The sequence below is a fragment of the Brevibacillus schisleri genome (assembly GCF_055685845.1).
This window is the reverse complement of sequence record NZ_JBVNDM010000001.1, coordinates 6606885-6664371: the sequence shown is the minus strand read 5'-3', so window position 1 is coordinate 6664371 and position 57487 is coordinate 6606885. Positions and strand designations below refer to the sequence as shown.

54 protein-coding genes and 2 pseudogenes (2 of these 56 only partly in view) are annotated in these 57487 nt (G+C 45.7%); 32 read left to right on the top strand and 24 right to left on the bottom strand.

The window, feature by feature from the left end; all coding sequences use genetic code 11:
- The 5 genes from ACUUHJ_RS31410 to ACUUHJ_RS31390 form a co-directional block, all read left to right on the top strand.
- Positions 1-1866 carry the 3' portion of a DHH family phosphoesterase gene (locus tag ACUUHJ_RS31410; protein WP_137031588.1) on the top strand. It extends 72 nt beyond the left edge of the window, so 1866 of the gene's 1938 nt are visible here — the last part of the coding sequence; the start codon falls outside the window, past its left edge; its stop codon occupies positions 1864-1866.
- A 26-nt stretch (positions 1867-1892) separates the two neighbouring features.
- Entirely contained in the window at positions 1893-2336 is a 444-nt protein-coding gene (gene rplI, locus ACUUHJ_RS31405; protein WP_472301262.1) for a 50S ribosomal protein L9, read from the top strand.
- A gap of 24 nt (positions 2337-2360) precedes the next feature.
- Positions 2361-3710: a replicative DNA helicase gene (gene dnaB, locus ACUUHJ_RS31400; RefSeq protein ID WP_015894078.1), complete on the top strand. Its 1350-nt coding sequence runs from the start codon at positions 2361-2363 to the stop codon at positions 3708-3710.
- A 181-nt stretch (positions 3711-3891) separates the two neighbouring features.
- A complete protein-coding gene (locus ACUUHJ_RS31395) occupies positions 3892-5178 on the top strand; it encodes an adenylosuccinate synthase (RefSeq protein WP_016739390.1) in 1287 nt (428 codons plus the stop codon).
- A gap of 131 nt (positions 5179-5309) precedes the next feature.
- Positions 5310-5525, top strand: coding sequence for a hypothetical protein (locus tag ACUUHJ_RS31390; protein WP_007720197.1), 216 nt, complete (start codon positions 5310-5312; stop codon positions 5523-5525).
- A gap of 71 nt (positions 5526-5596) precedes the next feature.
- Here ACUUHJ_RS31390 and ACUUHJ_RS31385 read toward each other — a convergent pair whose 3' ends face one another.
- On the bottom strand, positions 5597-6052 hold the full coding sequence (locus ACUUHJ_RS31385) for a hypothetical protein (RefSeq protein ID WP_015894075.1): 456 nt from the start codon (positions 6050-6052) through the stop codon (positions 5597-5599).
- Between the two features lie 173 nt (positions 6053-6225).
- Between ACUUHJ_RS31385 and ACUUHJ_RS31380 the strand changes: the two genes are divergently transcribed.
- The 6 genes from ACUUHJ_RS31380 to ACUUHJ_RS31355 all read left to right on the top strand — a co-directional run bounded on the left by ACUUHJ_RS31380 (position 6226) and on the right by ACUUHJ_RS31355 (position 13430).
- Entirely contained in the window at positions 6226-7722 is a 1497-nt protein-coding gene (locus ACUUHJ_RS31380; RefSeq protein ID WP_472301013.1) for a LysM peptidoglycan-binding domain-containing M23 family metallopeptidase, read from the top strand.
- A 206-nt stretch (positions 7723-7928) separates the two neighbouring features.
- Entirely contained in the window at positions 7929-8639 is a 711-nt protein-coding gene (yycF, locus tag ACUUHJ_RS31375; protein WP_472301012.1) for a response regulator YycF, read from the top strand.
- Positions 8636-10459, top strand: a complete 1824-nt coding sequence (gene walK / locus ACUUHJ_RS31370; RefSeq protein WP_015894073.1) for a cell wall metabolism sensor histidine kinase WalK — start codon at positions 8636-8638, stop codon at positions 10457-10459. The genes yycF and walK overlap by 4 nt, the downstream gene beginning before the upstream one ends.
- Positions 10456-11838 carry a YycH family regulatory protein gene (locus ACUUHJ_RS31365; RefSeq protein ID WP_472301011.1) on the top strand — a complete coding sequence of 461 codons (1383 nt, stop codon included), beginning with the start codon at positions 10456-10458 and terminating at the stop codon, positions 11836-11838. Before walK ends, ACUUHJ_RS31365 begins: the two co-directional genes overlap by 4 nt.
- Positions 11825-12598, top strand: coding sequence for a two-component system regulatory protein YycI (locus ACUUHJ_RS31360; RefSeq protein WP_472301010.1), 774 nt, complete (start codon positions 11825-11827; stop codon positions 12596-12598). The genes ACUUHJ_RS31365 and ACUUHJ_RS31360 overlap by 14 nt, the downstream gene beginning before the upstream one ends.
- A 43-nt stretch (positions 12599-12641) precedes the next feature.
- Entirely contained in the window at positions 12642-13430 is a 789-nt protein-coding gene (locus ACUUHJ_RS31355) for an MBL fold metallo-hydrolase (RefSeq protein ID WP_087350570.1), read from the top strand.
- Here the strand turns inward: ACUUHJ_RS31355 and ACUUHJ_RS31350 are convergent.
- Positions 13425-13661, bottom strand: a complete 237-nt coding sequence (locus tag ACUUHJ_RS31350; protein ID WP_472301009.1) for a hypothetical protein — start codon at positions 13659-13661, stop codon at positions 13425-13427. The two genes, ACUUHJ_RS31355 and ACUUHJ_RS31350, sit on opposite strands and share 6 nt — an antisense overlap.
- Positions 13662-13926: 265 nt before the next feature.
- Here ACUUHJ_RS31350 and ACUUHJ_RS31345 point away from each other — a divergent pair, with 265 nt between their 5' ends.
- The 14 genes from ACUUHJ_RS31345 (at position 13927) to ACUUHJ_RS31280 (ending at position 27709) form a co-directional block, all read left to right on the top strand.
- Positions 13927-15162 carry a S1C family serine protease gene (locus ACUUHJ_RS31345; protein WP_234126066.1) on the top strand — a complete coding sequence of 412 codons (1236 nt, stop codon included), beginning with the start codon at positions 13927-13929 and terminating at the stop codon, positions 15160-15162.
- Positions 15163-15711: 549 nt separating this feature from the next.
- On the top strand, positions 15712-15978 hold the full coding sequence (locus ACUUHJ_RS31340; RefSeq protein WP_289675356.1) for a CxxH/CxxC protein: 267 nt from the start codon (positions 15712-15714) through the stop codon (positions 15976-15978).
- 4 nt (positions 15979-15982) lie between these two features.
- Complete coding sequence (gene rlmH / locus ACUUHJ_RS31335; RefSeq protein WP_015894066.1) at positions 15983-16462, top strand: 23S rRNA (pseudouridine(1915)-N(3))-methyltransferase RlmH; 480 nt, start codon at positions 15983-15985, stop codon at positions 16460-16462.
- 80 nt (positions 16463-16542) lie between these two features.
- On the top strand, positions 16543-19755 hold the full coding sequence (locus tag ACUUHJ_RS31330; protein ID WP_289675355.1) for a DUF3427 domain-containing protein: 3213 nt from the start codon (positions 16543-16545) through the stop codon (positions 19753-19755).
- A 16-nt stretch (positions 19756-19771) separates the two neighbouring features.
- Positions 19772-20161 carry a (deoxy)nucleoside triphosphate pyrophosphohydrolase gene (locus tag ACUUHJ_RS31325; protein ID WP_289675354.1) on the top strand — a complete coding sequence of 130 codons (390 nt, stop codon included), beginning with the start codon at positions 19772-19774 and terminating at the stop codon, positions 20159-20161.
- Between the two features lie 553 nt (positions 20162-20714).
- Positions 20715-21053: an SRPBCC family protein gene (locus ACUUHJ_RS31320; protein WP_289675352.1), complete on the top strand. Its 339-nt coding sequence runs from the start codon at positions 20715-20717 to the stop codon at positions 21051-21053.
- A gap of 233 nt (positions 21054-21286) precedes the next feature.
- Positions 21287-22114 carry a helix-turn-helix domain-containing protein gene (locus ACUUHJ_RS31315; protein ID WP_472301007.1) on the top strand — a complete coding sequence of 276 codons (828 nt, stop codon included), beginning with the start codon at positions 21287-21289 and terminating at the stop codon, positions 22112-22114.
- Positions 22115-22201: 87 nt separating this feature from the next.
- On the top strand, positions 22202-23185 hold the full coding sequence (locus tag ACUUHJ_RS31310; protein WP_472301006.1) for an ABC transporter substrate-binding protein: 984 nt from the start codon (positions 22202-22204) through the stop codon (positions 23183-23185).
- 29 nt (positions 23186-23214) lie between these two features.
- Positions 23215-23553: a cupin domain-containing protein gene (locus ACUUHJ_RS31305; protein ID WP_472301005.1), complete on the top strand. Its 339-nt coding sequence runs from the start codon at positions 23215-23217 to the stop codon at positions 23551-23553.
- 321 nt (positions 23554-23874) lie between these two features.
- On the top strand, positions 23875-25548 hold the full coding sequence (locus tag ACUUHJ_RS31300) for a DUF6138 family protein (protein ID WP_472301004.1): 1674 nt from the start codon (positions 23875-23877) through the stop codon (positions 25546-25548).
- A gap of 98 nt (positions 25549-25646) precedes the next feature.
- Entirely contained in the window at positions 25647-26144 is a 498-nt protein-coding gene (locus ACUUHJ_RS31295; protein ID WP_472301003.1) for an imm68 putative immunity domain-containing protein, read from the top strand.
- Positions 26145-26268: 124 nt separating this feature from the next.
- Entirely contained in the window at positions 26269-26787 is a 519-nt protein-coding gene (locus ACUUHJ_RS31290; RefSeq protein ID WP_472301001.1) for a DUF4303 domain-containing protein, read from the top strand.
- A gap of 28 nt (positions 26788-26815) precedes the next feature.
- On the top strand, positions 26816-27232 hold the full coding sequence (locus ACUUHJ_RS31285; protein WP_472300999.1) for a hypothetical protein: 417 nt from the start codon (positions 26816-26818) through the stop codon (positions 27230-27232).
- 54 nt (positions 27233-27286) lie between these two features.
- Positions 27287-27709, top strand: a complete 423-nt coding sequence (locus ACUUHJ_RS31280) for a tetratricopeptide repeat protein (protein ID WP_472300997.1) — start codon at positions 27287-27289, stop codon at positions 27707-27709.
- 155 nt (positions 27710-27864) lie between these two features.
- Here the strand turns inward: ACUUHJ_RS31280 and budA are convergent, their stop codons facing one another.
- The 3 genes from budA to ACUUHJ_RS31265 form a co-directional block, all read right to left on the bottom strand.
- Entirely contained in the window at positions 27865-28722 is an 858-nt protein-coding gene (gene budA / locus ACUUHJ_RS31275) for an acetolactate decarboxylase (protein WP_289675335.1), read from the bottom strand.
- Positions 28723-28757: 35 nt separating this feature from the next.
- Positions 28758-30782, bottom strand: coding sequence for a methyl-accepting chemotaxis protein (locus tag ACUUHJ_RS31270; RefSeq protein ID WP_472300996.1), 2025 nt, complete (start codon positions 30780-30782; stop codon positions 28758-28760).
- 230 nt (positions 30783-31012) lie between these two features.
- Entirely contained in the window at positions 31013-31852 is an 840-nt protein-coding gene (locus tag ACUUHJ_RS31265) for a helix-turn-helix transcriptional regulator (protein WP_173611666.1), read from the bottom strand.
- Between the two features lie 172 nt (positions 31853-32024).
- Here ACUUHJ_RS31265 and ACUUHJ_RS31260 point away from each other — a divergent pair, with 172 nt between their 5' ends.
- The 3 genes from ACUUHJ_RS31260 (at position 32025) to ACUUHJ_RS31250 (ending at position 34371) form a co-directional block, all read left to right on the top strand.
- A complete protein-coding gene (locus tag ACUUHJ_RS31260; protein WP_289678178.1) occupies positions 32025-33194 on the top strand; it encodes an MFS transporter in 1170 nt (389 codons plus the stop codon).
- Positions 33181-33591, top strand: a complete 411-nt coding sequence (locus tag ACUUHJ_RS31255) for a carboxymuconolactone decarboxylase family protein (protein ID WP_173606386.1) — start codon at positions 33181-33183, stop codon at positions 33589-33591. The genes ACUUHJ_RS31260 and ACUUHJ_RS31255 overlap by 14 nt, the downstream gene beginning before the upstream one ends.
- A 204-nt stretch (positions 33592-33795) precedes the next feature.
- Positions 33796-34371: an amidohydrolase family protein gene (locus ACUUHJ_RS31250; RefSeq protein WP_472300995.1), complete on the top strand. Its 576-nt coding sequence runs from the start codon at positions 33796-33798 to the stop codon at positions 34369-34371.
- 149 nt (positions 34372-34520) lie between these two features.
- Here ACUUHJ_RS31250 and ACUUHJ_RS31245 read toward each other — a convergent pair whose 3' ends face one another.
- From ACUUHJ_RS31245 to ACUUHJ_RS31235, 3 genes and pseudogenes are all read right to left on the bottom strand, one after another.
- A complete protein-coding gene (locus ACUUHJ_RS31245; RefSeq protein WP_289675332.1) occupies positions 34521-35087 on the bottom strand; it encodes a DUF4062 domain-containing protein in 567 nt (188 codons plus the stop codon).
- Positions 35088-35424: 337 nt separating this feature from the next.
- Positions 35425-36813, bottom strand: coding sequence for a S41 family peptidase (locus tag ACUUHJ_RS31240; protein WP_289675330.1), 1389 nt, complete (start codon positions 36811-36813; stop codon positions 35425-35427).
- Positions 36814-36950: 137 nt separating this feature from the next.
- Positions 36951-38106: pseudogene (locus ACUUHJ_RS31235) on the bottom strand (DUF418 domain-containing protein).
- Between the two features lie 138 nt (positions 38107-38244).
- On the opposite strand from ACUUHJ_RS31235, the gene ACUUHJ_RS31230 reads away from it, so the two are divergent.
- Positions 38245-38958 (top strand): response regulator transcription factor, encoded by a 714-nt coding sequence (locus ACUUHJ_RS31230; RefSeq protein WP_289675328.1) that lies wholly within the window; start codon positions 38245-38247, stop codon positions 38956-38958.
- Positions 38955-40706, top strand: a complete 1752-nt coding sequence (locus tag ACUUHJ_RS31225; RefSeq protein WP_472300993.1) for a sensor histidine kinase — start codon at positions 38955-38957, stop codon at positions 40704-40706. The genes ACUUHJ_RS31230 and ACUUHJ_RS31225 overlap by 4 nt, the downstream gene beginning before the upstream one ends.
- 433 nt (positions 40707-41139) lie before the next feature.
- Here the strand turns inward: ACUUHJ_RS31225 and ACUUHJ_RS31220 are convergent, their stop codons facing one another.
- The 4 genes and pseudogenes from ACUUHJ_RS31220 to ACUUHJ_RS31205 form a co-directional block, all read right to left on the bottom strand.
- The gene (locus tag ACUUHJ_RS31220; RefSeq protein ID WP_047070252.1) at positions 41140-41730 is read right to left on the bottom strand and encodes a TetR/AcrR family transcriptional regulator; all 591 of its coding nucleotides are present in this window, start codon (positions 41728-41730) and stop codon (positions 41140-41142) included.
- A 21-nt stretch (positions 41731-41751) separates the two neighbouring features.
- Positions 41752-42327: an HD domain-containing protein gene (locus tag ACUUHJ_RS31215; RefSeq protein WP_064200278.1), complete on the bottom strand. Its 576-nt coding sequence runs from the start codon at positions 42325-42327 to the stop codon at positions 41752-41754.
- A 296-nt stretch (positions 42328-42623) separates the two neighbouring features.
- A pseudogene (locus tag ACUUHJ_RS31210) lies at positions 42624-43003 on the bottom strand (IS4 family transposase); the annotation flags it as partial.
- A gap of 341 nt (positions 43004-43344) precedes the next feature.
- Entirely contained in the window at positions 43345-44391 is a 1047-nt protein-coding gene (locus ACUUHJ_RS31205) for a zinc-binding alcohol dehydrogenase family protein (RefSeq protein WP_472300991.1), read from the bottom strand.
- 125 nt (positions 44392-44516) lie between these two features.
- Here ACUUHJ_RS31205 and ACUUHJ_RS31200 point away from each other — a divergent pair, with 125 nt between their 5' ends.
- Both ACUUHJ_RS31200 and ACUUHJ_RS31195 read left to right on the top strand, forming a co-directional pair.
- Complete coding sequence (locus ACUUHJ_RS31200) at positions 44517-44894, top strand: winged helix-turn-helix transcriptional regulator (RefSeq protein ID WP_289675324.1); 378 nt, start codon at positions 44517-44519, stop codon at positions 44892-44894.
- 41 nt (positions 44895-44935) lie between these two features.
- A complete protein-coding gene (locus ACUUHJ_RS31195) occupies positions 44936-46018 on the top strand; it encodes a response regulator (protein WP_289675323.1) in 1083 nt (360 codons plus the stop codon).
- A gap of 17 nt (positions 46019-46035) precedes the next feature.
- Here the strand turns inward: ACUUHJ_RS31195 and ACUUHJ_RS31190 are convergent, their stop codons facing one another.
- From ACUUHJ_RS31190 to ACUUHJ_RS31135, 12 genes are all read right to left on the bottom strand, one after another.
- A complete protein-coding gene (locus tag ACUUHJ_RS31190) occupies positions 46036-47013 on the bottom strand; it encodes a response regulator (RefSeq protein ID WP_472301261.1) in 978 nt (325 codons plus the stop codon).
- 339 nt (positions 47014-47352) lie between these two features.
- Complete coding sequence (locus tag ACUUHJ_RS31185) at positions 47353-47727, bottom strand: hypothetical protein (protein WP_289675322.1); 375 nt, start codon at positions 47725-47727, stop codon at positions 47353-47355.
- A 106-nt stretch (positions 47728-47833) separates the two neighbouring features.
- A complete protein-coding gene (locus ACUUHJ_RS31180; RefSeq protein WP_472300990.1) occupies positions 47834-48856 on the bottom strand; it encodes an ATP-grasp domain-containing protein in 1023 nt (340 codons plus the stop codon).
- Between the two features lie 71 nt (positions 48857-48927).
- Positions 48928-49818, bottom strand: a complete 891-nt coding sequence (locus ACUUHJ_RS31175) for a TerC family protein (protein ID WP_289675320.1) — start codon at positions 49816-49818, stop codon at positions 48928-48930.
- Between the two features lie 17 nt (positions 49819-49835).
- Positions 49836-51065 carry a TerD family protein gene (locus ACUUHJ_RS31170; RefSeq protein WP_289675319.1) on the bottom strand — a complete coding sequence of 410 codons (1230 nt, stop codon included), beginning with the start codon at positions 51063-51065 and terminating at the stop codon, positions 49836-49838.
- A 129-nt stretch (positions 51066-51194) separates the two neighbouring features.
- Positions 51195-51779, bottom strand: a complete 585-nt coding sequence (locus ACUUHJ_RS31165) for a TerD family protein (protein ID WP_087348661.1) — start codon at positions 51777-51779, stop codon at positions 51195-51197.
- Positions 51780-51815: 36 nt separating this feature from the next.
- Positions 51816-52397, bottom strand: a complete 582-nt coding sequence (locus ACUUHJ_RS31160; protein ID WP_289675318.1) for a TerD family protein — start codon at positions 52395-52397, stop codon at positions 51816-51818.
- A 57-nt stretch (positions 52398-52454) separates the two neighbouring features.
- Entirely contained in the window at positions 52455-53060 is a 606-nt protein-coding gene (locus ACUUHJ_RS31155) for a TerD family protein (RefSeq protein ID WP_015894027.1), read from the bottom strand.
- A 189-nt stretch (positions 53061-53249) separates the two neighbouring features.
- Entirely contained in the window at positions 53250-54065 is an 816-nt protein-coding gene (locus ACUUHJ_RS31150) for an HAD family hydrolase (RefSeq protein ID WP_188066543.1), read from the bottom strand.
- Positions 54062-55207, bottom strand: coding sequence for a cysteine protease StiP family protein (locus ACUUHJ_RS31145; RefSeq protein WP_472300989.1), 1146 nt, complete (start codon positions 55205-55207; stop codon positions 54062-54064). The genes ACUUHJ_RS31150 and ACUUHJ_RS31145 overlap by 4 nt, the downstream gene beginning before the upstream one ends.
- A 21-nt stretch (positions 55208-55228) precedes the next feature.
- Positions 55229-56608, bottom strand: coding sequence for a phosphoribosyltransferase family protein (locus ACUUHJ_RS31140; protein ID WP_289675313.1), 1380 nt, complete (start codon positions 56606-56608; stop codon positions 55229-55231).
- On the bottom strand, positions 56541-57487 hold the 3' portion of the coding sequence (locus tag ACUUHJ_RS31135) for an HpcH/HpaI aldolase/citrate lyase family protein (RefSeq protein WP_472300987.1). The gene runs 259 nt beyond the window's last position; 947 of the gene's 1206 nt are visible here — the last part of the coding sequence; the start codon falls outside the window, past its right edge — the gene reads right to left on this strand; it ends in the stop codon at positions 56541-56543. Before ACUUHJ_RS31135 ends, ACUUHJ_RS31140 begins: the two co-directional genes overlap by 68 nt.

Below are 57487 nucleotides of genomic sequence, written 5' to 3'. Positions count from 1 at the left end.
TTGGGGATTTTGACCTTGTTCCATTGGATGTACGGGGCGATCGGCATAGTTTGCTTGATTGGCTTGGTTCTTTACGCTCTTCAAGCAGAAAAGGGGTTCCAACGAGACTTGCGCCTGTACTTGGCGACGGTCACCCATCGCGTGAAGAAGGCGGGAGAAGGCGTTATCCAGGAACTGCCGATCGGAATTCTTTTATACAACGAGGAAAAGGCAATTGAGTGGGTAAACCCGTATATGACGCATATGTCCGGGGATGAAACCATGATCGGGAAAAGCCTTCAAGAGGTATTCCCGCAACTGGTTTGGAAGCCGGAGCAAAAACGGCTGGAGTTTACTTATAACGAGCGGGTATACGAAGTCATTGTTCGGTCCGATGAGCGTCTTTTGTATTTCAAGGACATTACGGATTTCAAAGAATTGACGACTCGTTACCATCGAGAAAAGGCTGCACTTGCCATCATTCACCTCGACAACTTGGACGAGGTTGGACAAGTCATGGATGATCAGAGCCGTACGCTGCTCTCTACAAGCGTGGCTGGTGTGATTACAGAGTGGGCCAACAAACATGGCATATATCTTCGCCGAATCACAGCCGACAAGTTTTTGGCTCTGATGGAACGTGAAGCACTTGATAAATTGGAAGAATCGCGATTTGACATTCTCGATGTAGTACGGGAGATGACGGCTGACAACAAGATTCCGATTACGCTCAGTATCGGGGTTGGAGCGGCCGCTACCACTTACATTGAGCTGGGACAAATGGCGCAATCAAGCTTGGATATCGCATTAGGGCGCGGTGGCGACCAGTGTGCGGTTAAGATTGGCAACAAGCTCACTTTCTACGGTGGGAAATCGAATGCGGTGGAAAAGCGGACACGTGTCCGGGCTCGTGTTATTGCACATGCTTTGCGTGATCTCATTCATGAGGCGGAGCACGTCATTGTCATGGGGCATAAACAGCCTGACATGGATTCCATCGGGGCATCACTTGGTGTATTGAAGGCTGTGCAGCTGCACAATAAAACGGCTTATATTGTCATGGATGAAGGCAATCATTCTGTCGAGCGTCTGATGAAAGAGATTTATGCCAATGAAGAGTTGGCTGAGACCTTTATCACGCCAGAACAGGCAATCCGACTCATCTCCGGTCGCACATTGCTGGTAGTCGTCGATACACATCGACCATCGCTGGTGATTGAGCCGAAGCTGTTGACGGAAACGAGCCGAATTGTGGTGATCGACCACCATCGACGTTCGGAGGAGTTCATTGAGCCAGTACTCTTGTATCTGGAGCCGTATGCTTCTTCGACGGCCGAGCTTGTTACGGAGCTCTTGCAATATCAGAGTGAGCGATTGAATATCGACAATCTGATTGCAACGGCACTGTTAGCAGGGATTGTGGTGGATACCAAAAGCTTTGCCTTCCGCACAGGTTCACGGACCTTCGAAGCGGCGTCTTTCCTTCGCCGGAACGGGGCTGATACCGCGGCTGTCCAGCGTCTGTTGAAGGAAGATCTGGGACAGTATGTGAAGCGGGCAAAAATCATCATGAATACGGAAACGTACCGTGACAACATGGCGATTGCCATAGGCGATCCGTCTGAGGATTACACGCAGGTACAGGTGGCGCAAGCTGCTGAGCAGCTACTCACCTTGTCAGGTATCCAGGCGTCGTTTGTTGTTGCAGAGCGATCCGACGATACGATCTTGATCAGTGGACGTTCTCTGGGCGACATCAATGTTCAGTCGATCATGGAACTGCTGGGTGGAGGCGGTCACCTCACTGGTGCTGCGACACAAATTCAAGGCATATCAATTAAAGAAGCAACACGTCGTTTGAAAGAAGCGATTGACTCGGTCGTATAGGCCAAAATATAAAGGGGGAAACGATGATGAAAGTCATTTTTCTTCAAGATGTAAAAGGCCAAGGGAAAAAAGGCGAAGTTAAGGATTTGTCAGAGGGCTATGTACGCAACTTCTTGATGCCAAAAAAGCTGGTAAAAGAAGCGACAGATAGCAACGTGAAAACGCTCGACGCTCAAAAGCGCAGCGAAGATAAGCGCAAGGAGCAAGAAAAGCTGGATGCTCAGGAGCTGGGCAAAAAGCTGGAAGAGCTGACAGTGAAAGTAACAGGAAAAGCAGGCGAAGGTGGTCGCTTGTTCGGTGCAATTTCCAGCAAACAAGTAGCGCAAGCGCTGGAAGATCAGTATAAAATCAAAGTAGACAAGCGTAAGCTCGAAATGGATGCAATCCGTGCTTTGGGCGTGACGCAAATCAAAGTAAAACTGCACAACGAAGTAACGGTGACTCTGAAAGTACACGTTGTGGAAGAATAATGTCTCAATTGTGGGGGGTGTGACGTGAGCGACCTGTTTTTGGATCGTGTGCCGCCACAGAACAAGGAAGCGGAACAATCGGTACTGGGTGCCGTGTTCTTGTCTAAGGAAGCTTTAATCACGGCCATTGAGATTCTCCGTCCGGAGGATTTTTACAAGACAGCGCATCAGCGCATCTTTCAAACGATGGTGGACCTGTATGAAAAAGGCGAACCTGTCGATCTGGTTACGGTTACAGCGGATCTACAGGATCACAAGCTGCTGGATGAAGTCGGCGGGGTTACGTATCTCACGGAAATCGCCAGTTCAGTTCCAACGGCTGCCAACATCGAATACTACGCAAAAATTGTAGAAGAAAAATCACTGCTTCGTCGATTGATTCATACAGCTACCAAGATTGCCAATGACGGCTACTCCCGTGAGGATGATGTCACGCAGATCATCGCGGATGCGGAGAAGTACATCATGGAGATCGGCCAAAATCGTAACAGTGGTGGTTTTACACCGATTCGTGATGCCCTTCTGGAAACGTATGAGCGGATTGAGTTTTTGAGTCAGCGACGCGGTGATATTACCGGGATTTCTACGGGATACACAGATTTGGACAAGATGACAGCAGGATTGCAACGCAGTGACCTGATTATCTTGGCGGCCCGTCCTTCCGTAGGGAAGACGGCTTTTGCCTTGAATCTCGCGCAAAACGTAGCAGCCCGTGCAGGTGAGACCGTAGCCATCTTCTCCTTGGAGATGGGTGCTTCTCAGCTAGTTCAGCGTATGATTTGTGCGGAGGGCAATCTGGATGCGTCCCGGATGCGTTCCGGTACACTGGAGGAAGACGATTGGCAAAAGCTGACGATGGCAATCGGTACGCTGGCGAAAGCGCCGATTTACATCGACGATTCACCTGGGGTTACTGTACAGGACATCCGGGCAAAATGCCGTCGCCTTCAGACAGAGAGAGGCTTGGGCTTGATCCTGATCGATTACCTTCAGCTGATTCATGGACGAGGCAAAGGAGATAACCGTCAGCAGGAAGTATCTGAGATCTCTCGTACGCTTAAAGGGATCGCGCGTGAGCTGAACGTGCCGGTTATCGCCCTGTCGCAGTTGAGCCGTGGTGTAGAGCAACGGCAGGACAAGCGACCGATGATGTCCGATATCCGTGAGTCGGGGTCGATTGAGCAGGACGCCGATATCGTTGCCTTCTTGTACCGTGATGACTACTATGACAAGGAATCAGAAAACAAGAACGTTATCGAAGTCATTATCGCCAAACAGCGTAACGGCCCGACCGGAACGGTAGAGTTGGCGTTTCTGAAGGAATTCAACAAATTCGTTAACTTGGATCATCGTTTTCGAAATCAAGCAGGTTAATAGTTGGAATGGAAGAAAAGCCGGAGAAATTCCGGCTTTTTTTTCTATATTGAATTGCCGAACATATTAAGAATTAACTATATGAATGTTCGTATTTAGCGTTGACACAGGGAGTCTCGTTTAGTAAACTTAGATTGTTTCAGGCCCGAAAAGACATGATAATATCAGGAGGTGTTTTTCGATGTCAACAGTCGTTGTCGTCGGAACCCAGTGGGGCGATGAAGGTAAAGGTAAAATTACAGACTATCTAGCTGAAAGTGCAGAGGTAGTGGCTCGTTATCAAGGCGGTAACAACGCAGGCCATACCATTATTTTTGATGGTAACAAGTATAAGTTGCATTTGATTCCATCTGGAATTTTTTATAGTGACAAGACCTGCGTAATCGGAAACGGTATGGTAATCGATCCGAAAGCATTGGTAAAAGAGCTGGAGTACATTCACAGCTTCGGTTTTTCTACAAGCAATTTGAAAATTAGTGATCGCGCGCATGTGATCCTGCCATACCACATCAAGCTGGATGGCGTAGAGGAAGATAGCCGCGGTGCTAACAAAATTGGTACGACCCGTAAAGGTATCGGACCTGCTTACATGGATAAAGCTGCGCGTATCGGTATTCGTATCGCTGATTTGTTGGATCGCGATGAGTTTGCTCGCAAGCTTGAGCGCAACCTGGCAGAGAAAAACATGCTGCTGGAGAAGCTGTACAACACAACTGGCTTTGAGCTTCAAGAAATTCTGGATGAATACTTGGCTCTGGCAGAAATCATTCGTCCTTACGTAACCGATACATCTGTTGTCCTCAATGATTCTATTGATAGCGGCAACCGCGTATTGTTTGAAGGTGCACAAGGCGTATTGCTCGATATTGACCAAGGTACGTATCCTTACGTAACGTCCTCCAACCCAATTGCGGGTGGCGTGACGATCGGTTCTGGTGTAGGACCAACCAAGATTCACCAAGTAATCGGGGTGGCAAAAGCTTACACAACACGTGTAGGTGATGGTCCGTTCCTGACTGAGCTGAATGATGCAACCGGCGATCATATTCGTGAGGTTGGTTTCGAATATGGTACAACAACAGGTCGTCCACGCCGCGTAGGCTGGTTTGACAGTGTTGTCGTTCGTCATGCTCGTCGTGTCAGCGGTATCACCGGTTTGGCGATCACCAAGCTGGATACATTGTCTGGCATTGAGACATTGCGTATTTGCACAGCGTACAAATACAATGGAGAAATCATCGAGTCGTTCCCGGCGAACCTCAACCTGCTGGCGAAATGCGAGCCAGTTTATGAGGAGCTGCCAGGTTGGACAGAGGATATCACAGGCGTTCGCAATCTGAACGACTTGCCAGAAAACGCTCGTCACTACATCGAGCGCATCACGCAACTGACTGGTATTCCAATGTCGATCTTCTCCGTAGGACCAGATCGTGAACAAACAGTCGTTGTCCGTGGCATTTACGGATAAGCTATCGGCTATATAATAGAAGAGAAAGCTGTCGAGTATTCGGCAGCTTTCTTTTTTTGCAAGGGACAGACACGAAACGGCACCCTCTGGGCATATGGTTAGACATAGGGAGAAATGGAGAGGTGATCATGATGATGGGTTTTGGATTTGACCAAAAGGCCATGAAGCTGCTGGGCAAAAATGTACAGGTAAAGATGATCAATGGCGTCGTCATCAAGGGAACCATGACTCATTTCAATAATGGCTACTTATGCTTTATCACCACATACAAACAACCAAATGACGCCGAGAAAACGAAAATACGCAGACTTGCGTTAAAAGACGTTACCTCGATGCAAGAGGTGTGAGTCAGAGATGTTCATAACGAAATAAGCCATCTTTCCTAGTCAGCAGTTAAGGGAAGATGGCTATATTTATTTTAGATCATGCCTCCATATGATCGGATGATCTCAGTCGCAAGATCACCTTGTTCCTCTGGTACGACTGCCGTTAACAAGACACTGCGATTCAAATTGTCATCGCCTCGATCGGCCATGCCGCTGGCGTCTGGATCTACTGCGGCCATGACACTTGCATCCCTGCCGCTTGGGAAGTCAGCTGCCAGTGTTAGGTTGCCCAAGCTGGGAAAATCTCCAGATATGGGATTCAGGATCTGTTCGTTTCCGTCACCAGGGAATTGTCCGATTCTGTCGATCTGAATGGTGGAAAAACCAGCTTGTCGAAGTGCTTTTTCTGCCTTTTGGGCATCATCTTCGGTGTGAAATCCTGCAAGAATGTTACGTTCCTTCACGTATATCAGCCTCCAGATATGATAAATACTACCAATTGTTTGTACATATAGTGACTCTATGTCTATTTTTTTATTCGACAGCAATTTACACTTGATGTTGTCGTTAATCTTATGGTAAAGTCGACATAGTTGGTTTCTTTAGGCAATTTGGCAGATAAATGGAAACTAAATTATGGGATTTACGACCTAGTCGATAAATTAAAAATTTTCAGGAAATGGAACGAGCAAGTTGTATCTGTTTTCAGGAGGGACAAGTTATGCATTGGTCGGAATGGAAGGCCAAGCTGCAGGAACGGTCATCACGAATCGTTCGGGATTGCAGTGATCTGGCGAAACGTACAATGAAACGTACAAGCTCTTACATCCAGTCACATAAAAAACAGTCGCTTTCAATTGCGGCAGGTCTAGTTTTGACGATTGCTGCTGGAGCATCTGCACAATACTATTACACAAGCAATGTCAATTCTGTCTACCATGTCAGTGTAAACGGTAAAGAGATTGGCGTGGTAAATGATCCAAATGTGATACATAACTGGACAGTAGAAAAGCTGGAAGAGGAAAAGGAAAAAACAGGTCTCAACTTGCAATTGGCTGACTATATCACATTCGAAGAAGAGCGTGATTTCAAGGCACCGTTCAATAACGATGCTGCTCTACAAGCTCTGGCATCCGTAGCGGATATCAAGGTTCAGGGTGTTAAGCTGACGATTGACGGTAAAGTGGTAGGTTACATGCCCGATCAGCAATCGGCTGATCAAGTACTGGCTGAAGTGAAGCAAAAATACTCCGGAGTTCCTGCAACGACAGGGAATAAGGCTGTTGTAGCAGCAGCATCCACAGTCCCAGTCAAACCAAATCCGGTAAAAGAAGTCGCATTTAAAGAAAACGTAGAGATGCAAACCGAAACAGTTGATGCATCTCAAATTTTGTCTGCCGAAAAACTCGAGGAGTTGCTGGTAAAAGGCACCTTCAAGGACATGAAGCACACGGTCGTAGAAGGCGATTGCATCGGTTGCATCGCGAAGAAATACGGCATTACATCAAAAGATATTTACGCGAACAACCCAGGTGTTACGGAAAATACCGTCCTTAAATTAGGACAAGAAATTAATGTAACCGCGGTGCGTCCACTGGTTACTGTACAAGTCAAAGAAGAAGTAGATCAACAAGAGGTTATTGCTTTTAATACCCAAATTAAAAACAATGACAAGGTTCCTAAAGGCGAAACGAAAGTCGTACAAGAAGGTAAAAACGGCAGTAAAACAGTTAAGTACGAAGTTGTGAAAGAAAATGGACAAGTCGTTAATCGTAAAGTCATCAAACAAGATGTAACTGTGCAGCCTGTAACCCAAATTATGGAGCGCGGTACAAAAGTTATCCCATCGCGCGGTACAGGTCGTTTGAGCTGGCCTGCTAGCGGTTATATCAGCAGTGGCTTCGGAAAACGCTGGGGAAGCATGCATAAAGGGATTGATATTGCCGGTGCTGGTTCTGTCATGGCGGCAGACAATGGACGTGTCACATTCGCTGGTTGGAATGGTGACTATGGGAAATCGGTTATCATCGACCACGGCAATGGAATGAAGACATTGTACGGTCACATGAGTGTTATTAATGTGAAGGCCGGCGATGTTGTTAGTCAAGGAAAGAAAATCGGCGTAAAGGGTTCTACTGGGCAATCGACCGGCGTCCACCTGCATTTTGAGGTTCTACAGAATGGACGAAATCAAAACCCGATTCGTTACTTAAAATAGACTAGTAATTTATGGATAGGAAAGGGCAACTCTTAGGAGGGGCCCTTTTTTTGCTGGGAGGGATTGAATGCCAGGCCCTTCTTTACGTGGCATACATGGTGTATTGTAGAGGAATAGTGACGGTCAAAGTGGAATCCTTGAAGAGGCAGTTTGAGAGGAAACAAAAGACTGTTGAACACGTACTTACAGAAAAAGGAGGGCGCAGGATGGCAAAACTCCTCGTAGTTGACGATGAAAAACCGATTGCAGATATTTTGAAATTCACGTTTGAAAAAGAAGGATATCAGGTCGTATGCGCCTACGATGGTGATGAGGCACTTGTCGTGGTCAAGGATGAGCGACCAGATCTGATTTTATTAGATGTTATGCTTCCGGGCAGAGACGGAATGGACGTATGTCGAACCGTTCGCCAAACGTATGATGTTCCGATCATCATGCTGACTGCCAAAGACTCTGAATTGGATAAAGTACTCGGGCTGGAATTGGGCGCGGACGATTACGTGACGAAGCCATTTAGTACGCGTGAACTGGTAGCCCGTGTAAAGGCCCATTTACGCCGTAATCGCACGAAAGTGGAAGAGAAGGATAGCCAGCATGTACTGCGCGTGCATGAGTTGGAAATCGATTTGAACTCGTATACCGTCGAAAAGGTGGGAGAAGCATTAGAGCTGACGCACCGTGAGTTTGAGCTGCTGGTGTACCTCGCTCGCCATCAAGGACAAGTATTGACGAGAGAGCATCTCTTGCAGTCGGTTTGGGGATTTGACTATTTTGGCGATGTGCGGACGGTAGATGTGACCATCCGTCGTTTGCGTGAAAAAATCGAGGATGATCCAAGTCAGCCGAAGTACATTATCACGCGGCGTGGTTTGGGCTATACATTACGTAATCCCGGCATGGGAGGCCAGTCTGGATGAGGCGGCTGTTCAAAACCGTTCAGTGGAAAATGGTCATCATTTACATGCTGTTGATTTTGCTTGCGATGCAATTTATTAGCGCGTATTTTGCCCGGGAAGTCGAGAGCTACTACATCAACAACTTTTCCGAGGCGTTGAATGGACAAGCCAGTTTGTTAGCGAGTTTGCTGGAAAGCGATTTGCGCCCGCATGACGGGAAGGAATCGAACACCGAACAAAATCGTCAGTACATCGACAACCTAATCAACAACCTGGTAAAAATCAATGGGGCCAATGTGCAGGTCATCGATCAGACAAGAACGGTGGTTGCGACGACAGAGGACAAAAGTACAATTGGACAGCGAACCTCGCAGCCTGAGGTGACGGTTGCCTTGCTCGGGACGCGCAGTGAATCGATGCGGATCGACCCGAAGACGGGGGCGCGGGTGAAAGTATTGGCATTACCTGTTAAGGGCGATCAGATTGTATATGGTGCGGTCTACATGGTCGCTTCGATGGAAGGCACTTATGCCACGATTGGTAAAATGAACGGCATCTTGGGGACAGGTACGATGATCGCGATGGTCATTACGGCGGTGCTCGGGGTCGTATTGGCCCGCACCATCACCAAGCCTGTGAAGGAGATGACCCGTCAGGCACGGTTGGTGGCAGACGGGGATTTTAACAGTAGTGTACGAATTTATAGCGATGATGAAATCGGCCAGCTCGGTATGGCCTTTAATCATATGACCTTGCGTTTGCAGGAAGCCATCCTGCAGCAAGAGGAAGAGCGTGAGAAACTCGCAGGAATTTTGAGCAACATGACGGACGGTGTTATTGCCGCAAACCGGAATGGACAGATCATCCTGTTTAATCGGGCCGCAGAAGATATGTTGCAGGTAACGATGGCTGACGTCCTTCTCAAGAGACGCACCCTGTACGATCTGTTGGGTCTGCCGCCAGAAGATGAGATGTCGCTCTACGCGCAGGAAGAACCGCTTATCATTGAGATGACGCTGCCGAATAAGGAAGAAGTCATCCTGCGTGTGACGTTTACGCCCTTGCAGCACGATAGCAAAAAAATGGGTGGGATCATTGCTGTCGTAGCCGATGTGACGGATCAGCAGCGCCTGGAGCAGCAGCGCCGCGAATTCGTGGCGAATGTATCGCATGAGCTGCGGACACCACTGACGACCATTAAAAGCTACGTGGAAGCGCTCCTGGATGGTGCAGTGGAAGAGCCGGAGCTATCCCAACGGTTTTTGAAGGTTACGTCGTCGGAGACAGAGCGCATGATTCGCTTGGTAAACGATTTGTTGCAGCTATCGCGTTTTGATTCGCAAGGGGTTCGTCTGCATTGCAAGGAAGCGGACCTCAATCGATTGCTTCACTATGCTGCTGATCGTTTTTCCATGTTCAGTGAGCAACAGGAGGTTCAGCTCAGTCTGGATATGCCGAGCAAGCTTCCGCTGGTTTACATTGATCTGGATGCGATCAATCAAGTATTGGATAATCTTTTGTCCAATGCGATTAAGTATACGCCTCAAGGAGGCACTGTAGTTCTCATGGCAAAAGAGAACCATAAGCAAAGGCGGGTTCAAATCTCTATCACCGACACAGGAATCGGTATTCCGAGCCGCGATCTAAAGCGAATCTTTGAGCGCTTCTACCGCGTAGACAAGGCGCGTTCGCGCGGTCAGGGTGGAACAGGTCTGGGATTGGCGATTGCCCGCGAATTAGTACAGGCACACGGTGCAGATATCGAGATTACGAGTGAATGGAACGTGGGAACGACAGTCACGTTCTGGGTGCCATTTGCCCAAGGAGGAAAAACGGGATGAAGCGGATGCTAGAGCCTGCCAAGACCGTCTTACTCAATCTGCTAGTGCTAGCCAGCTTTGTTTTGACAGCGATGTTGTGGTCGAATCAACCCAACCTTCAATTTATTGAACCGGCAGAGTACACGCAGTCTAAGCCCGTTCAGGAAAAGCAACTCGAACAGCTCGTTACGCCGGAATCCGTTGTTTTTCACTATGGGGAAGATCGCCATACGAAAGCGTCCGCAACCGATGCTCCTTACAGTTTGATCGTGCGAGAAATGTCGAAATGGATCTTCCTCGATTTTTCTCCACTGACCATCTCCAATGAGAAATGGGAAGATATTGCCCGGGAAAAGATGGGGTTGGAAGTGCGCTTTCGGAGCACGGTTCCCTTGTCAATTGTAGGTCGGCTGGTAACCTTTCGGGATGAGTTTGACAACCGAATGAAAGGGATTGACCGATTGTGGCTGTATTACGAGAAGGACGAGGATGTCGTCTACGCGTTGTTTTTGTCGACTGAGGAAGGTCGCATGATGCGTTCTCGAACATCGATCAGCCCTAAGGATTTGAGAGAATCGTATTTGGCTTCTGGTGATTTAATGCCTGAGCAAATTATGAAAATCGTCAAACCAGAGCGAAGCTTCGTAGATTTGGAAGGATCGGCGCTGATGTGGAGCACTTACTATTTGCCCAAGAATCAGATGCGCATGCAGCAATTCCGCTACAGCTACGTACCTGTTACGAATGATAGACTAATCGAGTCTTACTTTATCGATCAATCGCTCGTCAGGCAGATCATGGAGCGGGACAAAACGGTTATTTTTACAGATGGCAGCAGATCGATTCAATTGAGGTCGGAACAGAAGGCGTTCACGTTTACTGATCCGGCGTATCAACAGCGTGATCAGCAGCTGTCTGATGAAGAAAAAGTGCAGAGTGCCGTTACCTTTATGAATAAACACTTGGGCTGGCTTGATGAGTATCATTTTGAACGAATCAAGAAGAGCTACAATGAAAAAGACTTGATTACATTCCGCCAGTACGTGGGGGCGTATCCCTTGATTAGCGAGGGGGAGGCCAAGCAAATCGATACGATCCAAATGACCTCAGAGGCAGGCCAGGTTGTGACGATGAGCCGATCGCTGCTGGATTTGGACAAGTATATCGACAATAAAGAGTGGACGATCATGTCCGGTCCGGAGCTGTATCAATACATTCGTGACAAAAAACTGGCGGACACGGAAAAAATCACCAACGCTTATTTGGCTTACCGTACCAAAGTAGGCGAGGGAAATGTGGACTTGATGCCAATCTGGGTTGTGGAATTGGCGAATCAGGCGAGCCTGTATATTTCTGCGCACACCAAGCAGGGAGGAGGGAAGGCGCATGGATTGGAGTAGAACCAAGACGATTCTGATCTGGGCCTTTCTTCTCCTCGATTTGTTTCTCCTGTATCAGGTGTATGTGACGCGTATTAGCCTGTGGAATGATAAGGAAGTCGCACAAAGTGAGAAATGGAATACAGAGCTGTACTTGAATCAGCAAAATATCACATTGGATACAGAAGTGCCGCAGGATACACCGGCAATGTCCAATTTGGATGCGGAGTATGTCGGGATTAATCCGATTTCCTTGCATGAGATATCAGAGCTTCAGGCAACGGTAGAAAAAATGGCGTTGGCTGCCAAGCTGAACCCACCGATGCAGATTCGTGGTCAGTTGAATCCTCAGGAGATTTTGCGTCAAATTGGGCCGAGGCTGATTTATTCCGATCAATACGTAGCCGATCCGTATCAATCGAATCAAGCGCGGCTTTTGTATTGGCAGGTCTATGATAAAATGCCCGTATTCGTTGCACCGTTAGAAATGTATTTGGACAACGGAGCGGTACTTGGCTATAGGCAGACCTTTTTCCACCTTCGCAAGCAACAGGGGGAACGACAGGTGATCTCTGGTTATGCGGCCCTACGCTCTTTGGTGGACAAGCAAATCATTACACCAGGGGAACGGATTGAAAATGTGAGCCTGGGTTATTACGGTTCTTACGATGCAGATATTCAGACGCTGGTGCCTGTATGGCGTGTGGTTCACGATGGCAAATGGCATTTTGTCAACGCGATTACAGGGGCTCTGGAGCGTCCGATGGTCACGCAGCGCTGAATAGATAGACAACCTGGGATAGATACGGGAAGAGGGATGTTCGGTGAGATTTAGTGTGTTAGCAAGCGGGAGTACGGGCAACGCCATTTATGTGGCAACAGACCGTGTTTCCGTATTGATCGATGTAGGCATTACAGGAAAGCAAGCAGAAGCGGCACTGGAGACCATTGGTGTCAACCCAGCAGAGCTGAGCGCCATTCTCGTCACCCATGAGCACGTCGACCATATTAAAGGAGTCGGTGTCATGGCGCGGCGATATGGATTGCCGATTTACGCCAATGAAAAGACATGGTCGGAGCTGGATGGGCAAATCGGGACGATCAAGGAAGATCAGCGACGCTTCTTTTCTGTGGGGGAAAAGAAAGAGTTGGAGGATTTGGGCATCGAGTCATTCGGAATCTCGCATGATGCCGCCGAGCCCATGGGCTTCTGTTTTTATGATGGCAAGAAAAAGCTCAGTGTCGCGACAGATCTGGGGTATGTCAGCGATCGGATCAAAGAGACGATTCGTGGAGCAGATGCGTATGTGTTCGAGTCCAATCATGACGTTGAGCTGCTGCGCATGTCCCAGTATCCATGGAGCATTAAGCGACGTATCTTGAGTGATGTCGGGCACTTGTCCAATGAAGCGGCGGGCGATGCTTTGCTCGATTGTCTATCAGGTGGAGCAGAGCGTGTATACCTCGCTCACTTGAGTAAGGAAAACAACATGATTGATCTGGCCCGACTGACGGTCAAAAACATCTTGGAGGAGCGGGGGCTGTCTGTTGGGAACGATGTGCATCTGCGCGATACGTACCCGGATCGACCTACCAAGCTGGAAGAGTTATAAGATCGGTTTGATCCCTGCTTGACGACTGGCGATGCGGTCTGTGAGCTTTGCATACGTATCGATATGGAAAGTTAATTGTGTATCGAGCTCATTCACTTTGGCAGTCAGCTCGTCATGTGTCAGCAGTCCTTTGGCTACGAGCAGCTCGATTAAGGCATGCAGGACAAGCGTATTGTGGTAGTCTACTTCCTGAAGATCAGCCAGTTTGGCGATGAGGTGGACTTCTTTCAAGTCTATCAATCCTTTCTAAAAGCTTTTAATCTATCATATCCGTGCTCTCGGAGAAATATTCCGGGAGCTTTTTTTTATTCCACAACCTTTCCATAATTCTCACGCCATTTTGCCGAAAGCGGGTCGTATACTAAGGGTGTCAAAAGGAACAGACATCAACGGAATCAATCATACAAACCAAATACGGAGCATGTCATTGTGTATACGAGCATGAAAAACCTGCAAAGCTAGTAATGGTAGAAGATAGAAAGGAGAGGTATGAATCATGGGTTTCTATGATGATTTCACTCACGTGGAGCGAAAAAAACAACGCGGTTCTAACATTGGACGTATGGTCGTGACGTCAGTAACGTCCGCGGTAATTGGGGGGATGGTCGTCCTGCTCACGCTGCCGACTCTCTCCAATGCGGGATATATTAATATGGTTAAGCCTGGAACAGAAAATGCGATAAGCAGCAATGCCTCCTCCGCCTCTAGCCTGTTTGCTAAGCCAGTATCTGTGAGTGTAGGATCGGGTACAGTAGAGGCGGTGAAACAAGTAGAAAACGCGATCGTTGGTGTAATCAACATCGGGCAGCGCAGAAACAGTTGGATGCAGAACTCGACGGATGTAGAGCAGGGCCAAGGCTCTGGTGTCATCTTTCAGAAAAAAGGCGGAAAAGCCTACATCGTTACCAACTACCACGTAATCGATAAAGCGCAAAAGCTGGAAGTAGCCCTGCCAACAGGTGAAAAAGTATCGGCGAAAGTAGTCGGCGCCGATGGTTACGCCGATCTGGCTGTACTGGAAATCGACGCCTCCAAGGTTACGGACGTTGCTGAGTTTGGGGATTCCTCTACCTTACAGGTGGGCGAACCGGCCATTGCTATCGGGAACCCATTGGGTATGCAGTTCTCCCGAACCGTTACTCAAGGTATCATCAGTTCCAAAGAACGCTCCATGCCCATGGACTTTAACGAAGATGGCCAGGACGACTGGGAGCTGGACGTCATTCAAACAGACGCAGCAATCAACCCTGGTAACAGCGGTGGTGCCCTCGTAAACATCGAGGGTCAGGTCATCGGGATTAACACCTTGAAGATTTCCAAAACAGGTGTCGAAGGGTTAGGTTTTGCCCTCCCGATCAATGATGTCAAAGTAATCGTGGACCAACTGATGGAAAAAGGCACGCTGCAACGTTCTTACCTCGGTGTGCAGCCACTCGACTTGGCCAATGTGCCACGCAGTGAATGGAAAGAAACCTTGAACTTGCCTGATCAAGTGCAAAGTGGCGTTGTCGTTCAAACTGACGTAGGCAAATTCTCTCCTGCGGGTCAAGCGGGCTTGAGACAACTCGACGTCATTGTCAAGCTGGATGACAAGAATATTTCCACCAGCGCTCAGCTGCGGAAGTATTTGACGATGAACAAAAAGCCGGGCGATACGATGGACGTTACGTACTATCGTGACGGTATCCAGAAGACTGCCAAAGTGAAGCTGACCGCTCCGCCACAGCAGTAAAAAGCACTGACCAAGCCATTTTGTGGGCAGGTATGTGAAGAATCAAACGTTGACGGGCAATTCCGGGATGCATTTTGTCCCGTTTGCATATATGCAGTATCTTGAGTTCCCCCCTCTATCTATTTTAAATAGATCCCTTCTTAAGAGCGCCGAGCTGATACGGCGCTCTCTTTTTTTGTTGGTCGGTCGAGCTTTCGGTGGAGGAGAGAAAAAAGAAGAAAACGCTCAAGTTCTTGGGATACCTGCCGGGAGGCGGTTCTGCCCAGCTCCATGGAAAAAGTGAAACCCGCGTCCAAAGTCGGGCAGCTACGTAGTGTCTCAGAGGTGGACGCTAAAGGCAGGTTTCCCTTTTTCCATTGCGCTTCGGATGGTATCCCAAAGACTTTCGCCGTTTTCTTCTTTTTTCTCTCTACAGCTTTAAATGTCCGACGAGGTTTTCAAAATAAAAGCTATAAAATATAAAGGCTTATGATTGTAAACTCATCGAGGTCTTTTTGGTGAATTCATTTGTTTTGTTGCGGTTCTGGGGTAGAATAGGAAGCGACATTAATGAACGGAAAAGAGGCATTTGATATGGACATGAAGATGAAAAGCTTGCAAATAGAAGGCAAAGAAGTTGAGCTGTTGGCGGAATATCCGGTGCGGTTTGTTTGCATGGAGCATTTGGAGCAGGAGTTGGATGATTACGTAAACGATTTTGAGGCGGCGCCGGATACGTATGCGGCACAGGCGATTGAGGGCGATGGAGTAGACAAGCGTTGCCGGGAATGTGGAGAGCCTGGGCAGATTGCGCTTTTGAAAGAGAAGGGAATGTAGGATCATGCAGATTTCGATTATTACAGTAGGGAAGCTGAAGGAGAAATATTTGCGTGAGGGCATTGATGAATATAGCAAGCGTCTGTCTGCTTATTGCAAGCTGCAAGTGATCGAGGTCAATGATGAAAAGGCTCCGGAAGAGATGAGCGCGGCGGAGATGGAGCAGGTGAAGCGCAAGGAAGGCGAGCGTATCCTCGCGCAGATCAAGCAGGATCAGTATGTGATTGCGCTGGCGATTGATGGGCAAATGTGGTCGTCGGAGAAGCTGTCTGCGGAGATGGACAAGCTGGCTTTGCATGGGCGCAGTCAGGTGGCGTTTGTGATTGGCGGGTCGTTGGGGTTGGCTGATCAGGTGTTGAAGCGGGCGGATGCGTTGCTGTCGTTTTCGAAGATGACGTTTCCGCATCAGTTGGTAAGGTTGGTGTTGTTGGAGCAGGTTTATCGGGCGTTTCGGATTAGTCGGGGGGAGCCTTATCATAAATAACCCCTCTATTCACCGAATACCAATACTTTCCTAAAGTATAGTAAACTAAGAGGTGACCCCAACCAAAAGGAGCACCTCTTATGTCGTTTCTAGAAGGTTTTTTTGAAGAACTATATCGAAAAAACAAAGAGTATCCGCAAAATAACCGTGTAACCCCGATCCACCCTCGGAACTACGCCAATGCATTGACACAACTAATGGCTCAGCGAATCGGGAACGCACTACATGAACTTGCAAGCGATGAGAAGTACATGGAGATGTTCAACCTTGTTCAAGAGATCGATCAGAAACTAGAATCTCATTCTCAAATTGACCTACACTCGCCGTTAGCAACCGTACACTATCGCTATGACGACAGAACACTTCCTAACATCTATCCAGAGCTATTTTTTACAAATCCTATGCTGATCACTAATCAGGGGAGAGGAACAAACAACTTTTTCAAAACGTTAAAAACAGAATTGCAAACAGCCGATCAGGCGGATTTCATGGTTAGTTTTATCCGTTGGTCAGGCTTACAGCTTCTCTTACGGCCTTTTGATGAACTTATCAAGAACGGGAAGACTATTCGCATCCTTACCTCTAGCTATATGTCGGTAACTGAACCGAAAGCTTTGCGTAGGCTGATGGAAATGGAAAAAGTAGACGTACGGATTTTCCAGTCTGGTCATACCTCTTTTCATACGAAAGCATACCTTTTTTCTAGGTTATCTAGTTTACATACCGTGATTGTCGGCTCTTCCAATCTTTCCAAAGCGGCCATCAGCACAGGATACGAATGGAATGTCAAATTACCAGATGCTCCACATACCCAGATCTATCAACAAGCTCGTCATCTTTTTGAAGAACTGTGGAATGATGAACGTGCAATTCCGTTGACGGAAACCTATCTTACGAAGTATGAGGAAATCTATTTGACAGCCCGTACATCGAAAAATGCGGCAATGCATCCATCTGTGAATCAAATGGAATACGAAAAACAGCAAATCTTAAAAGTTGCAGAGCAACATAATACATATGCTGTTAACCGAAAAACAAATCTGACCGCGAATGCTATGCAGGAAAAAGCGTTGGAAGCTCTAAGAGAAACAAGAGAAAATGGAAACACGAAAGGAATCGTAATTGCTGCGACTGGTAGTGGGAAGACGTATCTCTCGGCTTTTGACGTCAATCAATTTCAAGCAAAAACTTTGCTCTTCCTTGCTCACAGGGAAGAACTATTGGATAACGCAAAGAATACGTTTGCCAAGGTTTTTGATACTGATGATTTTATGGGTAAAGTTACGGGTTCTCTAAAAGAGTGGGGAAAACCATACTTGTTCAGCACCGTCCAGTCGTTGCATCGGGAAGAGGTTCTATCCAAATTCCAGCCGACACATTTTGAATATATAATTGTAGATGAGTTCCATCATGCTGAGGCAGATACCTACAAGAAAATTATTGAGTACTTCAAGCCAAAGTTTCTTTTGGGACTGACTGCGACACCTGAACGGATGGATGGAAAAGATGTATTAGCTTTGTGTGATCATAATGTCGTATACGAAATACGATTGCACCAAGCGTTGGAAGAGAATCTACTTGCACCGTTCCATTATTTTGGACTAGCGGACAATACTGTTGACTATGAAGAAGTAGATACTAAGAATGGGCAGTTTGTTGAGGAGTCCTTAGTTACTGCGTTAAAGACACATGAGCGTGTTGACTATGTATTAGAGATGATTGAGAAATTTGGCCACGACGGTGATAAGCGTCGAGCCTTAGGATTTTGTGCCTCAATTGATCATGCTCGATTTATGGCAGAGGAATTTTCACAAAGAGGTTATCAAGCAATCTATTTAACAGGTGAGGATGACCCCGTTTTCCGCAGGGAAATGATTAAAAGATTAGAAGATAGTCAAGATACTCTTGAGTTCATTTTTACCGTGAACATTTTTAATGAAGGGATTGATATTCCTTCACTTAACCTTGTTCTATTTTTAAGACCTACAGAATCACCAACCATATTTATCCAGCAATTAGGGCGAGGATTACGAAAGTGGGATGGGAAAGAATATGTCACAATCTTAGATTTTATCGGTAATTACCAAAAATCATTTATTATTCCACTCGCACTGGCAGGGCAAACAAACCACCGTGCTTTTGATCGTGATGCACTACGTGTAGCCATTCAAACCGAATTTGCGAACTTACCAGATGGGTGTTTTGTCGATCTTGAAGAAATTACGCGTCAACAGATTTTAGAGAAGATACAAAGCATTCGGATGGACCAGAATCAAATGCTTGCTAATCTTTATAATGAATTCAAAAAGGAATTAGGGCGGTCACCTGAAATTGAAGATTTTCTTTATTCACCGGTAGCTCCAGGTTTGCATTTCTTTATTAAAAAATATGGTTCTTGGGTGGAAACCAAGAAAAAAATGGATGATTGCAATGAATGGGACAAAATACTCTTTAAACTTCCATTAGAATTGGAAATTGTTCAACGTCTAGAACAACTCTATCCTGTGAAATGGCCTTATGAACTTGCTATTCTTTCTTTAGCCACACGATATGATCAAGTGAATGTGTCGCAAGTAGCAGCGTTCCTTGGTGAGAAGTTTGGAATAGCGATAGACGTGTCCAAACATCAAGGTTACATTCTCCGTTCCATGCAAAAGTTAACGGAAACCTACAAAAAGCAGGAGTGGTCATTCGGATCGGTTTATGACGAAGCATTTGTCATGGACCCCTTGATCAAAAGTACGTGGAGACAACAGAACCTTAGCGATTACCTAAAAAAACGATTAGAGTACGGATTGACTGAATTCCGTAGAACCTTCCAAGTCCAATCTTACTTTCAATCTAAACAGCAAGTGCAATTGTATCAGAACTATACTAGAAACGAGCTAATGTATCTTTTCCAGTCACCAGCTAAGGAAGGTTCGTGGCGGGAAGGTATTAGCAGGGTGGACAATCACTATTTGTACTTTGTTACACTAAACAAAGGTGAAGATACAGAGGAACACCTCAATTACCATGATTACTTCATCGACCAAAATCACTTTCACTGGCAAAGTGCGAATCAGACTTCTCATTCTTCGGAAAGAGGCAAAGATTATATACATCATGAAGAAAGAGGGATTCACATTCACCTTTTGGTTCGGAAATTCGAGAGCATGTATGGCAAGACACTACCCTTTATGTATGTTGGCGAATTGGAGTATATTAAAAGTCACGGAGACAATCCAATGAACATCACATGGAGACTCAAACAACAACTACCCAACGAAATCTTCCTTGATTTTGTTCGTTAACTGAAAGGAGTTCATCATGAAAAAAGTTGATGTAGTAGGGGCTGTTATTATAAATAAGGAAGGGAAAATTCTTTGTGCTCTTCGTTCGTCACAAATGTCTCTACCTGGATTGTGGGAGTTCCCAGGGGGAAAAATCGAACAGGGAGAAACGCCGGAAGAGACGCTAGTACGCGAGATACGTGAAGAGCTCGAATGTGAAATTGAGGTCGGAGAGTTTATTGCAGACGACGTATATGAGTATCCTTCTGTATTGGTCCGATTGATTACATATTTCGCCAAAGTTACTGACGGAGTGCCGGTTCCCAAAGAGCATGAAAGACTAGAGTGGGTAGATCGGGGAGAACTATTAAAATTGGAATGGGCCCCTGCTGATCTTCCAACTATCAAAAAGTTGATGGAAGTATAATTTGCATTTTGGGGCTGTGTGTTAATGGTATCTGTGCTCCATCTCATAAGTAAAAGTCCTGTTTTGAACAAGAAAGCTAAAATAAATTCAATCTAAAGGTGGCCATCAATTTGGCCACTTTTGCATAAGAATTGACCATCGGAACCGTTACGGAGAGACTTATCATAAGTAACATGCAAGTATTTACAAGCATTAACAAAGTATTTGCTTTGAAATAAAGTTCGTAATGATTAGATTTATATATTTAACTGGGTGGGTATGTTTAAAGGTTTTAACTTTGTTTAATAATATTGGCGGTGTCAGTAATCGCGGTTGGGCACGGCATCTCGTCCAAGCACTTATACAAATTAAAAGTGAATACTGATTGATGGAGGAATCGATATGACGCCCAACTCGGAAAGCAAAGAGTTAGTAATAACGCGTGAGATTCATCCGCCACGCGAACTTGTATACCAAGTATGGACTGAAGCAGAGCACCTGAAGGGGACCGAAAGGGTTTGAAATAAGTGTAAAGCATCTCGATTTTCGTGAAGGAGGATTTTTCCACTACAGCATGCAAGCTCCTGATGGCAGTCAAATGTGGGGTAAATTTGTGTACCAGGAGATCAAGGCTCCCGAGAAGATTGTCTGGATCAACTGCTTTTCGGATGAGGCAGGAAACATCGTCAGGTCTCCATTCAGTGAGTTGATCCCGCTCGAAATTCGCAATGAGGTAACATTGAGCGATAATAATGGTGCAACCGAAATAACCCTATGCAGCCAAGCGATCAATGCTACTGAAGAAGAGCGCAGCTTCTTTGAGGGGATGTTCGAGTCCATGAAGCAGGGCTTCGGGGGGACCTTTGATCAGCTTGAACAATATTTGACGGAGGGAAGAAATAAAACTAGCTAAAGCGTCCAATCGGACGTTTTTTTTGTCCAAAGTTTAAGACTCAATGAGACTATTGCCCCTCTATTTTTGAGAATATCCTGATCTGATGCCGTTACCTGCTGTTTGAACATTAGCGGGTGCGGTATTTTTATTGCCCTCATATACTGAAAGTGATAATCGTTATCAACGATGGTAAAATAAACAAGAGCCCTCAGGTATTACTGGCAAAAGACTATTGAAATGAGGTATGCAATGTGAAAATCGACGTTAATCAGTTAGCGGAGCATTTGGCACACATTCCTTTTCAAGTAGAAGGAGTATATCGATATGCGAAAAATTCAGGTGTACCTTACGCTGAATATACAGATTCTTTTCCTGGATTTGTGTTTCCACTTACAGGGAAGGTACAATTTCAATTTAATGGAACGCCTTATATCTTTTCGCCAGGAAAAGTTGTGCATGGCGGTGCAAGAATGAAACTAGCTCAAAAAATGTTCGGTAACACAAACTGGGAATATATCCTTGTTTTATACCGGATATATAACCCAGAACTAGAAGAGACAAGCTTTTCCCATCAGCATTTTGAATTATCAACGGGTCAATCTCCTCGTCTGATTGAATTAATTATGCGCCTTTGGCATGTGTATAATCAGCCTGGTGGCATTTCGATGTTTCAGACCGAAATGCTGTTTCGTGATGTACTGAATGAAACCTTATTATGTGTTGTGAATAGGCAGAATAGCTGTGAATCACAAACTTTGTTCGAACGGGTATCTCGTTATATTCATGAATACTATGATCAAAGCCTTACAATAGCATCGCTTGCAGAACAACATAACGTGAATCGAAATCGACTGTCTTATGTATTTAGAAGACATACAGGTATGGGACCAGCGGAATACATATTAAAACATCGTATAAACATGGCACAAGAAATGCTATTTACAAGTGATGCGTCTGTACAACAAATTGCGCAAACGGTTGGAATTGCTGACCCGTTTTATTTTAGTAGAGTGTTCAAGAAACATCTTGGTATCTCTCCTACTGAATATCGAGAGAAGTTCATCAATAATCCATGTTAATTTCAACAGGCATCCATTCTCATCTGAAAATTCCTTTTCTATACTAATGGCAAACGAAAGATAACATGATGTTGGAGGAATTTTCGTATGCAAAAGATGAAAGGCCTGCTAATCTCCATGCTATTAGTAGCAGGCATACTGGCAGGTTGTAATGAAACACCTGCTGAAAATAAAGGATCAACGACAGAAGGCGCATTTACAACAGCAGGTAAGGTAGATACAACTGAATGGCCAAGAACATTTAAGGATGCCTTAGGTAAAGAAATTGTTATCGAGAAACAACCAGAGAATATTGCTTCATTATGGTATTTTTATCCTGAAATACTAGTTGCATTAGGTGAGCCGCCTGCTGCTTCTACTGAAAAAGAGTATCTATCTTCTTTAACTTATTTAAAAGGAAAGCTGGATTCAGCTGATGAATTAGGAGAAAAATTATCCCCTAATATTGAAAAAATCCTATCGATAGAGCCTGACATTATTTTAGCAACTGAGCATCATGAAAAAATGTATGATTCACTAGAAAAAGTTGCGCCAGTCATTACGTTAAAATCCAAGGACATCTATGACGATTGGCAATATGGACTCCGTACAGTAGCCGAGATTATTGGAAAAGAAGATGAAGCGGAAAAAGTCATTGATAACATGATGAAAGAAATCACAATTGGGCGCGAAGCATTAAAGTCGATTGAAGGAGAGTCAGTAGCCCTTATATTGTCGTGGGATGGAAAAACGTTTAATGTCCTAGGTGAAGGAAATCCGGTCTATATACTTGCGTTTGATAAAGAGAAGGGACTGGGACTTACACCAGATCATATATTTAAAGGTACGACTAATAAATTTACTACGTTTGAAGGAATATCAACTGTTGAAGCAGACCATATTTTCCTTATCGGTGACATTACCAAAAAGGAAAAATTAATGAATGACTTAAAACAAAGCAATGTATGGAATAATCTCAATGCCGTTAAGAAAAGAAATGTTCATTTAATGGATGCGTCCGCTATTACTGGTGGCCCATTAGCTATCGAATACGCTTTACAAAATATAACAGGTGCCTTGCGTAAGCTTTAAAAAGTCGAGAAAAATGAGGAGGGATTCATATGCATTACCAAGCTATTAATCTGAATGAGAAGCTATCTACATTCAACGATCTCTGGTCTCCGAAAGTCATTGCTGAAATAAATGACTATCAATTTAAGCTCATTAAGATTGCTGGGGATTTTATGTGGCACGAGCATCAAGGGACGGATAAGGTATTTATTGTGCTCGAAGGAGAGATGTTCATTGCTTTTCGTGATGGCCAAGTGAAAATTTCCAAGGGTGAGATGTTTATTGTCCCGGGGGGAGCCGATCATAAGCCTTTCGCCGAAAAGGAATGCCATATCATGTTGGTGGAGCCTAGAGGCGTAGTAAACAATGGCGGTACTGAGTCCGAATGAACAGCAGCCAATGCGAAAACGCTATTCATAGACACACAGCTAAAACTACTTTTGCTGGAATGAGATGCTCTGTGGCAGCTCCTGCTTACTTTTCGCCGATAGATCCGTTAAGGTGAGCCTTATCATAAGTGACGGCGAAAAATCGTAAAAGTGTTGCATATGTCAGATAAACTAAAGGGAGAACGGCCATATGGCGTTCTCCCTTTTGCTATTTAGCTTTAGCCAACCCCAGGAAGAGGCATACAATTCCAACAAACTTTCCCATACCCATAGTATGATTATATTGAGCTAAGATGGAACACGCGAAAAAGGCGGGAGACAATGAACGAACTACAAAAAGAAGCGCTGGAAGAGATGAAAACGGCGATACATAAATGGTTTGATGAACAGGAGAATCGAAAGAACGCAGAGGAAGTAGTCTTACGCACGCCGCTGCAAGTAGGCATCTTTAACTTTGTCACGCTAGATTATCGGCCGGGCAGGACTAGGATTGAAACTTCGAAATCTACGGGAAGTGCCGCAGGCAAAAAGTCGATGAAAGCTTCACCCTTTACGCGGGAGCAGATATTGCATGAAGTTCAGCCCCTGCTGGTGGAAATCGTAAGGGAGAGGCTGGGCAAGCTGGAAACGTCGCCGTTGATCAACTACCGTTTTACCTTCCAAGGAACCTTCGCAACGACGGATGGGCTTGTGGAATTAACGGTGCTGGAAACTGTCTATGAAGAGAAAAAGCGGCAGCTTCTGGAGCGAATTCAGTCCTATATGGAGGAAAAACTGGAGAAGGGCTCTAACCCGACAAACAGGCTGGAAACCTTCTTTTTGGCGCGTCATCTGCTTGATCCGCATTTGTTTCCCGAACCGAAAGCCGAAAAGACGATAGCTTTATTTGACCGGATTCAGGAGTTGAATAAAGAACAGGTTGAGACTCTCGCGGAGCATCGAAGAGATATCATTAGGGCTTTGACCGACTGGGTCGAGAATGTATTTTTGCCCCGTTACTATGATGGCACCCGTTCTGAATACAGGACCAATAAGTATGTAATCAAGCAAGATGCTGTTTTTGAGGACAAGGAAGAGCCGAATCAGCCTATCGACCTTTTATTGTACGGAGCGGTGATGATTATTCGTTACGAGCCGGACTTCAACAAAAACAAGGGTCAGACTTTTCTGGAGCTGGCGAAGCAGCTTGGCAGCGGTAAAGCCGCGCGTATGCTAAAGGATGGCAGCGATAGCTTCTCGCAAGAAGACGTCCATTTGCGCCATGAATTGGTCGAATGCAAGGCTAACGATGTTTTTTCCCTCTTCACAATCGTTATTCGCAAGGAAGAAGCCGGGGCGTACGAACGGGCGATTTCGTTTATTCTCTCCCTGCTCCGAAAGGACTTCCCGAAAAGCTACAAAATCAAGTTGAAATCCAGCGTGAAGGAGTATTTGCCAATCAAGGGGTTAGCCAAATCGGACACGCACCGTTTTTTTGCAAATGCTCTAGCTTATCCTGAGCTGCACCCTTTATTGGAGGAATATGCTCGTGAGGCGATGGAAGAGTTTGAATGGTACGAGGATACGGAAAGCGAAAAAAGCGTAATGCCGGGCAGCTATGCTGTGTTCGGGCTGGGGCTTTCGTCCGAGCGGTATTTTTCGCTTGTTGAAGCTTACATGGACCTAGTGGATGATGAGCATCAGCTGGTGCATGACAAGTTCACAGCCGTTTTCGCCGAAACCTATGGCATAACGGAACGCTCGATTCCCACCTTGATCGCCTGCCTGCTGCGCTCCCACGATTCGCTAAAGCTGAAGATTCAGTCGGAGCTGGAAAGCGAAGACAAGCTGTCGTTATTCGTACAGCAAATAGAGACTCTTTCAGACGACGAGGCCGATCGGGTACTGTACCCGATCTGGGGCAAGGTGGAGAAGCTGGCTGCATTGGCTCGAAAGGCGGAGGGACCGTGCAAGGAGCTTATCATTCGTCTGCAAAAGGCGGCGGGTATAGCCTGACGGTGGCTCGGTAAAAGCGACATGGATATAAGTGTGCTTTTGAGTGAAACGATCTTATTTGGATCATTACCATGCTTAAAAGAAAGTGGGAGAAGAACATGTACATAAGCAAATGGTGGGGAGATTTAATTGGCGGGTCTGATGATTCGCTGGCATTAGTCGACTATTTGGAACAATTGGACTCAACGAATGTGACGCTCAATCAGATTTTAAAGGACTTGGGTCTGGATGTCCTGCTTTCCGAGGGAGACTTGAAAAGCGGTGGAAGTATTGGATTTGATATAAAAAATGCTAGCGGCACGTTTCGAGCAGAACTTGATATTGCCTGCTCAGCTCTAATCGATCTTTCAGCCATTGTGTTGGAATCTCAAAAATCAGACTATGTCGATTTGCATGATTTGGATGAGGATAGGCAGCCGCGCAAACTTTATATAGATGCCTCCGAAGAAAAAAGGAACCTGCTTCGGGATGAGTTGTACAAGTTTTCCCGTGATCCGCTGGCTTACGAATTAGCCCAGCTTGTTCCGGCCGATGATATGAGAGAGCTTGCGGAAAAGGCAAAAATGATCGCAGATGAGCTGGCACCGTTAAGCTGACCATACCACAAGTAATGGCGAAATTTTTATCCTTAACCGCGAGAGTTGCCTCGAAGCCGGAGGGGGGAAGTCTCCTCCAATCCTGTCGTTACAGGCTCGACTAAAGTAGGACAAAGGAGAGAACATGGATTTTCAAGTGCTGCAATTAATAATCGAGGCGGCTGCGAAGGCTGCATTCGAGCAAGTAAGAAACAAATATGCAGGACAAAGCTTTTGCGGTTACGCCTTGTATTCCGACTCGGATGCAATCACCGTATGTCCGGCGGTAAACTCGACCGATCACTTGAACAAAATGATTGCCGGCGACCCTGATGATGCGATTTATTATCGCTGGAGTCCAGGGGAATGGGATCATGAATTTGAAGGTGCTGAGTGCTTTAAAGATATATCCAATCAATTGTATAACGAAGTGATGAGTATGCAGTCGGCGGAAAGACACAGGGACTTTAAAGAGAAGGTTTATGAGTGTTGCGTGGCTGCACTTGAAGTACTGAAAAAGGAAGGTTTTTTCTCCGATATGAGCGAATCGGGAGTATTGGTCTTTACTGTATCGGATGACACAAATGCACTGGAATGTGATTGGATTGCCCGATTGAACCGAAATGAACTTGCTCAAGAATTTCAGAATTGGATTGGCGGTTGAGAACATCCAGTACGATTGGGGAGATATTATGTCCGTAATACATGCCTACCTTGCGAAGTCTTCCAATCCTTACTCCCATGAGCGTCTTGCTTCTGAGTTAAGCGACTATTTTGATTTTGAAAGAAAGAACGGACTGGAAATTGGAGTATCAGCAAATCCGTTTACGCGCGAGAAATACTTGATTCTCCGTTGGCCGGGATGGAATTTTACAGCTCATTTTGAAACTGGCCGTAATGTAGCTGAAGATGTAAATTACATTGTGAGCGTCACCAAGGATTGTCCGCCTGAAATCAAAGACTGTGCCGAACGCATTCGTTTCGTATTCTCGCCTGATGAAGGACGGGAATTCACGAATCATATCATTTGGGCGATAGACTATTTGGCGGAAATACCAGGCGCAATCATTTTTGATGAAAGTCAAAAAACAATAGTGCGTGGCTGGTAAAGAGGCGAATATCTACGGCGGCGTCAAATCGCAGAAGGATAGGAGAGATCGACAATGCAACTTTCAGATTCCACTCATGCCGAAATTACCTCGCTGTGTAAACAAGGCGATGATTTGGTGAGAGCAGGCAATCTTGAGGAGGGCAAGAATAAGTACGTCGCGGCTCTCCGATTATTGCCGGAAAATCATCGAGAATGGGAGGCCGCAACGTGGATATATGTGGCTATTGGCGATGTCCATTTTCAAATGAGAAATTACGATAAGGCATTCAAGTGTTTCTTTAATGCTGTACAGTGTCCGGAGGGGCTGGGGAATCCCTACATCCATCTTCGGTTAGGGCAATTGTATTACGAACAGGAAAACCTTGAAAAAGCGGCAGACGAGCTGACCCGGGCTTACATGGGTGCAGGGATTGCGATCTTTATGGAAGATGACCCAAAATACCTTGAGTTTTTGGAGACAAAAATAGAGATTTGAAGTTTCAGGATTAGAAAAACACTATTGGTACAGGAAAGAGCACCAATTACCAGGCAGAAGTCCAAGCTGGAGGGGACTCCTAGATATGAAAAAGCTGGCACTTATAATAGGCCAGCTTTTTCATGTCCTCGCTAAATTTCTCGCATGAGGCTGCTTTATTTTCTTTCTGACTCAGCTTGGTGTACTTGGCTAGTAGTAACTTGTGTCAGATCAGAGTGGGCAAAATCATCTGTGTGCGGCAATTGTACATCAAACTCATGGATCGGAGAAATTTCCAGATTCGCGTTGTCAAATTGCAGATTTAATACGTGTCCGCCACTTGTTTTATCCTCTGTGATGAAGTGGAGATGGAATCCGGGAACATTCAGGGCTGCTGCATAATTTGGCGTATAGAAGCCAATCAGGGTTCCCTTAACATTTTTAAATTCAAACTCGGATTGTTTTTTGGTTACTTCAGTCAGCTGCGGATAAGGTCTGGTTTGTTTTGGAACTGTTCTAGCCTTTACCATCTTAAAGGTACCGGTCAGCTTTACGGCATAAAAGACGTTCTTGTTTTCAAATTTCTCCTCAAGCATTTTTGTTAATTGATTGTAATCTTGCACATTGGTTAATGTAGTTTTTTCTTTCGGCTCGAAATGTGTAGTAACCGCAAATGGAGTTTTCACACTTTCTGGCAGCTCCGATAATTTTCCGGTGCTGTCGATCTGGTAGAATTTTGTACCCATCTGAATCATCTCTCCATCGAGATCATTGATGGTACCAAGCCCCATATCGCCTCGCAGCTTCAGGTCTTTCAAAGTCAAGTCCCCTTCAAACTGTCCAAGCATGAGTGCATTGATCGTTGAGTATTGAAACAGTACATTTTTTGGTGCCGGATTAGCGGCAACCGCAGGTTTGGATTCCTGCTTGGCAGGTGGTGCTGGTACAGTAGCCGTTGTAGCTGCAAAAGCAGTCAAAGACAGCCCGGCAACCAGAGCCAGAGATGTGATAGAAGTGAAGATATTTTTTTTCATGTTTTTCACTCCACCTTTATATATAAAATTTGTTGCTAACGAAGTTTGTAGTTTTGCACATTATTCCTGATTTGTTGTGCGGTATCCAGGACAATTTTCACTTGTTCCATTAATTCATGCAAAGATTCTTGTTGTTTTTCAATATTGGACAGAGTATCGCTGGAATCTCTGGAGTTGGAATTGGCAATATTCGAAAGATCTTCAACCGATGCGCTCACTTCCTCGGAACCCGCTGCAACCTCTTCCGAAATGCTGCTGAGATTTTGTATTTCATCATTGATTTTAGCCATATCTTCAATGATATCGGAAAGCAGGGTTTCCACTTTGGAGCTTAGGGTCAATCCGTCTTCAACTTCCTGCTGCACCATCGTCAACGATTCCACAGATTTTCTGGTTTCTTTATTGATCTCCAAAATCAGATTGGTAATTTGTGTAGCAGAATCAGCGGATTGTACGGCAAGCTTTTTCACTTCTTCAGCAACAACGGCAAAGCCTCTGCCATGTTCTCCCGCACGCGCTGCTTCTATGCTGGCGTTGAGAGACAAGAGATTGGTTTGATTGGCGATTTCATTAATGACAGTGGCAAAATTATCAATTTCCATTGTTTTTTGCATGAGTGTTTCCACGAGATTGGAAGAGTGCAAAACAGCGGAATTGATTGTCCTCATTTGATTCAGTGAATCTGAGACAATTGAAGTTCCTTCTTTTGCTCTCTGATGCGTTTGTTCCGTAATTTCCCCGATTTCTGAAGCTACTTCGGCAAAATTGCTCACAGCAAGCACGCTTTCTTGCATCGTCCGGGATATCTCCGAAATTCCCTGGGCCTGATCCATCGAACCCTTGGTAACCCGGCTGTTCATTTCAGCGATTTTTGAGGAGGCATTGGCAACCTCAGTCACTTCCGAATTTAACACGTCCGTAACTTGATTAAGATTTTGCGCATTTTTCAGCAGGTCTTCGATGAGTTGGTGCAATTGGAGGGCAAGAGAGTTGAAGGCTCGCGCCAAATCTCCCAACTCATCTCTGTTTTTCACAGTAATGTGGGTCTCTGCAAGGTTCCCTGCTGCCAATTGCTTGGATAAACGCGTCATTTGTTTTAACGGGTGTACAAAAATCCGGTTGATCACGTACAAAATGACAAGCGACAATAAAACGCAGATGATAATCATCCCAACTGTTTGTGTAATAATTGGCTTCTTCAGCTCGTCAAGTTCGCTGTCATAAAGCACGCCGGCGATTTTCCAGCCGGTTATCTTGTTCGTGGTAAAGACGATCCGGGAAGGTTTTCCGTCGATTTGGGCTGACAGTACTCCCGATTGCTGCTCATAAAATGATTTGTAGCTGTCATCTTGGGGCACTTCTCCAGCAGCAATGGTTGGATGGGTAATAACCTTCTGACTCTCATCCAGGATAAACGCGAAACCTTGCGTCCCTACTTTTGCCGCATTAACGGTATCAGTCACATACTTTTTCAACGATAAATTTACTACGGCAACTCCATGGCCATCGTCCGTAGTTTTTGCTACCGATACCACAATATTTTTAGAGGCGGCTGATACATAGGGTTTGGAAATAATCACTTGACCCTTCTGTTCCATCGCTTTTGTGTACCATTCTCGCGTGCGAGCATCATACTCTTTTGATAATGGACTTTGCGGCTCCATCGCAAAGCGTCCATCTTCGGTGGCAAGTCCAATCACTTCGGTATCATCGGTATGCACAGCTTTAAACTGCTTAAGGGTCGATTGCACCTGTTGATTTGACGCCAAATTCGTCTTTTCATCCTTTATCATGTCTTGATAAACGCTTTGAGGCAGTGATCTTGCTAGAACATCTGTGTCTTTCATGATGGGCACAACTACACGATCAATAATCGTGCTGAGGTTTTCGACCTGTTTATTAGCTGAATTGAGTAGTTGAACATCTAATGTTTGAGTAGCTGAACGATACGAGAAGTAGCCAATCAGAATACTTGGGACCAAAACCAAAATGAGAAAAACCGCAAATAATTTTTGGCCAATTTTCCACTGAAACCCTTTTTTAATGTCCACTCCAGCCATAAATGAATTCTCTCCATCCAGATTTGTTTATTTATCTTTATATTTCAGTGTATCGGCATATAAGTTTACAAAAATTAGACTTTTTTGTGTGAAATTTGGATAAATTGTTATAATATACCAAATTGGATGTTCTCACCGATCTTTTGGTGAGGGTTTAAGGTGTGGGAAGCTACCTTATGTAAAATTCCCATTTTCCTTTATCTCTTCTATGAGGAAGGAAGGCACAGACTTTACCCACCATTCATCAAGAGGTTCAATTTTTTTATTGAATCGTTCTCTTTCAAAGGGCGATAAATGGTTAATTTCAACTCGGGGGCATCGTACACCCGAAATGTCATATGCTCCATCGTCATCGTACCCGCAGTCGGATGATTGATCTGTTTTGTCCCGATGGGAGTGCCCTGTATATCGTAACGCGGCCACCATTCTCTGAATTCAGGACTGAGTTCCATCAGTTCGCCGACGAGCTCTTTAAACCAGTCCTCCCCGACGAACGGTGTACTGGTAGAACGAAATTGCCCTAGAAGACGTTTGGCGTGGCTTTCCCAATCGCCCATAAGTTTTCGATAGTCGGTTGACGCGAAACATCGCCAAACTGCGTTACGTTCTTTCTTATTCATTTTTTCAAAATCCCCGAACACCAACTGTGCAGCTTTATTCCACATCAATATGTCCCACCGCTGATCCGTTGCATAAGCCGGACACATTTCGAAATCGTTCATGAAGTTTTGCATGATCTTTGTAATTCCTGCTTCAAATGAGGTTGTTTGTTCAACAGGCAGTTGCCCGTGGGCGAGCATAAACAAATGATTTCGCTCCTCAGTATCGAGCTTCATTACCGTCACAAGACTATCAAGCACCTGGGTCGACACTTGAATGTCTTTTCCCTGCTCCAGCCACGTATACCACGTAAGCCCGATCCCAGCAATCTGCGCTAATTCTTCTCTCCGTAAGCCTGGAACCTTCCTTCTTGGACCTTTGGACAAGCCAAATTGCTCTGGAGAAAGCCGGGAACGCCGCGATTTTAAAAACAACCCCAATTCTTTTCGTTTGTCCTTATCGCTGTTCATCTAATCCCTCCGCCTAATCCTGTTACTTTTAATACTATGATTAATAGGCTTCTATTTGTAGGTTTGTTCGTACTTTAATCTTACAACTGTAAGGTTTACGAATAAAGACAAGGAGGTGATCGTTCTGGAAGACTTAATCAGATCTGGTCCATCGAAAGGTCTGATCGCTCTTATGGTGATAACCTGCGGGTTTACCGTGGCAAACGTTTATTTAAACCAGACCTTACTAGTCGATATGGCGAAAACATTCGACTCAACCGTAGCAGAGATAGGAGGTGTGACGACTCTTACCCAGGTAGGCTATGCAATCGGGAACCTCCTGTTAGTGCCATTGGGAGACATGTTTGAAAGACGTCGAATGATTGTCTTCTTGTTGTTGGCGGTTTCATTGTCGCTATTATCGGCCGCACTATCTAGTTCTTTACCATGGTTAATCGTGAGTCATTTTGCGATAGGCATAACGACGATTATACCGCAGCTTATCGTTCCATTAGCTGCCAGTATGGCAAATGATCGCAATCGGGGGAAGTTACTAGGGACAGTGGCGATCGGTCTCGTCTGCGGAATATTGGGGGCGAGGATAGTTAGCGGCATTGTTGATAGCATATGGGGCTGGAGAGTGATGTATTGGATTTCCTTTGGCTTCATGTTGTTGCTTACTCTCCTAATTCGGTTTCGGCTTCCCCAAAGCCAAGGTGAGACAGCATTACCATACCGCCAGTTGTTGCTTTCGTTGGGGCCTCTGTTCGTGAAGCAAACAGCACTCCAGAGTGCCTGTTTGAGTCAAGGTATGGTGTTTGGATCGTTTAGTGTCTTTTTTACTACTATAGGATTCTTGCTTCAATCACCCCCGTACGAATACGGCAGTGCCATTGTTGGATTGGTGGGGTTGGTCGGAATCGGAGGCGCTGTCGCCACTCCATTGATTGGACTGATCATTGACAGGAAAGGGGCAGCACTCGCCAATAAAATTTGCATGCTTGCAGCTATGGCTTCGTTCCTGATCTCCGCGGTTTCAGCTTATTGGCTGCCGGGATTGATTGGCAGCGCATTGTTGCTAACGGTTTCCACACAAGCAAATCAGGTTGCCTGTCAAGCGAAAATATTCGAGCTTTCTGCTGCTGCTAGAAGCAGATTGAACGGGTTGTATATGGTTTTCACCTTTATAGGGGGTGCAATTGGGTCCTATGTGGGAGTGTGGGCATGGAGCAACTGGCAGTGGTCTGGTGTTTGCGTGGTTGGATTGATCATGGTCTTTGTCGGAATGAGTACATCGGCGGGCATAAAAAATGTAAACGATACGAAAATTGAAAGGATGAAAAATACAAATGCAAATTCATGATGATACCTATAATAAAGGAATGGAAATTTTGAAAAAAATAGATAGCGTGCATTACCAGAGCATTGTTGATAGTTTTAAAGACACAGTGGCCCCAGATTTGGGACAGCTCGCTGTAGAATTCAATTACGGCCAAATATTTTCCCGTCCAGGTCTGGACTTGAAATCTAGGCTTCTCGCTACAGTGGCAGGTCTGACGGCGATGGGAAATACGCAGCAGTTGAGGTTTTATATTAACGGAGCATTAAACCTTGGATGGACGGAAGAAGAGATTGTGGAGTGCATGATGCAAATGTTAATTTACGCTGGTTTTCCTGTAGCTTTAAATTCGATTCTGACCGTTGCTGCAGAAGTGTTTGCAGAACGAAAAACAAAATCAAATAAGGGGGGCTCCGAATGATTATTGACAGCCACTCACACGTTCATTCGTCGGTAGAATCTCACTTGAATATCATGGACGAATCGAACATCGATAAAACAGTTTTGTTCTCGACGCTTGTTCATCCGGAAAAAAGCGAGTCGTATTCTGAGTTTGTTGAAGAGATGGGAAAATTGTCAAACATATTGGCCAATCGGATAAATAGCTCAGAGGCACGTAAAGGCAATGGACGAATTGATTCGGACGGTGCGGCAATATCCCGATCGCTTTATCGGTTTTGGAAGCGTACCGCTCGGTTTTTCCGAGACGGAAACGATGGAATGGGTGGAAACCAAAATCGTCAACAACGGGTTGAGAGGGTTTGGTGAATTTACGTTGGGGTCAGGCCAGATCGGATTGCTCGACCCCGTATTCAAGGCTGCGAACGAGTGGCGTGGCCTTCCGATTTGGGTTCATACGTTCGAACCATTTAAAATGGTAGATATTCGGGACCTTGCCTATCTTGTTCAAAAGAATCCGAATGTGCCAGTCATTTTCGGACATTTGGGTGGCTTGAACTGGTTGGATACAATCAACTTAACGAAGGACATAGACAATGCTTATTTGGATACCTCAGCGGTATATACGGTTTTTGCCTTGAGCCTTGCGATGAAAGAGCTTCCTGACAGAACGTTGTTTAGTTCGGACCATCCATACGGCGATCCTTACTTGGCAAAAATCGCAGTTCAACGTTGTGCACCGAGCAAAGAGGTCGAGAGAAGAGTGCTCGGTGAAACGATAGCGGAATTGCTTGAAATCTAATCTAAGTCCCTATTCATGGTGTACCGTATCGTCTCGTTAGCAGGTTGATCGGTACTTATATCCACTACCCCAAAAACCCGCAATATTGTCATTCAAGGAGAATATTACTGGCAGACGGAAGAAAGGGGTTGGTTATGCCAGCCCCTCTTTCATTTCTTTTTCTCCAACTCCGCCTTTAATCTTGCATTCTCTTCCAACAGCTTTTGAACGTCCGGGACATCCTTGCCGGAAAACCAGCCATACAAATCGTCTCTTGCTGCATACTCCGGCAATTGATCACGAAGTACCATTTTAATGTGCCGTACATCTTCAACATAATAGGTGGGAACTTGTTCCATGACCGATTGCTTAAACTCTTGAAACTTCTGATAGTATTCAATTGCTGTGAAGTCGTATGGCTGTTGTCTCAATGCTTCATCTGTGACAACAAAAGCAAATCTAGGTTTGCCTGCTTCTCCGGCATACTCATATTCCCAATGCGTATAGCTCATCGATTCATCAGGAAGCGTTAAACCATAGAATCCTCCGAGAATCAGGATATATACATCCGACTCGTCGATCCATCTCTTCCTCATTTTCATTGGGCTTTCCTTGAAAAACTGCTCGGTTCCGGCAGGGATATGACCGGCTTGAAGTACGGCTTCAACAGCGGTGTGTCTTTCCTCAATAAGATCGCTAAAAGTAGACGATATGTAAATTTGCAGTTTTTTTCTCATAGGCCCACCCAAATGAAAGAATTTAATATTAAGAAGAATCTACCATTCACTCACTTTATTTGTCAAAATTGACTGGGTTTTCATGCGGTAGCCAAGTGTGTGACGGATTTTTCGCTGATACCCCCGTTAAGCTGAGCCGTACCACAAGTGACGGCAACGGTCTCGTTCTGAGGGGCAATGCCGTTTTTCAAAACTCGGTAAACCGTATCACAAATCGTGGTAAAGTTTAATAACCTTACTACCAACACGTCATTCCTGCAACAGACCAAAATAACAAGGAAAGAGCACCCCGCACCTCGATTCCCAGGAGCAGGGATGCTCTTTCCTAGTTGAATCCTTATTTACTCGCCACTTTCAATAGCTCCATAGCCCGGATGATTACCGAATCTTGGTGGGCATCCACATCGGCTTGTTTCAGTATAATCTGTTCGTCCGGTGGCAGACCGAGCTGCTCGTAATTGATGCCTTCGGGAGAAGTATAACGTTCATTGCTGAGCATGATTACCCAATTGTTCGGTAGCGTTTTGAACAGCACGTCGGAAAAGAATCCACTTGTCTTTTCGCCGATGACCGTCACCTTGTCCAGTTTTTTCAAGGCCATCGTGCCCGTCTCTCCCGCGCTTACCGTCAACGGCCCGGATAGGACGATGATCTTGTTGGCTGTAAAACGCTTGGCTCCCGGCTCGATAAAAATTTTTGTCGGCTCGGAAAATTGATCGTATCCGCCAATTCTGCCCTGTTTGTTATACGCCAGCCTTTTTTCGCCCGTGAACAGTCCGGCGACTTTCAACCCGAAGATATCATCGCCACCCCTGTTGAAGCGCATATCGATCACAAAGTTCCGGCAGTCTGCCAGGTCTTGCACCATGTCGGCAAGGGCTTCGTCAATCAGCTTCTCGTCAGACACGTCAAATTCGCGCAGTTGGATATAAGCGTCACCGTTTTTCGTCCGGCCGTACTGGATGCGTCCCTCGAGCTTGCTCTTTAACGCTCCGTTCATATAGTTTGATTCGATGGTACCCTGGATAGCTTTCAGATTGGTTTCATAAAATTCTGCCCGCTCCATCTTAGGCATGGCAGAGAAAAAGTTTTCGTTGGTAATCATATTGGTATGCCCGTCTTTCAGCTTTCCGAGCATTTCCTTGAAGATGTTCTCCAGCTCCTTCTCGGAAGTGGCCGCGGTTACCTTTGGTCTGTAAGTCTTGTATACCTCTTTCCAATCTACTTTTACGAGCGGGAAGAAACTGAAATTCTCTTCGAAGGTTTGCCAGAACACCTCGAAATTGGCGACCGGGTCCTTGCTGATCTCTTTTACCTTCACTGCGGGAAATTGCTTGATTTGCTTAAACTGTTTCACATAACCCATTTTGTCGGTCAGGCTGCCGTTTTGAAAGCGTCCCATCCAAATTCGCTCCCGCGCACTTTCCGGTAACTGTTTGGAGTCGCCGAGCTGGAATTTCAGATTGAGGTTCCCTTGCTCATCCAGATCACCGATCGCAAACAGCAGCAGGCTGTCACGCGTGTAGTTGTACATAGTAACCGACTTCCCGTTTATCTCCATTATGCACCCGTACCCTTTCGACTGCCAAAGCTGTCGCTTGGCACCATCAACGGCAGGCTTTTCCTCTTTCCCCTGGTTCACATTGGATGAAGTGTATGCACCCGCTCCCGATACGCTAGCAAACAGAAAGATAAGTAACGCGATCCAGACTCTGCTTTTCATCATAACTACCTCCCATTTTTCTGATCTTCTTTAAGCCCAAGTAAAGCAAATTGGCCTGTGCTTCGGTCACGAAAGCACAAATTTGTCCTCCTTGTAGACAGTGGATTATATATTGTTTATCTTGGGTCTACATCAATATGTCAGAGCTCTGCTGTGCGGACTTCGGTGCTTTTCACTCGCATTTTCGGTTTGCCGTTAAAGGAAAAGTAGGTCCACATGCGAAGCAGCTTCTCTATCGGTCCAGAGGAAAAGCGTGTGAGATACCAGTGGCTAGCGAAGAGTTGCGCGGTGTAAATGACAAGCGTCAGTCCGCAGCCGGCCAATACGCCAAGCTTGCCGAACCATCCAAGCCCGTAGCCATAAAAGATTGTTGTGCAAATGACCGTTTGCATGAGGTAATTCGTTAGGGACAGCTTGCCGACGGCTTCAAGCCGTGAAAGCCAAGGAGATGGTTTCGCCCTCACATAGAGCAGGGCAAAGGCAAAAATATAGCCGAGCGCTAGAATATTTCCGCCTATAAACTCGGCCATGGCAGGCCATTCTTGACCAGGAAAAAGGTATTTCAGCGATTTCAGCAGCAGTCCCGCAGGAAGGAAGAGAAGCATGCTTCTTACATAAGTCGCACGCTTGTCATACGGCTGCAGGAACCATTGTTTCTTTGCGGCGTACATGCCGAACAGGAACATCGGTGCGGTAAAAAAAGGCGCGAGCAGCAGCATGACCAAATAAAAACTGGCATCCAAGTTCAGTGGGTCGGGTGTGGCCGTATTCCGGTGATGCTTGATCTCTTCATACGTGCCGTTGCCGTAGACATTCATGGTCTCTTTCACGTAGTTTTCCATACCGATTGGATCTGAAATCGGAATTGGGCTCGAAGGGTCTTCCGGTACCAATACTAGTAGGCCCAAGAGACAAAGCAGGGTCGTTCCCCAAATCAACAGAGTCTTTGCTTTACGGTTCATAAACATAAGCAGGAAGAAGCCCATCGTTCCGTAAAACGCTAAAATATCGCCTTCCCACAATAAGGTACCGTGCAGCACGCCTGCAGCAAGCAGCAGAAGAAACCGACGGGAGAAATAACGCTTTTGTTTAAGCCCCTTGGCCTCCAAACTTTCCTTCATCTTAATCATGCCGTAGCCGAATAAAAACGCAAATATCGGCATAAAGCTGCCCTCAACAAAAATCTTCACGAGTTGGTACGTTACGGTGTCTATAGAAGTTTGCCATCAGAATGCCCAGCAGACTAAATCCCCGCAGGCAGTCAATGATAGGCTGCCTGTTTTGTTGCCCAACCAAATTCGATCACCTCAAAAGCGAGTGTAGCACCGACGATTGAAATCCACTTAAAGTCTGCCTTAATGTTTGCTTAACGGAATTGGAAATGTTTAGCTAAAATTAAAGTTGATTTGTTACGATAGCAAAAGGGGGGATTGGATGTATAACTCGAAAATCTTGATTGTTGACGATGAAAAGTCGATTATCCAATTGCTTGAAATGGTGCTGAAAAAAGAAGGCTTCCGTCATATTTACACAGCGGGCACGGCCCAGGAAGCGCTCCGGCTGCTAGCCAAAAATGAAATGGATATCATCATATTGGATGTTATGCTCCCTGATCAGTCGGGGTTTGACCTATGCCCCAAAATACGGGAGATCTCATCTGCGTATATCATTTATTTAACGGCAAGAGCGTCGGATCTGGATGTGCTGTCCGGGTTTGCCACCGGTGGAGACGATTATGTGACCAAACCATTCAATCCGCTTGAAATTGCAGCAAGAACCAAGGCCATGCTGCGCCGCGGCGTTCTTATGCCTGTGCAGCATGCGGAGGAAACCCGGCGCCGCTATGATTTCGGAGGGTTTGTGCTGGATGAGTACGAGGGCGAACTGTTGGTGGGAGGGGAGGCGGTGCCATGTCCGGCACAAGCGTATCAACTGCTGCTGTACTTATGCAAGAATCCGAACATGGTGTTCTCCAAAGCGCAGTTGTATGAAGCGGTTTGGGGTATCGATGGCATGGGGGACGATAATACGGTTATGGTTCATATCCATAAAATCCGTGAGCGTATCGAGTCGGACCTGGGGGCACCCCGTTATCTTGTAACGGTACGTGGGCTGGGCTATAAGCTGATCAAGGAGAAGGACGCATGAACCGAATTCGGCGAAGGCTTGCGGTTCATTTCACGTATCGGTTTTTCCTGCAGGGGGTATTTATTTTTGTTATTTTGGCTGCCGTCCTGTTTCTGCTCATTCAATATTTCACGAATCAGGATATGAAAAAAAATTTCCCCCTAAGCGCCTTGGATAACATTTCCGTGGAAACCACAAAAGAAGACGGGGTTCTGACGATACCTCAGAGGTGGATAGAACAGCTCACGGAAGGCGGCTACTGGCTGCAGATTGTGGACGACAAGGGAAAAGTCGTTTATTCGGTGAACGCCCCTAGCCTGCTGAAATCGTCTTACGGTGCGAACGAACTGCTGCAGATTGAGGAAACTGGACGCTATGAATCTTTTCGAGTAATAACGATGCTGGATACGACGGATCAGACGCCTCTCTTTTATATGCTGGGAGTTGAAGACAGCGGGGCGGTCCGGTTGAAGGAATGGAATCGCTCCCTAGGAACACAAGGGTTGATCCGTCCAACTGCAGTGAAAGAGCTGGAAGAGCAGCTTGAACGATCAAAGGAATACCTGGAGATAATGGATGAAAACGGGCGGATAGTCCAGTCTATCGGTAATTCTACGCCCAACGAACAATACCGTCCGCTTGAACTGATCGCAATGCGAATGGAGCCCGGCATTTATCCGAATGATATTTCCATCAATTATGAGCCAGCATCCAGAAATACATGGATTCTACATACGACCAAGAAAGGAATCGTCTTTGTTAACCAGCCGATTCTTCATGAATTCATCATGGTGCTCATTGTTACGGGAGCTGTCATGCTGCTGCTGACATTTGCTTTCTCGCTTTGGCATGGATATCGGTATGGTGAGCCACTGCAACTGTTTGTCGATTGGTTTGATCGAATGGGACAAGGGCGTTATGATGAGGCTTTAACGGAGAAAGACAGAAAAAAGGTGTTCCGCAAAAACGGCAAAATTCGCTTACGTTACCGACTGTATAAGGAGGTAATTGCCGAATTTTACGAAATGGCTGCAAGGCTCGATGCTTTAGAGCAGGAACGGAGGCGCCTGGAGAGTACACGGGAGGAATGGATGACGGGAATCTCCCATGATCTTAGAACCCCGCTCTCTACGATTCATGGGTATGGGCATCTGCTTGAGAGCAGTCAATACGAGTGGACCGGGGCGGAGCTTCAGGAGATGGGCAAGATGATTCGGGAAAAAGGGGACTACATGCTTGAATTGCTGCAGGATTTCTCCCTCACGTTCCAATTGAAAAATAACGCCATCAGCTTTTCATTAGAAAATAGTAAGTTGAATGAGCTTGTGCGCCGGGTCGTGCTGCGTTATGTGAACGATGTGACGATCCAGCATGTGACTTTTGCATTTGAGGAGTCGAAAGAGGAATTGGTTGTGAAAGCGAGTGTGAAATGGTTTAAGCGGATGTTGGACAACTTGATCTCGAATGCAATCAAGCACAATCCCCCTGGAACAGTGATTACGGTGAGAACGGAAACTGCAGGAGACGATGCTCTCATTATCGTGGAGGATAATGGGATCGGGATGGATGAAGAGACGAGGCGTAATTTGTTCGAACGATATTACCGGGGCACGCATACGGAGGATAGAACGGACGGCGCGGGACTTGGCATGAGCATCGCCAAGGCGATTAGTATTGCTCATAAGGGTGGAATTGAAGTGGAATCCAGGGAGGGATCGGGAACACGAATCGTCCTGCGGTTTCCTCAGACGGACCAGAGCGTGGGATGAAAGTTGGAGCCCATTCTGCTTGCCGTTACAGACAATGCGGGGAACCGTATCATAAGTGATGGTACACAAGATTAGGAAAGAAATCGTACTTGATAGTAGCTATATCAGCAGATTAAGACGATAGTGTTAGTTGTCCGGCGAACAAAGAATAAAATAAAGCTTTTGTTCGCCGCTGTTTTTGTTGAACTAGCGCTTTCCGTTACTCCAAAGGATTAGCTTTAAGTATTAGTTGTCACTAGCGAAGTTTGAGTTAAAAATCCCTCGGCTCCAGGATCGATAATATAGTTTTTTACAATGACGTAAAGGAACAATAACATACTGATTCCGACCAATAGTCGGTAACGTGATTTGGTGTTATTTAATGGGTCGTAACCTCCTGTTTCAATTCTTGACAAGATGCTGTTCTCCCCGGGGTCAGCGCTCTTGCAGAGGCTTAGGCTTCCAATGTCTTCAAAAAGGCAGATACATGATCTTTAATGTAATGAATATGCCGATTGTCAGCTTCCAGTTTGCTCAACATAATCCCGCCTTCAAGTGCGGCCATAAGAAAAGAGGCTGCGCCATCTTGATCGATGCTCGATTTGAATTCCCCATTCGTTATGCCCTCATGCAAGATGTTCTTGATAAATGATATAAAGTCGCGCATGCGATTCTGGGTTTTCTCGCGCAGCAATGGGTGCCCATCATCGTACTCAATGGCCGCGTTCATCACGGGGCAGCCTCCCACAAATGGAGGAGAGTCAACCACATTGCTGTACAGTTCAAACATACTGATCAGTTTTTCCATAGCAGATTGCCGAGAACTGACAGCTGCTACAAATTGCTCGAATACAGTGTCGGCGGCATATTCAAAGGCTTCCATCGCAATTTCATCCTTATTGACGAAATGTTTATAGATGCCCCCTTTCTGAATTCCCGTAGCATTTATGATTTCGTTGAGAGAGACACCAGCATATCCTTGAAGGTTAAAAAGCTCGGCTGATTTGCAAATGATGTGTCTTCGGGTTTGCTCACCTTTTTTCATATCCTTCACCTCCCGTTTGCATCATTCACTGAAATGGGAGTGATGTTTCGCTGCTTCGATAATCGGAATCAATTTCGTATCGTTTTTTTTCTGAAGTTGGTAAGTAAAATGCTCGATCATTTTTTGATTAATCCCGAGTCGTGGATAGTCTTCGATGATCTGCTGGAGAAGATCCTTTGGAAAAAGATCGACCCGAAAACCTGCATCAACCATAACCCCTAAATGTACCAGAGCAATCTCAGGTTGGTTTTTTTCTGCTTCGACCGTGGCGTGCAGTTCGACCGCTTTTTGTACGATTTCCGCTTTTTCGATTGGATAACCATGTTGAACCAAGAAATGGCAAGCCGCCTCTCCGCCCTCGATTTCAAAAGTACGCTCTCTGTCTGCAAATGGTTCGGTCAAGCCCAAGTCATGCATGATGGCACCGAGATATAGCAATTCCATGTCAATGTTCAGATCATTCTTCTGAGCGATCATATATCCAAAAGCATATGTTCTCATCAAATGATTGAATAGTGTTTGGGTTGAAAGTTCTCGCACATAATGAGTGGCATCAACCGATAGCTTGCTTTCTGGAACAATAAACAGTGAAGTCATGTAATACTCTCCTTTGTGTTAGAAAAATGTGTGCTTCTATGCTAACGTAAAAAAGATACCGTTCGGTCTCTTTTTTACGTTAGCACATCTCTATTTCGTTTTCAATAGTTGAGTTACGTCGTCTATTATCGCTGGCTTCCACAAATGCTTGCTTACGGAATCTAAGATCGAAAGCCCGGTCAATGTGGTAGAAGCTGCCACTAGCATCAAAGTTGACGCCATACGCGTTAATTCTCGCTTACGTAATCATAATTTTCTTGCTGCAGCCAGCTATCATGCAACCATTTCTCAGTAACTCAAACTTCGCAGCTTGAAATAGGCAGATAAGCCTTGAGATAACTTGACAAACTGGCAATCCATTGTTGAAGTTGACTTTGGATCAGTTTTGTAAGCTTCTTGATAGCCTTGGTTACTTCATTGATCAATTCAGAAGTTATTGCAAGGCTACCACCCAATCTAAGGCGCTAACTTCATCGTAAAGCAAATAAAACAACCCTCCGAGTGTACGGTGGTAGATGCTTTGTCGATGCAGCTATGCGAGCAGATTGTATAGATGTCCTTGAAACTCCTTTTGCAAGCGTAACAAGGATTTAGCGCACTTAAAGAAGACTTCTATGTCCCAACGCATGGAGTAGATACGGATGACTTCCTCTATTGTTAAGGTCAGGTCGGGGGACTTTTCCTTTCTGAGTTCATTTCCAGAATCGATGATCACACCAGCATTTCTTCCATCCCAAGACCCTCCCGGATTTGGTCGGAAACAGTTTCATGAGTGGCTCAATGCAGAAGCATATATTTATATTGCAGTCATCAAACATCTATCTGGTCTTACTGTTACATGCTATGCGGTGAAGCGTATCACAACTAAAGGCAGGTTTTTCAGAGTCCGGGGAGGATTTGTCTCGCCAGCATATACTGTTGTACTCAAACAGGCCCCTTAGTAGCAAGGGGCCTTTGAGTTGTCTATTCACATCATCATATTTTGTAACCAAACATACCTACTTCGTCTTCATCGTATCAGAAGTTTTCTAAAACGATTTTTCCAATGGTCCGTCCAGATTCCAGCTTCTCATGCGCGAGACGTAGGTTTGCTGCATTGATTGGCTCGAGTCGTTCAGTCAACGTAGTTTTTATTATTCCATCATCGATTAAATTCGCCAGTTCATTCAACAATTCGTGTTGTTTGATCATGTCATTGGTATGAAGCAAGGACCGTGTGAACATGAACTCCCATACAAACGTTACACTTTTAGAAAACAGCAAGTCCATTTTCAAGCTCCCTGCCCAGGTAGTTTTATTTGCAGGAACGATAGCGCAAATTTTACCTTGGGGGACAATGACTTCCGCCATATTTTCAAGATGTTGAACCGTATCATTCAAGCAAAGGATATAATCGACGGCGTCAATACCAACTTCCTTGAGTTGAGGGAGAAAAGGGTTGTTGTGGTTTATGATAAAATCCGCACCGAGACCTTTAGCCCATTGAATTGACTCTGGACGTGAAGCAGTACCGATGACGGTCAAACCTGCTAATTTTGCAAGTTGAATAGCAATCGATCCAACTCCTCCAGCTGCACCGATAATTAGTATGCTTTTGTTTTCACCTGTATTATTTAGGCTAATTCCTAAGCGATCAAAAAGACCCTCCCATGCAGTTATCGAAGTAAGTGGTAATGCGGCTGCGGCTGCGAAATCCAAGCTTCGCGGCATATTTCCCACAATTCGTTCATCAACTAAGTGGAATTCACTGTTGCTGCCTGGTCGAGACACACTGCCCGCATAATAGATCTTGTCCCCAGGTTTAAACAATTGGCAGTCAGGACCGACTTGTTCTACGATTCCAGCGGCATCCCAACCAAGAATTTTCGGTGAATCGGCTTCGTAGTTATGGCTTTCCCGGACGCCTACGTCTGCAGGGTTGACGGAGATTGCTTTTACACGTACAAGCAAATCACGGCCTGTAGGCTCCGGTTTATCCAAGTGCAGATCAATAAGGCTTTCTGGATTAGATATAGGGAGGTATCGGTAAGCACCGACAGCTTTCATCTTTTGGTGAGCATTCATGGGTATCCATCCTCTCAAATAGGAAATGTTGTACAGTTGCATTGTAAATCGATTCAATTACTTTAAGTAAGTACGCATATTTTTATGGTATAGTATTAAAAATCAAACCATTGGGGGATAAGCTGATGGGAGACCGAAGAAAGAAATATGGAGCAAGTCCAGATATGCAAGCATGTCCGGTTGAAACAACGCTGGATGTTATTGGTGGAAAGTGGAAGGGAATCATTCTCTATCAGCTCCTGAACGGAACGAGAAGATTCAATGAATTCAGGCGCCTCAATCCGGGAATTACGCAGTTTATGCTCACCTTGCAGTTAAGAGAGCTTGAACGGGATGGCATCATTCATCGCGAAATATATAAAGAGGTTCCTCCAAGAGTGGAATACTCCCTTACTGATTTCGGAAGGACTCTGGAACCGGTCATTATGTCAATGAAAGCATGGGGCGAGTCTTATAAAGCGCGGCTTAATGAAAATCCAACGATACAAGGGGAGCAGAGTTAAAGGTAAATTGAGTAGTAACCTAAGTAGTAGAGCGGGAATGTTTGAGTAAATGTTCAGGGATCGGCGATTTTGAAATTGTTGGCAAGTTTACCGATCCGATGATCGGCAAACGAGAGATTGAAAAAAATGAGATTGAGATTGTCTTTTTGGATATTCAAACACCGAAGCTAAACGGTATCGAGTTGGCCGAACAGCTTTTGGAAATGAAACCTCAATTGCAAATTGTCTTCGTCACCGCATATGAGAGATATGCGATTAAAGCATTTGAGCTGAACGCCCTTGACTATGTATTAAAGCCGGTTGGCAAGCAACGTCTGCAAAATACCATGAAACGAATTCAATCGATGATGGAGGAACAGACGCCCTTCTCCCCTCAGAAATCGGAGAATTTACAAATGAGACTGTTTCAACAAGTAACGTTTGTAGATGGAGGCGAGGAAATCCCACTTCGTTGGCGAACTGCCAAGGTGCAGCAGTTGTTCTTATATTTGGTTCAACACAGGGGAACTACGGTTAATAAAACGGCGATCATTGAGTTGCTTTGGCCAGAGCTTGAACCGGAAAAAGCCCATCATCAATTGTATACGGCTATCTATCATATTCGCAAAACCTTGGCGCCATTTAGTAAATACTTTCAAATTCGCAATACATCAGAAGGGTATAAGGTAAAACTAGAACAAACCATCTTAGATGTGGATCAGTTTGAGCGTTTTTTCCGCTCTGATTTATCTTTATCTGCGGAGACGATTGACGAGTATGAACAAGCCATGGCTCTGTGTAAAGGAGATTATTTGCAAGAGCATAATTACATATGGGCAGAAAGCGAGCGTCAAAGATTACAACTGCAATGGGTGCAAACCGCTTTGAAAATGGTGGATTGGTATTACGCCAATGATGAATGGGACAAAGCCATCACGCGATGTTTGGACATTTGTCAGCGTTATCCGCTCGAGGAAGAAGCTTATTTTTTCCTTATGAAAATATTTGCTGACATGGGAAGCCACTCTTCGGTTCATAAGCAATATGATCAATTAACGAGTGTGTTATGGAACGAATTGCAAGAACAGCCTAATCCGGTAATTACAGAATGGTATCAACTTTGGAAGCAGAAAAATAAGGAATAAACCAAGTGGCTTATTCCTTATTTGGGGATTCCAAAAGTGACGACCGTACCTTGTTCAGGTGAGCTATTAATCGTTAATCCCTGGTTATATAGTTGTCTTAGTCGCCGTTCAATATTTCGCAGACCTACGCTTGTTCTTTTTTTGCCATGCCTTGTTTGGCTGAATAGTTGATTCAGATCTTCCTCTGTCATCCCTTCCCCATCGTCTTGGATTGAGACTTCGAAATACTCCTCTTTGTCTTTGATGTGAATCCAGACTGTTCCTCCACTTGTGCGCTGCATTAAGCCGTGTTTGATGGCATTTTCGACTAACGGTTGTATGGATAAGGGTGGTAAGCAAAAATCGAGATCAGGGTCCAGATCCCATTCCACTTGCAATCGATCGCCAAATCGTTGCTTCTCGATATACAAATAAGATCGAACAAGATCAAGTTCATCGTGAAGCGAAATAACGGGTTCAGAATTATGAAAGTCAAAGCTCAAACGCAAATAGTTGCTAAACTCCTCAAGCAGTGTCTGCATTTTCGTGAAGTCCTGGAGTCCCAAGGCGGCAATTGAATTTAATGCGTTAAACAAAAAATGAGGTTCAATTTGTGATTGTAACCATGCTCCTTCCATACGCAAACGTTCATCGAAGGATATTTTAAACTCTGTTAAGGCTTTTACCCTTGCCTTTAATTCCCAAGCATCGACGGGTTTCTTAACATAGTCGTTCGCCCCTGCTTGAAAGCCGGCGATAATATCCTCGGAACGACTGCGCGCGGTCAAGAGCAGGACAGGCAGTTCTAAAACAGAGAATCGTTCCCGAATGATGCGTGTTAGTTCATAGCCGGATACGTGAGGCATCATGACGTCCGAGATGACCAGATCGACCGGGTTACGTTCCAGTATGGACAGGGCTTGCTGAGCGCTAGTTGCCGTGCTTACTTCGTATTGATCTGATTCAAGCATTTTGCTAAGGATGGTCAGGTTAATACTGTCGTCATCTACAACGATAATTCAAGACCAGGAAAGCACGAATCAAGTTCAAAACCCGTTCTTTACTGAGTGACCCGTGCAGAAATGACCATGATCCTGGTAAACACAGGAATGGTCAGGACTACATCCGCAAGCGGAATGTTTATGGACGTAGCCGACCAACATTGGGCGTACAAAGATATTGAAGCAGCAACCAAAAAGTAAAGGGAACTCTCTTTCCTAATCCAAGAAGACCGGAGTGCATATTTTATATGCTTCTCCGGTCTTTTTAGACTACTCCGTATATACGTCATCATGCATCTCTCTTGATCGACTTATGTGAAGAACCAGTAGTATATATGCAAGACGTATGAAGATTCATTCACATTTACTCGAATTCGGGAATTCCCCTTGCAGATAGGAATCCCATAGTTTATTGATAAACTCAATATTGATCTTGTTTTCAAACGCCTTGGAAATGAGGCCAAAGTCGTCCGATGCATACCCTGCCACTTCCGAATTCTGGGTTATCCGAAAAGTTTCTTTGAAAACAAATTCCCTAATTTCTCTTATCACCGTATTTTCAGAGGGGGCAATTTGATCAACTTTTTTGTAACTAGAAATCCAGGCTACATCAAATCCAACAGCATCCCTAGCGTCTAATTTAGCGTCCCAATCAACATCTTTTTTGAAGACATTCTCTAAGAAACTGTCATGACAGATTATCGAAAGTATCTCACTCGCTGTTTTCAACGAAACCCTACTCCTTCATAATATACTAGGCAACGTTTTTTGTACTTTCCCCACACATGGGCAGGGAGGGTTTCTCCCTTGATAAATTTTATTTTTTTCCTATATTTTACAATATCCTCGTCAAGTCTCTCTCTCGTTCAACGTGGGTCATTAAAATATCAAGCTTTGGAACAGGAACGTCCGCCTTTCCAGTCAATAGCAGTTTCAGTGCCAAGTAGGGAAAATTCACTCCGGACCGGCAAGAGATATACATGCCACCGGAAGCTCGCGGATTGATTTCCAGCAGCTTGGGGACACCTTCCTTGTATTTGATTTGCACATTAAACAAATAGGAAAGCTGCAATCGCTGCTGCACGGCTTCGGCAATTCGTAGCAGTTCATCGTTGTCCTCAAGCTTGCGAATCCGCCCTTCTACTTTCTTGCGAGGCACCGCTGCCAACAACTGTCCTTCATAGGCGAGGCAATCGATGCTGTATTCATACGAGTCCAAATACTCCATGACCATGATATCCTCAAACGTTTCCCGTGTGGACAGTGTGCGGACTACTTCTTCTATCGTGATTTGCTGGTGGGTTGATCGAAACAGTCGGTCAATCGGATCAAGCTGCTCCTCCACAATATAAAAGCCTGCTCCGCCTTCTCCTCGGGCAGGCTTGAAGCAAACCTTGTTCCCGTCTTGTTTCAGTTGTTCATAGGCGATTTGGAATTGTTCAGCTGTATTCACAATCGCATAAGCGGGTAACGGTACTTCCGGTACGTCCTGAAACAGTTGAAACAGCTTCCCCTTATCCGAAATATCCTCCAGCAACTGATGTTCCTGAGCAATCATAACCTGCGTGCCCTGCCGCTCAAACTCTTTGATATGCTTGGAGATTTCCACCAATCGATAGTTGGGGAGAAATACGTCGATCCGGTGTTTTTTACAAAACGACAGGCAATAGTCGATGTATTCTGGCACATCCAGCGTGGGCTCCAGTTCAGCATGGTCGGCGATTTGTAGCATCACACTATGACGTTTCGGGTGAGTTACATAAATCTCGAAAGTGAAGTTATCCGGGTTATTGCGAATCATTTCGACGATTGGATAAGCCGTAGCGAACGTTCGATTGAACCAAATCCGTTTTCTCATTGGTTGCCCTCCTTTATTCGAAAAGAAAAGCGAGTGTCTGTTCGACCTCGCTTTCCTTTACTTCATGCTGTTTATGCAACGTTTTCCTTCGAGTCTTCCTGTTCCCCATGTTTTCCTTTTTTCATCTTATGCACGACGAAGGTACCGAGGAAGGTGAGAACCAGAACGCCGAAGAAGAGGTATGACTCGATGTGCATGCCCGCTGCGCCCAAGAACATTTTCACGGAGATGAGCGCAATAAGTACGAATGCGGTTGTTTCGAATTCCGGAATTCGTTCGATCAGTTTCAGGAAGATTTGAGCAACCCCCCGCATCATCAGAACACCGAGAATTCCGCCCAGGAACAGAACCCAGACTTGGTTGCTGACACCAAATGCAGCTAAAACGGAGTCGATGGAGAAGGCAATATCCATCATCTCAACGGCAAGTACAGTTTGCCAGAAGCCTTTTCCTTTGTTCTCGGTCTCGTTTTCTTCTTCCCCACCAGACTTGAATAAGCGGTAGAGCAGCCAGACGATCAGCAATCCACCGAGAATTTGTACAACCGGGATTGGGATAAAGTACAAGCACGCTGCCATTCCCAGATATAGCAGCAAATCGATTGCTTTTTGCGCTTTTTCATTATCGCCAAAGAAGTGGTCTGCTGCAATCTTGAGCAGGTAGAGTGCACCCATTACTTTGATCGCTGTCATCTTGACCAGGAAAACGCCTAAACCGATTGCCAGGAAACGGAATAAATAGGCACCGAGCAAGCCGTAAAACAAGGCGCGTTTCTTTTGCTTTTCTGGCAAATGATTTACCATTACTGCTAATACCAGTGCATTGTCAGCTGAAAGTAATCCTTCCAGGATGACCAATGAAAGAATAATTGTCCAGTTAGCAGGATTGGTCAGTACCCCCTGCAAAACCTCCCATGAAAAAAAACTTGAATAGGTTTCAATCAGCCCATTCAAAAACTCCATTTCTTCGTCCTCCTAGGTTATTTGCTGCCTGCGGACCAACTCATGTTCCAACCGTAGTAGCGATCCATCTGTTTATGTCCGTTGAAATATTCAACGAGACGCTTGATCTCAAAGGTATCTCCTTTTCTCTCTATCATGGCAATGGCACACATAATCTTCCGAGGGTCGTGCACGTCCATGCGGACCACAATTTCCGGGTTGTCGGCCTGTTTGATCGTGACAACGCCATCCGTTTCGGCCCATTTCGCTACACCTTCATAGATATAGGCATAGATCAGGACACGATTAAACTCCCTCACATGGTTGCCGTTAATGCGGAGATTTTCCCCATCAGTTCTGGATCCTGTACGGTCATCTCCGTCCAGCTCGATAAACGGGAAATGGAGATATTCACCAAAAAGCCGGCCCAGCGCTTGGATACAACCTTTATTCCCGTCTGACATCTCATACAAACATCCAAGATCAAGGTCGATGCCATCGGATTTATTAAAGCCCAAAAAACCGCTTGATTTCTTGACTTTTCTATTCCAGTTTAGGTTCACACTGATTTGCCCCAACGCCCCGCTTGATTTTCGCAAGCTGATCGTTTCACCTTTTTTCGTCAGCTCAACCTTGGATAGATTGATCGGCGGTGCCGGTGGTTGCTCAACCTTTGGAGGCGGCGGAATGGTTGGAGACGGTTGTGGTGAAGAGGATTGCTCCTGTGCCACCTCTACGTCGAAATTACCGCATAAGGCAGTTAGTCCACCGTTAAAGCCGCTTCCAATCGCATTAAACTTCCATTCTCCATTGTAGCGATATAATTCACCTGTCACGATTGAATTTTCTGTAGAAAAATCAACTAATGGAAATCGGATCATTTCAGCGAATGTGACAGGATGCAAGATTCGCAAATAAAGATCGGAAACCTGACGAAACGTTTGGCCACGTGAAATGGCGTCGTAAATGGTAATCGTAAAGGCGATCTTTTCTACGTCAAGCGGAATTGCGGAAAGTTCCAGTTCGAATTGCTGTTTATCTCCAGTGCCGTCCCGCAAGGAAACAGCTCCGTTCGTTGATTTGGGATTTCCGTAGAATATGAAATCCTCCTCACGATTCACTTTCCCGGTTGCGCCCAACTGAAATGCCGACGCATCCAGATCAAGTTCGCTGCCGGTATGCCAGCCAAGACCGACAATCACCTTGGTCAGCCCTGGAAACTGCTTCGTTACATCAACCTTTTGTCCCTTAACAACCATCATCGTCATCACTATCACCTATTTTAGAAAACTCGGTTCCGCCAAGTCCGTGGCGTTGCCTTGGTTGCGTCTTGCCGAAAAAATGAAGGAAGGATGCTAGTCCCTACTATCAAACTAGCATCCTTTGGCTGGTACGAATTAACCTGCTTGTAATCCGAAGTTATTGCAAAGCGCTTTGAGGCCGCCGGAAAAACCACTGCCCACCGCAGCAAACTTCCACTCGCCCTGATAGCGATACAATTCGCATACGACGATAGCGGTTTCAACAGAGAAATCCTCGCCCAAGTCGTAACGAAGAACTTCTTGGTTCGTATTTTCATCAACGACACGAACAAATGCGTTGGAGACTTGTCCAAAATTTTGGCGTCTCGCTTCAGCATCGTGAATCGTAATCGTAATGGCGATTTTTTCAATCTCGGACGGTACTTTGGTCAAGTCAATCTTGATTTGCTCATCATCGCCATCACCTTCACCCGTCAGATTGTCACCAGTATGAATAACGGAACCGTTGCCGCCTTGTAGGTTGTTATAGAAAACAAAGTGCTGAATGTTGGTTGCTTTGCCGTCTGCGTGGAGCAAAAACGCCGCTGCATCGAGGTCAAAATCAAACCCACCATTATATTTGTTCGTATCCCAACCGAGTCCAACGACCAGTTTGGTCAGATTCGGATTGCCTTTCGTCAGATCAATTTTTTGACCTTTGGATAAGCTGATTACTGACATGGCAAGTTCATCCTTTCCACGTTTCGTACTGGTTAATTAGCCGATGTTAACACCAAAATCACGCGCCAGACCAGCAAGACCGTCTCTGTAGCCTGAGCCGATTGCGCTGAATTTCCACTCACTGCCGTGACGATACAGTTCGCCAACTACAACAGCGGTTTCAATGGAGAAATCTTCTCCAAGGTCGTAGCGAATGAGTTCTTCGCCACTGTTTGCGCTCAGTACACGCGCATACGCATTGGAAACTTGACCAAAGTTTTGGTTGCGGGTAGCCGCATCGTAAATCGTGATAGTGAAAGCAACCTTTTGGATATTCGCGGAAACTTTGGACAAGTCGATTTCGATCACTTCGTCATCACCGTCGCCATCACCAGTGCGGTTGTCACCGGAGTGAACAACGGAGCCGTCAGGGCTGGATGGATTGTTGAAAAATACGAAATGCTTGTCGTCTTCCACTTTGCCTTGGTCGTTCAGCAGGAATACGGACACATCCAGGTCGAATTCGCCGCCGCCATCATACTTGTTGGTATCCCAGCCAAGACCTACCTTGATTTGGGTCAAGCCAGGGTTCGTTTTTGTCAAATCAACCTTTTGTCCTTTTTGCAAAGATACTGCCATTTGTTATTCCTCCTAAAATTTGAATTCTTTATTGTAATAAGCATAATCTGATAGATGCTACGTGTAGCGTCTGACCAGCTGGGAAATCGACGTATCGGTTGTTCCTTCACCAATAGCAGCAAACTTCCATTCACCTGAGTGGCGATACAGTTCACCCACGATTAGTGAGGTTTTCCCTGAGTAATTCTCCGTCAGATTGAATTTGCACAGTTCCTGACGAGAAGATGGATTCATAATGCGGATATATGCGTTGCCAATCATTCCGAAATCCTGACGACGACTGACACAATCGTAGATATTGACCACGAAAATCAGCTTGTGAACATCGGAAGGGACACGTGAAAGCTCGACAGATATCTGCTCATCGTCGCCTTCCCCTTCACCGGTAAGATTGTCCCCCGAGTGATTGACGCTTCCGCAACCGCTTCGCTTATTTCCGAAATAGACGAGATTTGTTTCTTTTGTAAATTTTCCATTTTCGTTCAGCATGATTACGGACGCATCGCAATCGATGTTGGCTTGTCCACCACCAAACAGTCCACCAAGTAGTCCGCCGGATTTTTTTACCGGGTCCCAGCCAAGTCCAACCAGCACTTTGCTCAAGCCGGCATTTCCTTTGGTCAGGTCAATTTTTTGCCCTTTTTGCAAACTGATAACTGACATGTCACCCTCCTACTCTGTCCGGGCTATACCCCAGTATTTTGCAGATTACAATTCGATTATTCCATTGCTATCCAATAAAATCTACATTTTTTTGCAAAAAACAACAAATTACATCCATTTTGTGTCTTTTTCGAGCGATGGCGTTTTTTCATTATTCAGGATCAAAGCGCAGCGGGTTTACGACTTGTTTTATGTTGCTTTGACCAGTTGGTGATACCATGACAGAACGGTTTGCAAAATCTCTTCTGCAGCGCTGATTCCCGACGCCTGCGTAAAGTGGAAGTTGCCCACAGCGCCACCGTGGTTACGAATCTGATAAATCTCCCCATGCGGCGGAACGATCGCCAGTTGCGCTGCTTCCAGCAGAGGAAGGTCCAGTAGCGAATCGCCAGCTGCGATCAGCTGCTCATCCTGTTCCAGCTCGCACACGTACAAGGTCGCATCGCGCTTGTTGACCGCCTGGGGCACGAGGTAGAGCTTTCGGCCCTGAATGGACATGCTCCAGTTTTGTTGCGCCACCCAACGCTCGAAGTCGCGCAGCTCGTCGACAGGCATTTTTTCTCGATCAATGATGCTGTAGAAGAACAGATCCTCTGCCATTCTCTCCCGAATCACCCAACTGTCATTGCTGATCTGGGCGAAGCCGGCCAGCATGTCGGGAAACGGCGCGCATTCGTTGACCATTCGGCTATGTACCTGACGACTCCACTGCTCGTCTATTCGTCCGTCACGGATTACATTGCCGCCGTTGCTGGTAATTGCATAGCGAGGTAAAAGCTCATTCTGGAAAATCAAAATTCGCTGATACTGTTCAATCGTTCTTGTTGTCACGGGTATAAATAGAGACTGTTGATGAACTTCATGAAGAAGTTGGATTGCCCGGTCAGACATGTGCGAGATTGGTTCGCCTTCAAGCACTTCGACTACCTGAAACGACTGCATTTCGTCCGTGAGAAATCGTTTCCCGTATAGGAGGGTTTGGTCCAGGTCACTTGCAAAAATCATTGTTTTTCCCCTCCCATCGTTCGGATAATACCGCAGCAGGAATAACTCATATCGGAACGTTCCTCCACGAATACACCACGATCCTTGGCGAGCATGATGATATGAGCAAGGTTAGGGTTTTCGACTGAATCGACAAGAATTTTCCATGGGACTCTGCGTAAAAGCACGCGTGTCGTTTCGCCAACTCCCGGTTTAATTAGATTCACATCATCAATTTGCAGCTCTTGTTGAATCCGCCCAATATCGCGCATTCCCTTCCAGGTCGGCACGTGGTCGTCCTCGTGGCTGATCAATTCAGCTGCTTTTGCCTTTGCTTCGTCGGAAATATCCGCAAAATGCGCAGAAATCGTATTGACGAACAGGTTGGAAACATCTTCGTCAGCCCATTCCCGATAAAATTTGGCTCCGTGAAACTCACCAGCTGCAATGAGGTCGTCACGGTGCACGGTACGACTGATCAAACCGGAAACGGTTGAGTTCAGGCAAGCGCTCGGGATCAAAAAATCTTCGCGAGTGCCAAACGTCTGCACGCAATACCCTGGGTCAGCGAGAACAGCCAAATCGGCATCAAGCCGCGTATGGAATTTCTGGTTAAAGCGGGAGATAGACTCGTGCAAGACCGATGTAATAGCGCCCTTGCCTGTCCAACCATCTACGAACTGAATTCCTTTGCCTGGATGATGCTCGAGAATATAGCGCAACGCATTCTCGTCAATACCTTTGCCGCGAATGATCGAGATGCTGTAATGCGGCGTATCCAGCTGGTGAATTTGTCTCAAATAGCGGCGGATCAAAACACCGATCGGCGTTCCTGCTCTTGCAAGCGAGGCAAGCACAATCTCCTTGCCTTTGCGTGCAAGGATGGATTCAGCCACTACTCCTGATGCCAGCGCCACTTTTCGTGCTGTCGTCTGCAAGGCCTGATGAAACAATGAGATGTACTCGGCGGAGGGCCGATACTCAACAGGCAGCATCTCGGAGTAATGTGTCCCCGCCTGAATCAATTCTTCCCGGTCCTCCGTGTTGGTTTCTTCCATCAATCCGCTGATTTCTTTCAACAGGAATGTAACATCCTCTGCAGGGTAGCTCCCCATTTTAATCGGCTGCATGAGTTCTGCTGTGTATAATGAGCCTTGCTCCATTCGGTTTACCCCTCTCTGCAGTTAGCGAAACATTACGAGATACTTGTTCGGAATCGGCAGTTGGGCCAAGGCCGCATAAAGACTATTCAGCCGCTCCACGCTTGTCCCGCGTTCAAGGAACAGGAACAGCTCGTCATACCGCTGCTCCGGGATATTGTACATAAAGTTGCGAACAGTAGGATCATCCGGACTTTCGTACGCAAATGCATTTTGAACGGCATATGTTTCCTTTGTTGCCGGATGAATCGGGCTTCTCGTCGTTGATTGATACCAAACCCCATCGCCCATAGAAGCGGCGATCATCATCGGCACGTACATAAACTCGCCTGTTCCCATACACAAGGTCGTACCCTTACGATATTGCTGCAAAAACTGGCCCAGCTCGCGAAGCGTGTCATGCAATTGACGCTGCTGCTCGGAAGTCATGCCAAAGCGTCCAGTCTGTTGCAAATACGGCAAGGTATTCACAAAGCCTGTTTGATCGATGGAAGAAAAGGACAGTTTGGTTAGCGAAGCGGTCTCCAGCGTGATGACAGTCGGCTCAGCTTCTGGTTGGACAAAGGCAGGCTTCGTCGACTCAGCCTGCTGTTCGCCAAGAACGCCGTTCACCTCAATCTCTCCCTTAATCAGCGAGATGGCTGTGATCTCGATACCCAGCTCGGCTTCAAGCTCCAGAAACTTGCGGTGATCGTCAGGCGAGCGCCAATCCAATAAGGAAGCAACGATGTATTGCTTTCTCGGAAAATGCTGCTGAATCTCGCGAATGATGTTAAGCGCTGTTTTGCCTGTTGTAATCTCATCATCTACTAATACGATAGGACACGAAGAATGTAGGAAGTTTTTATCCAATGGATAAAAGTGATGGGCTACTGCGTGAGAATGCTCTTCTTCAAAATCAATCGTGGACGGAATCTCTTTGATCAGCTCTCTTGTTGTATGGATGTATTCTGCCTTGCTGCCAAAAGCGCTGAACATGCTGTGTCCAAGCGCAGTGGCAGTCTCGGCAAATCCGATGAACAACAAGGGCTCGGGTAATTCGAGGGGATGTTGTAGCAGTTTGTGAAGAATCTCTTCGCTCTTCTCCTGCTGAATGATACCTTGCACGATCTCCGGAAGATCACTGACTTCATGAGAATAAAACTCTTCAAGGAGACGTGCCGCCAATGCCATACCGCTTAGCACAGACGCTGACGGCCGCACGGGCAAATGCTTTCCCAGAACCTTGCTGACAAACAGGAAGCTCCGTTTCTTATTGATTCGGGCAGCCATTTGGAATAGCGCTTCCAGTGGAAGCTGGTACGGATTTTGTCGAACGTGGATGGTGATATTCAAATCACCGAGAATATTGAAACTGGATATTTGCTGTTCGAGCGAGCAGGTTGATAAAGTTGTTATGCTCATGGAACACCCCGTACACTTTTGATTTGATCATTATTTTTTTCGCCCAGCTCGTATGTGGCTTGATTTCGTTCATCTTGTTAGCGTAGTGACTTTTCGTTACCCCGTTTGTTTGGCTTTGCAGGATTACCCTGGCGTCCTCGTACTCTTCGCGTGTAATCACGGAAAGTGAGTGGACAATTTTGATATGGCTTGGGTGGATGATCGTTTTGCCAGTCAGGCCGTTTTCCTTGTCCAGCAATACTTCTTTGATCAGCCCATCTTGCCATTGATTCAACAATTGCTGGCGAAGTCTGCGCCCTGATGCGCCGCCCAGCTTTTGTTCAAACGGAGACTGGCGGAGCTGTGGTTTTAGCAACCTTTCGCCGTTGCCGAAATACTCCCAGACCGGACCAGATACGACGTATTCACTGCCCTGTCGTGTAAACATGTTCACAATGTCGCCAATGCAATCGCGAATCGTGGAAATCTCATAAATAGACACATCCGGTCCGCGGCGCAATCCGAACAGGCTGGAAAAATCGGTTGCTCCCATGCGCACGTTCAGGACGAGGTGTCGGTATTTGTCCAAAGTTTTTTTGATCGACAGCAGCTCGGCTGTTCGGGATTCTCTGTAAATAATGTCGGCGGACTCCAGAATCGGCATGCCGTACACAGGGAAAGGAACGTATCGGTTGCACGATTGCAGCGCTTCCAGATACTCCTCAGCGTTGCGGCTTGTAAACTTCGGGAACACAAACCCAGTCAGGCTGATCAAATCCTCTTGCAGTTCTTCCACAAGCCGGTTCATTTGGTGGACATCCCGGACACGCACGAACATGATCGGTATATCGTCCTGCTGGATCAAGCCGTTTCGTAGACGGCTGGAAATATCACGGACCT

What these genes read in the sequence shown, in the direction of transcription:
- rplI (WP_472301262.1), top strand. Translation starts at nt 1,893, where the DNA reads ATGAAAGTCATTTTTCTTCAAGATGTAAAAGGCCAAGGGAAAAAAGGC.
- ACUUHJ_RS31395 (WP_016739390.1), top strand. Translation starts at nt 3,892, where the DNA reads ATGTCAACAGTCGTTGTCGTCGGAACCCAGTGGGGCGATGAAGGTAAA.
- ACUUHJ_RS31390 (WP_007720197.1), top strand. Translation starts at nt 5,310, where the DNA reads ATGATGGGTTTTGGATTTGACCAAAAGGCCATGAAGCTGCTGGGCAAA.
- ACUUHJ_RS31380 (WP_472301013.1), top strand. Translation starts at nt 6,226, where the DNA reads ATGCATTGGTCGGAATGGAAGGCCAAGCTGCAGGAACGGTCATCACGA.
- yycF (WP_472301012.1), top strand. Translation starts at nt 7,929, where the DNA reads ATGGCAAAACTCCTCGTAGTTGACGATGAAAAACCGATTGCAGATATT.
- walK (WP_015894073.1), top strand. Translation starts at nt 8,636, where the DNA reads ATGAGGCGGCTGTTCAAAACCGTTCAGTGGAAAATGGTCATCATTTAC.
- ACUUHJ_RS31365 (WP_472301011.1), top strand. Translation starts at nt 10,456, where the DNA reads ATGAAGCGGATGCTAGAGCCTGCCAAGACCGTCTTACTCAATCTGCTA.
- ACUUHJ_RS31360 (WP_472301010.1), top strand. Translation starts at nt 11,825, where the DNA reads ATGGATTGGAGTAGAACCAAGACGATTCTGATCTGGGCCTTTCTTCTC.
- ACUUHJ_RS31345 (WP_234126066.1), top strand. Translation starts at nt 13,927, where the DNA reads ATGGGTTTCTATGATGATTTCACTCACGTGGAGCGAAAAAAACAACGC.
- ACUUHJ_RS31340 (WP_289675356.1), top strand. Translation starts at nt 15,712, where the DNA reads ATGAACGGAAAAGAGGCATTTGATATGGACATGAAGATGAAAAGCTTG.
- rlmH (WP_015894066.1), top strand. Translation starts at nt 15,983, where the DNA reads ATGCAGATTTCGATTATTACAGTAGGGAAGCTGAAGGAGAAATATTTG.
- ACUUHJ_RS31330 (WP_289675355.1), top strand. Translation starts at nt 16,543, where the DNA reads ATGTCGTTTCTAGAAGGTTTTTTTGAAGAACTATATCGAAAAAACAAA.
- ACUUHJ_RS31325 (WP_289675354.1), top strand. Translation starts at nt 19,772, where the DNA reads ATGAAAAAAGTTGATGTAGTAGGGGCTGTTATTATAAATAAGGAAGGG.
- ACUUHJ_RS31320 (WP_289675352.1), top strand. Translation starts at nt 20,715, where the DNA reads ATGCAAGCTCCTGATGGCAGTCAAATGTGGGGTAAATTTGTGTACCAG.
- ACUUHJ_RS31310 (WP_472301006.1), top strand. Translation starts at nt 22,202, where the DNA reads ATGCAAAAGATGAAAGGCCTGCTAATCTCCATGCTATTAGTAGCAGGC.
- ACUUHJ_RS31305 (WP_472301005.1), top strand. Translation starts at nt 23,215, where the DNA reads ATGCATTACCAAGCTATTAATCTGAATGAGAAGCTATCTACATTCAAC.
- ACUUHJ_RS31300 (WP_472301004.1), top strand. Translation starts at nt 23,875, where the DNA reads ATGAACGAACTACAAAAAGAAGCGCTGGAAGAGATGAAAACGGCGATA.
- ACUUHJ_RS31295 (WP_472301003.1), top strand. Translation starts at nt 25,647, where the DNA reads ATGTACATAAGCAAATGGTGGGGAGATTTAATTGGCGGGTCTGATGAT.
- ACUUHJ_RS31290 (WP_472301001.1), top strand. Translation starts at nt 26,269, where the DNA reads ATGGATTTTCAAGTGCTGCAATTAATAATCGAGGCGGCTGCGAAGGCT.
- ACUUHJ_RS31285 (WP_472300999.1), top strand. Translation starts at nt 26,816, where the DNA reads ATGTCCGTAATACATGCCTACCTTGCGAAGTCTTCCAATCCTTACTCC.
- ACUUHJ_RS31280 (WP_472300997.1), top strand. Translation starts at nt 27,287, where the DNA reads ATGCAACTTTCAGATTCCACTCATGCCGAAATTACCTCGCTGTGTAAA.
- budA (WP_289675335.1), bottom strand. Translation starts at nt 28,722, where the DNA reads ATGAAAAAAAATATCTTCACTTCTATCACATCTCTGGCTCTGGTTGCC.
- ACUUHJ_RS31270 (WP_472300996.1), bottom strand. Translation starts at nt 30,782, where the DNA reads ATGGCTGGAGTGGACATTAAAAAAGGGTTTCAGTGGAAAATTGGCCAA.
- ACUUHJ_RS31265 (WP_173611666.1), bottom strand. Translation starts at nt 31,852, where the DNA reads ATGAACAGCGATAAGGACAAACGAAAAGAATTGGGGTTGTTTTTAAAA.
- ACUUHJ_RS31260 (WP_289678178.1), top strand. Translation starts at nt 32,025, where the DNA reads ATGGTGATAACCTGCGGGTTTACCGTGGCAAACGTTTATTTAAACCAG.
- ACUUHJ_RS31255 (WP_173606386.1), top strand. Translation starts at nt 33,181, where the DNA reads ATGCAAATTCATGATGATACCTATAATAAAGGAATGGAAATTTTGAAA.
- ACUUHJ_RS31250 (WP_472300995.1), top strand. Translation starts at nt 33,796, where the DNA reads ATGGACGAATTGATTCGGACGGTGCGGCAATATCCCGATCGCTTTATC.
- ACUUHJ_RS31245 (WP_289675332.1), bottom strand. Translation starts at nt 35,087, where the DNA reads ATGAGAAAAAAACTGCAAATTTACATATCGTCTACTTTTAGCGATCTT.
- ACUUHJ_RS31240 (WP_289675330.1), bottom strand. Translation starts at nt 36,813, where the DNA reads ATGATGAAAAGCAGAGTCTGGATCGCGTTACTTATCTTTCTGTTTGCT.
- ACUUHJ_RS31230 (WP_289675328.1), top strand. Translation starts at nt 38,245, where the DNA reads ATGTATAACTCGAAAATCTTGATTGTTGACGATGAAAAGTCGATTATC.
- ACUUHJ_RS31225 (WP_472300993.1), top strand. Translation starts at nt 38,955, where the DNA reads ATGAACCGAATTCGGCGAAGGCTTGCGGTTCATTTCACGTATCGGTTT.
- ACUUHJ_RS31220 (WP_047070252.1), bottom strand. Translation starts at nt 41,730, where the DNA reads ATGAAAAAAGGTGAGCAAACCCGAAGACACATCATTTGCAAATCAGCC.
- ACUUHJ_RS31215 (WP_064200278.1), bottom strand. Translation starts at nt 42,327, where the DNA reads ATGACTTCACTGTTTATTGTTCCAGAAAGCAAGCTATCGGTTGATGCC.
- ACUUHJ_RS31205 (WP_472300991.1), bottom strand. Translation starts at nt 44,391, where the DNA reads ATGAATGCTCACCAAAAGATGAAAGCTGTCGGTGCTTACCGATACCTC.
- ACUUHJ_RS31200 (WP_289675324.1), top strand. Translation starts at nt 44,517, where the DNA reads ATGGGAGACCGAAGAAAGAAATATGGAGCAAGTCCAGATATGCAAGCA.
- ACUUHJ_RS31180 (WP_472300990.1), bottom strand. Translation starts at nt 48,856, where the DNA reads ATGAGAAAACGGATTTGGTTCAATCGAACGTTCGCTACGGCTTATCCA.
- ACUUHJ_RS31175 (WP_289675320.1), bottom strand. Translation starts at nt 49,818, where the DNA reads ATGGAGTTTTTGAATGGGCTGATTGAAACCTATTCAAGTTTTTTTTCA.
- ACUUHJ_RS31170 (WP_289675319.1), bottom strand. Translation starts at nt 51,065, where the DNA reads ATGACGATGATGGTTGTTAAGGGACAAAAGGTTGATGTAACGAAGCAG.
- ACUUHJ_RS31165 (WP_087348661.1), bottom strand. Translation starts at nt 51,779, where the DNA reads ATGTCAGTAATCAGCTTATCCAAAGGTCAAAAAATTGATCTGACGAAA.
- ACUUHJ_RS31160 (WP_289675318.1), bottom strand. Translation starts at nt 52,397, where the DNA reads ATGGCAGTATCTTTGCAAAAAGGACAAAAGGTTGATTTGACAAAAACG.
- ACUUHJ_RS31155 (WP_015894027.1), bottom strand. Translation starts at nt 53,060, where the DNA reads ATGTCAGTTATCAGTTTGCAAAAAGGGCAAAAAATTGACCTGACCAAA.
- ACUUHJ_RS31150 (WP_188066543.1), bottom strand. Translation starts at nt 54,065, where the DNA reads ATGATTTTTGCAAGTGACCTGGACCAAACCCTCCTATACGGGAAACGA.
- ACUUHJ_RS31145 (WP_472300989.1), bottom strand. Translation starts at nt 55,207, where the DNA reads ATGGAGCAAGGCTCATTATACACAGCAGAACTCATGCAGCCGATTAAA.
- ACUUHJ_RS31140 (WP_289675313.1), bottom strand. Translation starts at nt 56,608, where the DNA reads ATGAGCATAACAACTTTATCAACCTGCTCGCTCGAACAGCAAATATCC.